65 protein-coding genes, 1 tRNA gene and 1 pseudogene (2 of these 67 cut by a window edge) are annotated in these 52,506 nt (G+C 66.6%); 35 read left to right on the plus strand and 32 right to left on the minus strand.

Translation table 11 applies throughout. The features are described 5' to 3' along the window. Positions 1 to 202, plus strand: the 3' end of a protein-coding gene (locus EAH84_RS01405; protein ID WP_140866556.1) for a hypothetical protein. The gene continues 530 nt to the left of window position 1, outside the view; only the last 202 of its 732 coding nucleotides appear in the window; its start codon lies off the left edge, out of view; it ends in the stop codon at positions 200 to 202. Here the strand turns inward: EAH84_RS01405 and EAH84_RS01410 are convergent. Both EAH84_RS01410 and EAH84_RS01415 read right to left on the minus strand, forming a co-directional pair. Next, positions 196 to 405: a helix-turn-helix transcriptional regulator gene (locus tag EAH84_RS01410; RefSeq protein WP_140866559.1), complete on the minus strand. Its 210-nt coding sequence runs from the start codon at positions 403 to 405 to the stop codon at positions 196 to 198. The two genes, EAH84_RS01405 and EAH84_RS01410, sit on opposite strands and share 7 nt — an antisense overlap. Further along, positions 402 to 821 carry a hypothetical protein gene (locus tag EAH84_RS01415; RefSeq protein WP_140866565.1) on the minus strand — a complete coding sequence of 140 codons (420 nt, stop codon included), beginning with the start codon at positions 819 to 821 and terminating at the stop codon, positions 402 to 404. Before EAH84_RS01415 ends, EAH84_RS01410 begins: the two co-directional genes overlap by 4 nt. A gap of 99 nt (positions 822 to 920) precedes the next feature. Here EAH84_RS01415 and EAH84_RS01420 point away from each other — a divergent pair, with 99 nt between their 5' ends. From EAH84_RS01420 to EAH84_RS01470, 11 genes are all read left to right on the plus strand, one after another. Further along, complete coding sequence (locus tag EAH84_RS01420) at positions 921 to 1,394, plus strand: YbgC/FadM family acyl-CoA thioesterase (protein WP_140866570.1); 474 nt, start codon at positions 921 to 923, stop codon at positions 1,392 to 1,394. Then, on the plus strand, positions 1,391 to 2,083 hold the full coding sequence (tolQ, locus tag EAH84_RS01425) for a protein TolQ (protein WP_140866575.1): 693 nt from the start codon (positions 1,391 to 1,393) through the stop codon (positions 2,081 to 2,083). The genes EAH84_RS01420 and tolQ overlap by 4 nt, the downstream gene beginning before the upstream one ends. Positions 2,084 to 2,087: 4 nt before the next feature. Further along, positions 2,088 to 2,525 carry a protein TolR gene (tolR, locus tag EAH84_RS01430; RefSeq protein ID WP_140867283.1) on the plus strand — a complete coding sequence of 146 codons (438 nt, stop codon included), beginning with the start codon at positions 2,088 to 2,090 and terminating at the stop codon, positions 2,523 to 2,525. Between the two features lie 46 nt (positions 2,526 to 2,571). Further along, the gene (locus EAH84_RS16035; protein WP_140866577.1) at positions 2,572 to 3,504 is read left to right on the plus strand and encodes a cell envelope biogenesis protein TolA; all 933 of its coding nucleotides are present in this window, start codon (positions 2,572 to 2,574) and stop codon (positions 3,502 to 3,504) included. Between the two features lie 80 nt (positions 3,505 to 3,584). Continuing rightward, positions 3,585 to 4,970 (plus strand): Tol-Pal system beta propeller repeat protein TolB, encoded by a 1,386-nt coding sequence (gene tolB / locus EAH84_RS01440; protein ID WP_425326431.1) that lies wholly within the window; start codon positions 3,585 to 3,587, stop codon positions 4,968 to 4,970. A gap of 37 nt (positions 4,971 to 5,007) precedes the next feature. Then, on the plus strand, positions 5,008 to 5,532 hold the full coding sequence (gene pal / locus EAH84_RS01445) for a peptidoglycan-associated lipoprotein Pal (protein ID WP_140866583.1): 525 nt from the start codon (positions 5,008 to 5,010) through the stop codon (positions 5,530 to 5,532). A 77-nt stretch (positions 5,533 to 5,609) separates the two neighbouring features. Further along, on the plus strand, positions 5,610 to 6,587 hold the full coding sequence (locus EAH84_RS01450; protein WP_140866586.1) for a mechanosensitive ion channel family protein: 978 nt from the start codon (positions 5,610 to 5,612) through the stop codon (positions 6,585 to 6,587). A 56-nt stretch (positions 6,588 to 6,643) separates the two neighbouring features. Then, complete coding sequence (locus EAH84_RS01455; RefSeq protein ID WP_140866589.1) at positions 6,644 to 7,555, plus strand: SPFH domain-containing protein; 912 nt, start codon at positions 6,644 to 6,646, stop codon at positions 7,553 to 7,555. Then, a complete protein-coding gene (locus tag EAH84_RS16270; protein ID WP_140866592.1) occupies positions 7,555 to 7,779 on the plus strand; it encodes a toxin-antitoxin system HicB family antitoxin in 225 nt (74 codons plus the stop codon). The genes EAH84_RS01455 and EAH84_RS16270 overlap by 1 nt, the downstream gene beginning before the upstream one ends. 70 nt (positions 7,780 to 7,849) lie before the next feature. Continuing rightward, a complete protein-coding gene (locus EAH84_RS16185) occupies positions 7,850 to 7,987 on the plus strand; it encodes a hypothetical protein (RefSeq protein WP_206663923.1) in 138 nt (45 codons plus the stop codon). Positions 7,988 to 8,012: 25 nt separating this feature from the next. Further along, positions 8,013 to 8,903, plus strand: a complete 891-nt coding sequence (locus EAH84_RS01470; RefSeq protein ID WP_241656397.1) for an alpha/beta hydrolase — start codon at positions 8,013 to 8,015, stop codon at positions 8,901 to 8,903. Between the two features lie 63 nt (positions 8,904 to 8,966). Here the strand turns inward: EAH84_RS01470 and EAH84_RS01475 are convergent, their stop codons facing one another. From EAH84_RS01475 to EAH84_RS01490, 4 genes are all read right to left on the minus strand, one after another. Next, entirely contained in the window at positions 8,967 to 9,824 is an 858-nt protein-coding gene (locus tag EAH84_RS01475; RefSeq protein WP_140866598.1) for a S1/P1 nuclease, read from the minus strand. Positions 9,825 to 9,862: 38 nt separating this feature from the next. Then, positions 9,863 to 10,795 carry an isoaspartyl peptidase/L-asparaginase family protein gene (locus EAH84_RS01480; RefSeq protein ID WP_140866601.1) on the minus strand — a complete coding sequence of 311 codons (933 nt, stop codon included), beginning with the start codon at positions 10,793 to 10,795 and terminating at the stop codon, positions 9,863 to 9,865. Between the two features lie 10 nt (positions 10,796 to 10,805). Continuing rightward, a complete protein-coding gene (locus tag EAH84_RS01485) occupies positions 10,806 to 11,957 on the minus strand; it encodes an acyltransferase family protein (RefSeq protein ID WP_140866604.1) in 1,152 nt (383 codons plus the stop codon). A 61-nt stretch (positions 11,958 to 12,018) separates the two neighbouring features. Further along, a complete protein-coding gene (locus tag EAH84_RS01490) occupies positions 12,019 to 12,540 on the minus strand; it encodes a DUF1993 domain-containing protein (RefSeq protein WP_140866607.1) in 522 nt (173 codons plus the stop codon). 116 nt (positions 12,541 to 12,656) lie between these two features. Between EAH84_RS01490 and ispG the strand changes: the two genes are divergently transcribed. From ispG to EAH84_RS01510, 4 genes are all read left to right on the plus strand, one after another. After that, a complete protein-coding gene (ispG, locus tag EAH84_RS01495; protein ID WP_140866610.1) occupies positions 12,657 to 13,775 on the plus strand; it encodes a flavodoxin-dependent (E)-4-hydroxy-3-methylbut-2-enyl-diphosphate synthase in 1,119 nt (372 codons plus the stop codon). A 98-nt stretch (positions 13,776 to 13,873) separates the two neighbouring features. Further along, positions 13,874 to 14,197: a hypothetical protein gene (locus EAH84_RS01500; RefSeq protein ID WP_140866613.1), complete on the plus strand. Its 324-nt coding sequence runs from the start codon at positions 13,874 to 13,876 to the stop codon at positions 14,195 to 14,197. 19 nt (positions 14,198 to 14,216) lie between these two features. Next, a complete protein-coding gene (locus EAH84_RS01505) occupies positions 14,217 to 15,110 on the plus strand; it encodes a DMT family transporter (RefSeq protein ID WP_140866616.1) in 894 nt (297 codons plus the stop codon). Beyond that, positions 15,107 to 15,634, plus strand: coding sequence for a GNAT family N-acetyltransferase (locus EAH84_RS01510; protein WP_140866618.1), 528 nt, complete (start codon positions 15,107 to 15,109; stop codon positions 15,632 to 15,634). The genes EAH84_RS01505 and EAH84_RS01510 overlap by 4 nt, the downstream gene beginning before the upstream one ends. 406 nt (positions 15,635 to 16,040) lie before the next feature. Here the strand turns inward: EAH84_RS01510 and EAH84_RS01520 are convergent, their stop codons facing one another. Continuing rightward, positions 16,041 to 16,265, minus strand: coding sequence for a hypothetical protein (locus EAH84_RS01520; RefSeq protein WP_140866621.1), 225 nt, complete (start codon positions 16,263 to 16,265; stop codon positions 16,041 to 16,043). Here EAH84_RS01520 and EAH84_RS16275 point away from each other — a divergent pair. Both EAH84_RS16275 and EAH84_RS16280 read left to right on the plus strand, forming a co-directional pair. Then, complete coding sequence (locus tag EAH84_RS16275; protein WP_241656399.1) at positions 16,244 to 16,819, plus strand: hypothetical protein; 576 nt, start codon at positions 16,244 to 16,246, stop codon at positions 16,817 to 16,819. The two genes, EAH84_RS01520 and EAH84_RS16275, sit on opposite strands and share 22 nt — an antisense overlap. 18 nt (positions 16,820 to 16,837) lie before the next feature. Next, positions 16,838 to 17,038 carry a hypothetical protein gene (locus EAH84_RS16280; RefSeq protein ID WP_241656400.1) on the plus strand — a complete coding sequence of 67 codons (201 nt, stop codon included), beginning with the start codon at positions 16,838 to 16,840 and terminating at the stop codon, positions 17,036 to 17,038. Here EAH84_RS16280 and EAH84_RS01530 read toward each other — a convergent pair. Then, the gene (locus EAH84_RS01530) at positions 16,996 to 17,970 is read right to left on the minus strand and encodes an NAD(P)/FAD-dependent oxidoreductase (RefSeq protein ID WP_140866624.1); all 975 of its coding nucleotides are present in this window, start codon (positions 17,968 to 17,970) and stop codon (positions 16,996 to 16,998) included. The two genes, EAH84_RS16280 and EAH84_RS01530, sit on opposite strands and share 43 nt — an antisense overlap. A gap of 78 nt (positions 17,971 to 18,048) precedes the next feature. Continuing rightward, on the minus strand, positions 18,049 to 18,474 hold the full coding sequence (locus tag EAH84_RS01535) for a fasciclin domain-containing protein (RefSeq protein WP_140866627.1): 426 nt from the start codon (positions 18,472 to 18,474) through the stop codon (positions 18,049 to 18,051). Positions 18,475 to 18,668: 194 nt separating this feature from the next. Here EAH84_RS01535 and EAH84_RS16285 point away from each other — a divergent pair. After that, a pseudogene (locus EAH84_RS16285) lies at positions 18,669 to 18,996 on the plus strand (integrase core domain-containing protein); the annotation flags it as partial. 23 nt (positions 18,997 to 19,019) lie between these two features. Continuing rightward, positions 19,020 to 19,592 (plus strand): integrase core domain-containing protein, encoded by a 573-nt coding sequence (locus EAH84_RS01545; protein WP_140866630.1) that lies wholly within the window; start codon positions 19,020 to 19,022, stop codon positions 19,590 to 19,592. Between the two features lie 216 nt (positions 19,593 to 19,808). Here the strand turns inward: EAH84_RS01545 and EAH84_RS01550 are convergent. Further along, positions 19,809 to 19,882 (minus strand) — tRNA-Gln (locus EAH84_RS01550). Positions 19,883 to 20,034: 152 nt separating this feature from the next. On the opposite strand from EAH84_RS01550, the gene EAH84_RS01555 reads away from it, so the two are divergent. Both EAH84_RS01555 and EAH84_RS01560 read left to right on the plus strand, forming a co-directional pair. Further along, positions 20,035 to 21,075, plus strand: coding sequence for a Ppx/GppA phosphatase family protein (locus EAH84_RS01555; RefSeq protein ID WP_140866633.1), 1,041 nt, complete (start codon positions 20,035 to 20,037; stop codon positions 21,073 to 21,075). Then, the gene (locus EAH84_RS01560) at positions 21,072 to 21,755 is read left to right on the plus strand and encodes an RlmE family RNA methyltransferase (RefSeq protein WP_140866636.1); all 684 of its coding nucleotides are present in this window, start codon (positions 21,072 to 21,074) and stop codon (positions 21,753 to 21,755) included. The genes EAH84_RS01555 and EAH84_RS01560 overlap by 4 nt, the downstream gene beginning before the upstream one ends. Positions 21,756 to 21,892: 137 nt before the next feature. Here EAH84_RS01560 and rpoZ read toward each other — a convergent pair whose 3' ends face one another. Continuing rightward, on the minus strand, positions 21,893 to 22,237 hold the full coding sequence (gene rpoZ / locus EAH84_RS01565; protein WP_140866639.1) for a DNA-directed RNA polymerase subunit omega: 345 nt from the start codon (positions 22,235 to 22,237) through the stop codon (positions 21,893 to 21,895). A 116-nt stretch (positions 22,238 to 22,353) separates the two neighbouring features. On the opposite strand from rpoZ, the gene EAH84_RS01570 reads away from it, so the two are divergent. Then, entirely contained in the window at positions 22,354 to 23,526 is a 1,173-nt protein-coding gene (locus EAH84_RS01570) for a phospholipase D-like domain-containing protein (RefSeq protein ID WP_140866642.1), read from the plus strand. Positions 23,527 to 23,544: 18 nt separating this feature from the next. Here EAH84_RS01570 and EAH84_RS01575 read toward each other — a convergent pair whose 3' ends face one another. Further along, a complete protein-coding gene (locus EAH84_RS01575; protein ID WP_140866645.1) occupies positions 23,545 to 24,159 on the minus strand; it encodes a class I SAM-dependent methyltransferase in 615 nt (204 codons plus the stop codon). Between the two features lie 151 nt (positions 24,160 to 24,310). Here EAH84_RS01575 and EAH84_RS01580 point away from each other — a divergent pair, with 151 nt between their 5' ends. From EAH84_RS01580 to EAH84_RS01590, 3 genes are all read left to right on the plus strand, one after another. After that, positions 24,311 to 24,709, plus strand: a complete 399-nt coding sequence (locus tag EAH84_RS01580; protein WP_425326432.1) for an antibiotic biosynthesis monooxygenase — start codon at positions 24,311 to 24,313, stop codon at positions 24,707 to 24,709. Positions 24,710 to 24,783: 74 nt separating this feature from the next. Next, positions 24,784 to 26,061, plus strand: coding sequence for an MFS transporter (locus EAH84_RS01585; RefSeq protein WP_140867289.1), 1,278 nt, complete (start codon positions 24,784 to 24,786; stop codon positions 26,059 to 26,061). Positions 26,062 to 26,108: 47 nt separating this feature from the next. After that, entirely contained in the window at positions 26,109 to 26,885 is a 777-nt protein-coding gene (locus EAH84_RS01590) for a MerR family transcriptional regulator (RefSeq protein WP_140866648.1), read from the plus strand. A 115-nt stretch (positions 26,886 to 27,000) separates the two neighbouring features. Here the strand turns inward: EAH84_RS01590 and EAH84_RS01595 are convergent, their stop codons facing one another. The 3 genes from EAH84_RS01595 to EAH84_RS01600 form a co-directional block, all read right to left on the minus strand. Next, positions 27,001 to 27,558 carry a fasciclin domain-containing protein gene (locus EAH84_RS01595; protein ID WP_140866651.1) on the minus strand — a complete coding sequence of 186 codons (558 nt, stop codon included), beginning with the start codon at positions 27,556 to 27,558 and terminating at the stop codon, positions 27,001 to 27,003. Between the two features lie 104 nt (positions 27,559 to 27,662). Then, complete coding sequence (locus EAH84_RS16045) at positions 27,663 to 27,812, minus strand: hypothetical protein (RefSeq protein WP_170209828.1); 150 nt, start codon at positions 27,810 to 27,812, stop codon at positions 27,663 to 27,665. 13 nt (positions 27,813 to 27,825) lie between these two features. Next, on the minus strand, positions 27,826 to 28,695 hold the full coding sequence (locus EAH84_RS01600; protein ID WP_140866654.1) for a 3-hydroxybutyryl-CoA dehydrogenase: 870 nt from the start codon (positions 28,693 to 28,695) through the stop codon (positions 27,826 to 27,828). Positions 28,696 to 28,769: 74 nt separating this feature from the next. On the opposite strand from EAH84_RS01600, the gene EAH84_RS01605 reads away from it, so the two are divergent. After that, on the plus strand, positions 28,770 to 29,894 hold the full coding sequence (locus EAH84_RS01605; protein WP_140866658.1) for a DUF1176 domain-containing protein: 1,125 nt from the start codon (positions 28,770 to 28,772) through the stop codon (positions 29,892 to 29,894). Here EAH84_RS01605 and egtD read toward each other — a convergent pair. The 5 genes from egtD to gluQRS form a co-directional block, all read right to left on the minus strand. Further along, positions 29,891 to 30,868: an L-histidine N(alpha)-methyltransferase gene (gene egtD / locus EAH84_RS01610; protein WP_140866661.1), complete on the minus strand. Its 978-nt coding sequence runs from the start codon at positions 30,866 to 30,868 to the stop codon at positions 29,891 to 29,893. The genes EAH84_RS01605 and egtD overlap by 4 nt on opposite strands. Position 30,869: 1 nt before the next feature. Beyond that, positions 30,870 to 32,075 carry an ergothioneine biosynthesis protein EgtB gene (egtB, locus tag EAH84_RS01615; RefSeq protein WP_241656422.1) on the minus strand — a complete coding sequence of 402 codons (1,206 nt, stop codon included), beginning with the start codon at positions 32,073 to 32,075 and terminating at the stop codon, positions 30,870 to 30,872. Between the two features lie 160 nt (positions 32,076 to 32,235). Further along, complete coding sequence (locus EAH84_RS01620) at positions 32,236 to 32,799, minus strand: cob(I)yrinic acid a,c-diamide adenosyltransferase (protein WP_140866667.1); 564 nt, start codon at positions 32,797 to 32,799, stop codon at positions 32,236 to 32,238. A gap of 36 nt (positions 32,800 to 32,835) precedes the next feature. Next, positions 32,836 to 33,066, minus strand: coding sequence for a twin transmembrane helix small protein (locus tag EAH84_RS01625; RefSeq protein ID WP_140866670.1), 231 nt, complete (start codon positions 33,064 to 33,066; stop codon positions 32,836 to 32,838). After that, positions 33,063 to 33,953, minus strand: a complete 891-nt coding sequence (gene gluQRS, locus EAH84_RS01630) for a tRNA glutamyl-Q(34) synthetase GluQRS (protein WP_140866673.1) — start codon at positions 33,951 to 33,953, stop codon at positions 33,063 to 33,065. The genes EAH84_RS01625 and gluQRS overlap by 4 nt, the downstream gene beginning before the upstream one ends. 56 nt (positions 33,954 to 34,009) lie before the next feature. On the opposite strand from gluQRS, the gene EAH84_RS01635 reads away from it, so the two are divergent. From EAH84_RS01635 to ppc, 3 genes are read left to right on the plus strand one after another with little or no spacing between them, the layout of a single operon-like run. Next, on the plus strand, positions 34,010 to 34,576 hold the full coding sequence (locus EAH84_RS01635) for an HNH endonuclease (protein ID WP_140866676.1): 567 nt from the start codon (positions 34,010 to 34,012) through the stop codon (positions 34,574 to 34,576). Positions 34,577 to 34,586: 10 nt separating this feature from the next. Beyond that, positions 34,587 to 35,045 carry a hypothetical protein gene (locus EAH84_RS01640; protein WP_161978310.1) on the plus strand — a complete coding sequence of 153 codons (459 nt, stop codon included), beginning with the start codon at positions 34,587 to 34,589 and terminating at the stop codon, positions 35,043 to 35,045. A gap of 54 nt (positions 35,046 to 35,099) precedes the next feature. Beyond that, positions 35,100 to 37,802, plus strand: coding sequence for a phosphoenolpyruvate carboxylase (gene ppc, locus EAH84_RS01645; RefSeq protein ID WP_140866681.1), 2,703 nt, complete (start codon positions 35,100 to 35,102; stop codon positions 37,800 to 37,802). A 32-nt stretch (positions 37,803 to 37,834) separates the two neighbouring features. Here ppc and murA read toward each other — a convergent pair whose 3' ends face one another. The 6 genes from murA to EAH84_RS01675 form a co-directional block, all read right to left on the minus strand. Further along, positions 37,835 to 39,118, minus strand: coding sequence for a UDP-N-acetylglucosamine 1-carboxyvinyltransferase (gene murA, locus EAH84_RS01650; protein ID WP_140866683.1), 1,284 nt, complete (start codon positions 39,116 to 39,118; stop codon positions 37,835 to 37,837). Between the two features lie 69 nt (positions 39,119 to 39,187). Further along, positions 39,188 to 39,526 carry an ATP-dependent Clp protease adapter ClpS gene (clpS, locus tag EAH84_RS01655; RefSeq protein ID WP_140867292.1) on the minus strand — a complete coding sequence of 113 codons (339 nt, stop codon included), beginning with the start codon at positions 39,524 to 39,526 and terminating at the stop codon, positions 39,188 to 39,190. Between the two features lie 140 nt (positions 39,527 to 39,666). After that, positions 39,667 to 40,455, minus strand: a complete 789-nt coding sequence (phaP, locus tag EAH84_RS01660; RefSeq protein ID WP_140866686.1) for a phasin family protein — start codon at positions 40,453 to 40,455, stop codon at positions 39,667 to 39,669. Between the two features lie 99 nt (positions 40,456 to 40,554). Further along, a complete protein-coding gene (locus tag EAH84_RS01665; protein ID WP_425326434.1) occupies positions 40,555 to 42,240 on the minus strand; it encodes a PHA/PHB synthase family protein in 1,686 nt (561 codons plus the stop codon). Positions 42,241 to 42,393: 153 nt separating this feature from the next. Beyond that, the gene (locus tag EAH84_RS01670; RefSeq protein ID WP_140866691.1) at positions 42,394 to 43,080 is read right to left on the minus strand and encodes a hypothetical protein; all 687 of its coding nucleotides are present in this window, start codon (positions 43,078 to 43,080) and stop codon (positions 42,394 to 42,396) included. A gap of 73 nt (positions 43,081 to 43,153) precedes the next feature. Beyond that, a complete protein-coding gene (locus EAH84_RS01675) occupies positions 43,154 to 43,357 on the minus strand; it encodes a hypothetical protein (protein WP_140866694.1) in 204 nt (67 codons plus the stop codon). Between the two features lie 77 nt (positions 43,358 to 43,434). On the opposite strand from EAH84_RS01675, the gene EAH84_RS01680 reads away from it, so the two are divergent. Next, on the plus strand, positions 43,435 to 43,815 hold the full coding sequence (locus tag EAH84_RS01680; protein WP_140866697.1) for a DUF3597 domain-containing protein: 381 nt from the start codon (positions 43,435 to 43,437) through the stop codon (positions 43,813 to 43,815). A 15-nt stretch (positions 43,816 to 43,830) separates the two neighbouring features. Here the strand turns inward: EAH84_RS01680 and EAH84_RS01685 are convergent, their stop codons facing one another. From EAH84_RS01685 to recQ, 4 genes are all read right to left on the minus strand, one after another. After that, positions 43,831 to 44,739, minus strand: coding sequence for a sterol desaturase family protein (locus EAH84_RS01685; protein ID WP_140867295.1), 909 nt, complete (start codon positions 44,737 to 44,739; stop codon positions 43,831 to 43,833). 59 nt (positions 44,740 to 44,798) lie between these two features. Continuing rightward, complete coding sequence (locus EAH84_RS01690; RefSeq protein ID WP_140866699.1) at positions 44,799 to 45,191, minus strand: hypothetical protein; 393 nt, start codon at positions 45,189 to 45,191, stop codon at positions 44,799 to 44,801. Beyond that, positions 45,188 to 45,619: a TIGR01244 family sulfur transferase gene (locus EAH84_RS01695; protein ID WP_140866701.1), complete on the minus strand. Its 432-nt coding sequence runs from the start codon at positions 45,617 to 45,619 to the stop codon at positions 45,188 to 45,190. Before EAH84_RS01695 ends, EAH84_RS01690 begins: the two co-directional genes overlap by 4 nt. A gap of 196 nt (positions 45,620 to 45,815) precedes the next feature. Next, positions 45,816 to 47,585 (minus strand): DNA helicase RecQ, encoded by a 1,770-nt coding sequence (gene recQ, locus EAH84_RS01700; RefSeq protein ID WP_140866704.1) that lies wholly within the window; start codon positions 47,583 to 47,585, stop codon positions 45,816 to 45,818. Between the two features lie 48 nt (positions 47,586 to 47,633). Between recQ and EAH84_RS01705 the strand changes: the two genes are divergently transcribed. Beyond that, positions 47,634 to 47,906, plus strand: a complete 273-nt coding sequence (locus tag EAH84_RS01705) for a GNAT family N-acetyltransferase (protein ID WP_140866707.1) — start codon at positions 47,634 to 47,636, stop codon at positions 47,904 to 47,906. Between the two features lie 94 nt (positions 47,907 to 48,000). Here the strand turns inward: EAH84_RS01705 and EAH84_RS01710 are convergent, their stop codons facing one another. Then, complete coding sequence (locus tag EAH84_RS01710; protein ID WP_140866710.1) at positions 48,001 to 49,800, minus strand: ABC-F family ATP-binding cassette domain-containing protein; 1,800 nt, start codon at positions 49,798 to 49,800, stop codon at positions 48,001 to 48,003. 99 nt (positions 49,801 to 49,899) lie between these two features. Here EAH84_RS01710 and EAH84_RS01715 point away from each other — a divergent pair, with 99 nt between their 5' ends. The 3 genes from EAH84_RS01715 (at position 49,900) to EAH84_RS01725 (ending at position 52,434) form a co-directional block, all read left to right on the plus strand. Continuing rightward, on the plus strand, positions 49,900 to 50,193 hold the full coding sequence (locus EAH84_RS01715; protein WP_140866713.1) for a hypothetical protein: 294 nt from the start codon (positions 49,900 to 49,902) through the stop codon (positions 50,191 to 50,193). A 15-nt stretch (positions 50,194 to 50,208) separates the two neighbouring features. Continuing rightward, positions 50,209 to 50,874 (plus strand): response regulator transcription factor, encoded by a 666-nt coding sequence (locus EAH84_RS01720; protein ID WP_140866716.1) that lies wholly within the window; start codon positions 50,209 to 50,211, stop codon positions 50,872 to 50,874. A gap of 180 nt (positions 50,875 to 51,054) precedes the next feature. Then, positions 51,055 to 52,434: a sensor histidine kinase gene (locus tag EAH84_RS01725; protein WP_241656423.1), complete on the plus strand. Its 1,380-nt coding sequence runs from the start codon at positions 51,055 to 51,057 to the stop codon at positions 52,432 to 52,434. Here EAH84_RS01725 and EAH84_RS01730 read toward each other — a convergent pair. After that, positions 52,431 to 52,506: the final stretch of an LLM class flavin-dependent oxidoreductase gene (locus tag EAH84_RS01730; RefSeq protein ID WP_140866719.1), read on the minus strand. It continues 923 nt past the right edge of the window; the window shows 76 of its 999 coding nt (coding positions 924-999); its start codon lies off the right edge, out of view; it ends in the stop codon at positions 52,431 to 52,433. The two genes, EAH84_RS01725 and EAH84_RS01730, sit on opposite strands and share 4 nt — an antisense overlap.

Raw genomic sequence — 52,506 nt, forward strand, 5'->3', positions numbered from 1 at the left:
CGGTTTTGCGGCGATCCGGTTGGCAGTGCTCGAACGGCCGTTCACCGATTTCTACGCGGCTTATGATGCGTGGCGCGAAAGTCGGTCGCGACCGATCTACGCGTTGGCGGCGACGACCGCGCCAGGACCCGCGGCGACCGCCAGACCACCGCGGCTGGAGCTTGACCCCAGCGTCTTCCAGGATACCACCGTCACTCACTGATCCGCGAGGCGGAACAGCGTCTCGACGGGGCGATCGAGCGCCGCGGCGAGCTTGAGCGCGAGGATCGTCGAGGGGACGAAGACGCCGTTTTCGACGGTGTTGATCGTCTTTCGGCTGACCCCGATCATTTCGGCGAGCGCGGCCTGGGTCAGCCCGAGCCGCTCGCGTTCGTCCTTCAAGCTGTTGATCAGCGATTCGTTCATCGGCTGGCCCGCAGCTCCAGCGCCGCGAACGCGATCAGTGCCGCCGCCATCCCGGCGGTGCCGATAACGCGAACCGCGTCGTAAGCGGTCAATGCCGGAACGTAAAGCGACACGATCGTCATCGCGAGCGTGGCGACGACCGCCGCCCAGAAGCCCCTGGTGGTCGCGATGTGGCGATGCTCACGGGTGGATTCGTCGTCGAGCAAAAGCGCGACCGGATTCCTTGCTTTCACCCAGCGTGCGAACGGCAACAGGTTCAAGCTCGCGCCGATCATGAGGCCCGCCCACAGGCCGTTGAGAAAATCGACCCCGCCTGCAAACGTCACCATCAATAGCAGCACCAAGGCCGCGGCGAGCGCCAAGAAAAAGATCGCGCGCACGATGCTCTTGCGCTCGGCGATGTCGACGATGGTCATGATGATCTCCCCGATGTAACTCACAGGTTACATGTCACCCTTGGGTTACATCGTCAAGCGGGTTTCTTCGTGACTCCGGTTGGGTTAACAGCCGCGGGCATGGCGCAACCCGGGATCGACCAACCCGCCGCAGGGCGGTTCGACGGCGCGGAGCACCGGTTTCCGGTGCGCGTCTATTTCGAGGATACCGACCTGTCGGGGGTGGTCTATCACCCCAATTATCTGCGCTACATGGAACGCGCGCGGTCCGACATGCTGCGGATTGCGGGGATCGACCAGCGCGCGGCCCACGAGGCGGGGGATGGCGCGTATGCGATCGTCGATCTGGCGATTCGCTATCGCGCGCCCGCCAGGCTCGACGATGCGTTGCTGGTCGTCAGCACGGTGACACGGGCGAGCCCGGCCAGCGTCGTCATTCATCAAACAGTCAGGCGCGGCACGGTTGAGTTGACCGATGCGGACGTGACCGCGGCGCTAGTCGCGCCATCGGGGCGACCGGTTCGTCAGCCACGCGCCTGGCTCGCCATCTATCAACGGCTGATCGCCGCAAACCCGACAGAGGGAAACGCATGAATCCGGTCTTCAACATGGACGCGGCGACGATGTCGCCGGTGGCGCTTTTCATCCAGGCCGATTGGGTCGTGAAGATCGTGATGGCGGGGCTGTTGATCGCCAGCATCTGGACGTGGGCGCTGATCGTCGCCTTTTGGCTGCGGCTCGGCAAAACCCGCCGGGGGATGGCGCGGTTCGAACGCGAATTCTGGAAAGCCGACGATATCGACGTCTTCTACAAGGCCGAAAGCGAGAATACGCTGCCGTCGGCGCGGGTGTTCATCGCCGGGGTGAAGGAATGGCGGCGGTCGACCGCGGGCGGATCGATCGACAAGGGCGGCACCCGCGAACGGCTCGCGACGACGATGGCCGCGGCCTCCGCCGAGGAGATCGATACGCTGTCCGATCGGCTGAACATCCTCGCGACGGTCGGATCGGTCGCGCCGTTCGTCGGGCTGTTCGGGACAGTGTGGGGAATCATGCGTGCGTTCACGGGAATCGCGAGCGCGCAGAATTCGTCATTGGCTGTGGTCGCTCCGGGAATCGCGGAGGCGCTGTTCGCGACCGCGATCGGCTTGTTCGCGGCGATCCCCGCGGTGATCGCGTACAATCGCTTCAGCCACGGCGTGAACCGGATCGAAGCGGCGCTCAATCGCTTCGCCGACGGATTCCACACCACGCTGTCGCGCCAACTGGATGGCGGTCGCTGACGCGATGGCGATGAACCTTCCTTCGCAGCGCGGGCGCGGGCGGAAAGCGCCGATGGCGGATATCAACGTGACGCCGCTGGTCGATGTCATGCTGGTGCTGCTGATCATCTTCATGGTCACCGCGCCCTTGCTGACCGCGGGCGTGCCGGTGAATCTGCCCGACAGTCTCGCCAAGCCGCTCGACCAGGACCAAAAGCCGGTTCAGTTGTCGATCGACGATCAGGGTCGGCTGTTCCTCGAGAACGAGGAGGTCGCCGAGACCGATCTGCCGCAGCGGCTCGAACGGATCACCGCGATCCAGGCCGGGGGGACGCCGCCGCAGGTGTTCCTGCGTGCCGACCGCCAGCTCGATTACGGGCGGGTCATGGCGGTGATGGGCGAACTCAACCGCGCCGGGCTCAACCGCGTCGCGCTGGTGACGGTCGAGGGTACGCCGAAGTGAGCGCCCCCGGTTTCTCGACTGCGCTCGAAACGAACGGGTAACAGCAGTGGATCGGGCGGAGAAAGTCGGTCTGGGGATCGCGGTCGTCGGGCATATCGTGCTCTTCGGGCTGCTGTCGGTCGGATTGCTGTCGACGCCGAACCCCGAAAAACTCCAGCAGCACCCGATCGAGGTGAGCCTGGTCAAGGATGTCGGGCTGGAGGCGACCGCACCACAGGCGGTCACCCCGCCCGCGCAGTCGGTCGCGCCCGATCAAGGTGCGCCCGAGGATGCCGCGCCGCCCGCCGGGGCGGTGACCGAGCCGCAGCCCGCGCCCGCGCCGGTTCCGCCCACCCCGGCGGCAAAGCCCGCGCCCGCCAAGCCTGCGCCGACGACCAAGCCTGCGCCCGCGCCCAAGCCTGCGCCGGTTCGGGCGAAGCCGAAACCCGCGCCTCCCGCGCCCGAAAAGGCGGCACCCAAGGCCGCGCCCGCTAAGCCTGCGGCCTCGGCGAAGCCCACTCCCGCAACGCCGTCCAAAGCCAAGGGAAGCGGGAGCAAAGCCGAGGCAACGACCTCGAAACCACGTGGATCGCGGCTCGGTCCCAATTTCCTCGAGGGGCTGACCGACAAGCCGTCGACGAGCAAGTCGACCGCGCCGGTCGCCGCCAAGATCGACGCGCGCGCGCTCGCCTCGATCCAGCAGGCGATCGCGCGGCAGATCCAGCCGTGCGCCGATCGCCAGGTGAACCCCGGGCCGGGCGCGAACGAGATCGTCACCGTCCTGAACCTGCGCCTCAACGAAGACGGCACACTCGCGGCGACCCCGCGAATGGTGCGCCAGACCGGGGTGAACGGCGACAACGATCGTTATCGCCAGCGGGTGGTCGATCTGGGCGTCGCCGCATTCAAGGGCTGTTCGCCGCTGAAACTGCCCGCCGAATATTATTCAACGCCCGCGGGCGGCTGGAACAACATCAATTATAACTGGCAGTTGCGGTGAACGGGGCTGCGCGTCGGATGATCCACCCTCCGACCATCGGGGTAGCAGCCCCGCGGCGTCAAATAGTGTAGAGGATGCGTATGACTCGTTTTGCTTGGATCGCCGGATTGGCACTCATCGCCGCGGCACCAGCGGTCGCCCAGACCGCGGCCGCACCGCAGACCCCCGCGCCCGCCGCTGCCGCCGGGCAGGATCAGGCACCGCCGCCGCTCGAAGTGTCGGTCACCGGCGGCGTGTCCGCGCCGATGCCGATCGCGATTCCCGCGATGCCGACCAACGCGGTCATCTCGACGCCTGCCGGATCGACTGACGACCTGGGACGCAAGCTCGCGGAGATCGTTACCAACGACCTGAAGAATTCGGGGTTGTTCTCGCCGCTCCAGCCCGCGCAGTTGCGCAGCGTGATCTTCCCCGAAGTCACCGCCCCCGCGTTCGATTACTGGGGTGGCACCGGCGCGCAGGCGCTGGTCCAGGGGTTCATCCGTGCCAATGGCGACGGCAATTTGACCGTCGGTTGTTACCTATACGATGTGTTCTCGAAGATCGAACTCAGCCGCCAGGGCTTCGTCGTGCCGCCGTCCGACTGGCGCCGCGCGGGGCATAAATGCGCCGACATGGTGTATACGCGGCTGACCGGAGAAGGCCCGTATTTCGACAGCCGCGTCGTCTATGTCAGCGAGACAGGCCCCAAGGCGAAGCGGATCAAGCGGCTCGCGATCATGGACCAGGACGGTGCCAACCACCGGTTCCTGACCAACGGCCAGTCGATCGTGCTGACGCCGCGGTTCGCGCCGAACCAGCAGTCGATCGTTTATATGAGCTACGTCAACGATCGTCCCGCGATCTATGTCTACGACATCGGATCGGGGCGGCAGCGGCTTGTGGTGCAGAACGTCAACCTGACCTTCGCACCGCGCTTCTCGCCCGATGGCCGGTATATCCTGTTCTCAATGGCGACGGGGGGCAATACCGATGTCTATCGAGTGGCGGCGAGCGGCGGCACGCCGCAGCGGCTGACCAATTCGCCGGGGATCGATGACGGTGGCAGCTATTCGCCCGACGGATCGAAGATCGTCTTCGAAAGCGACCGGTCTGGCGGGCAGCAGCTCTATGTCATGAACGCCGATGGATCGAACCAGCAGCGTATCAGCTTCGGGGGTGGCCGCTACGGCACCCCGGTGTGGAGCCCGCGCGGCGACCTAATCGCGTTCACCAAATTGGGCGGCGCGTTCCGGATCGGGGTGATGAACCCCACGGGCGGCGGCGAGCGGCTGTTGACCAACGCCTGGCAGGACGAGGGGCCGAGCTGGTCGCCCAACGGGCGGGTCATCATCTTCTTCCGGTCGAGCCAAGGCGGATCGGGCAAGGCGGACCTGTGGATGGTCGACCTGACCGGGCAGGTCGAGCGCAAGATTCCGACCCCGCTCGACGGATCGGACCCGGCGTGGGGACCGTTGCGGCCATAGATGTTCGCGGGGGCGAGAAATCACTACGGGAGATAGACTGATGAAACTTTCCACCACGCTGCTCGCGGCGACCGCACTGATCGCGGTCGCGGGCTGTTCGAAGAAGCGGCCCGAGACGCTGCCGCCCGCGCCGATGACCGACGCCGCGCCAGGTCAGGTCGCCCCGCCCGCCACCAACCCCTATGGCGACGCGGTCGTCCCCGGCTCCGACGCCGATTTCCGCCGTTCGGTGACGTCGAACACGGTCAATTTCGATGTCGACATGTACGATATCGATCCGCAGGCGCGCAGCATCCTCGACAGCCAGGCCGCCTGGCTCACCAAATTCCCGAATGTCCGCGCGACGATCGAAGGGCATTGCGACGAGCGCGGCACCCGTGAGTACAACCTTGCGCTCGGCGATCGCCGCGCCAACGCGGCGAAGAACTATCTCGTCGCGCGCGGGGTCAGCCCGGCGCGGCTGACGACGATCAGCTATGGCAAGGAACGTCCGATCGCGATGGGATCCGACGAGGCCGCCTATGCGCAGAACCGCCGCGCGGTGACTGTCGTTCTCAACTAACCGGCGTTCTCAGCTAACCGGCCCGCAGGATCGCGGCGCCGCCGGAACCGAGATGGTTTCGGCGGCGTTCGGTTTCGATGCAGCCAGTCGCCCCGCCGCCCGTCAAGAACCCGATCGACCTGATCGTCGCCAAGCTCCACGTTGCGAGCAATTCGTTCTTCCTCCAGCTTCCCAACATCATCGGCGGCATCGTTTTCATTCTGGTGATGTACGTCATCGGGCGGTTGGTCGCGCGGGGATTGCGGGCGCTGTTCCACAAGCGCGGACGGCTCGATCTGGGCAGCGTGCTCGGCAGCCTGGCGTTCGGAGCGATCATGATTGTCGCGGTGCTGTTCGCGTCCGCGATCATCTTCCCCTCGGTTCAGCCCGCCACGATCATCTCCAGCCTCGGCATCGGATCGGTTGCGATCGGGTTCGCGTTCAAGGATATCCTGCAGAATTTGCTCGCGGGGATCCTGTTGCTCGTCAACCGGCCCTATCGGCGTGGCGACCAGATCGTCGTCAAGGATTTCGAGGGCACGGTCGAACATATCGAAAGCCGCGCGACGTTGATCAAAACCTATGACGGTCGCCGGGTCATCATCCCCAATTCCGACGTCTATACGTCGCCGGTGGTGGTCAACACCGCGTTCGAGCACCGCCGCGACCAGTTCGACATCGGGATCGGCTATGGCGACAAGCCGGCGCGATCGGCGGACACGTTTCTCGCCGCGATCGCCAAGATCGAGGGCGTACTCGCCGACCCCGCGCCCGAGGTGCTGCCGTGGGGGCTCGACGATAATTTCATTACGCTGCGCGCGCGGTGGTGGACCGATTCGACGCGGACCAACGTCGTCCATATTCGTTCGAAGGTGGTCCTTGCGATCTGGGAGGCGGCGTCAGAACACGGCATCGACCTGCCGTACCCGACCAGCGTCATCCTGTTTCACGACCAGACCGAGGAAACCGACGGCGATCGCACCGCCCAGCGCGAGGGCTGGCCTGCGGGCAAGAAGCCGCCCAAGCCGCGCCGCCGCGCACAGCGCCGCGAATCCGAGCAGGCGGCGACCGATTGAGCTTGCGACTCGGTTGAAAGGGATATAATTGTGATATCATCTTAACGGAGGGTATCATGACGCAGGCGGACAAGCGGGCAGCGAGCGGGCTGACACTTTCGGCAGAGCGGAGGGGCGCCACCTACAGCGGCTATCCCGCGCTGATCGCGATCGTCGTGCTGGTGGCGATCGCCGCCTGGTCGGTGGCGCAGCTGGCGAACGATCGATGGGATCCGATCGGGGCGTGGGTGCCGATCGTGAGCATGATTGGCGTCGTGTTCTGCGCGGTCGGATTCTACATGCTCCAGCCCAACCAGGCCGCGGCGATCACCTTGTTCGGCAGCTACAAGGGTACCGATCGAGTATCGGGCCTGCGCTGGGTGCTGCCGTGGATGATTCGCCGCCGCATCTCGGTGCGCGCCAACAACATCATCTCCGACCGGATCAAGGTCAACGACCTGCGCGGCAACCCGATCGAGATGGCGGCGCAGGTCGTCTGGCGCGTCACCGACACTGCGCAGGCGCTGTTCGACGTCGACGATTACAAGGCGTTTGTGAACGTCCAGATCGAGGCCGCGGTGCGGACGATCGGCGCGCGCTACCCCTATGACGACTTCACCAGCGAAGAGATGACGCTGCGCGGCAACCACGACCAGGTCGGCAACGAACTGCTCGCCGAACTGATGGCGCGGCTGGCCGTCGCGGGGATCAGCGTCGACGAATGCGGCTTCACCCACCTCGCCTATGCGCAGGAGATCGCGGGCGCGATGCTGCGGCGGCAACAGGCCGAGGCGGTGGTCGCGGCACGAATGACGCTGGTCGAGGGTGCGGTAGGGATGGTCGAGATGGCGCTCGACCAGCTCAGCGCGAAGAATGTCGTCGAGCTCGACGACGAGCGCCGCGCGGCGATGGTGTCGAATCTGATGGTCGTGCTGTGCAGCGAGCGCGATACCCAGCCGATCGTTAATACCGGTTCTCTCTACCAATAATGGTCTCGCCGGCCCGCCCTCCTTCGCAGCGGAAGGCGTTTCCGCTCCGGCTCGATCCAGCGCTGTATGCGGCGATCGAGCGAGCGGCGGCGGGTGACCTCAGAAGCGTGAATGCCGAGGTCGAATGCCTATTGCGCGAGGCGTTGGCGCGGCGGGGCGTGAAACTCGATCCGCCCGAACGCGCGAGGCGTGGGCGGCCGCCGAAGGAGGATGACGATGAGTGATGGCGGCCCCTGGTTTCGGCGCAAGCGCTGCGGTTTGGGCTTCGTCCCTGTGGCATGGCCGGGATGGGTGATGACGATCGGTTTCGTGGCGATCGCAATCGGGCTCGATACGCTGCTGCGGGAGCGTCATCGGATCGCGGAGTTAGCGATGATCGCGGTGTTGGCGATCGGGCTGTGGATCGTGGCGGCGCAACACAGCGCCGATTGAACGGGACGAACAAGGGAGAAGGTAGATGACGATGACGATCGCGTTGCTCGCGCTGGCCGCTGCGGCGGTCGCGACGCCCTCGGCGGCTCCGCAGACCGAGATCACGATCCCGGGGCCGACGGGTCCGCTCGCCGGAACATTGACCGACGCGGGCAAAGGTGCGCCCGTCGTGGTCATCATTCCGGGATCGGGACCGACCGATCGCAACGGCGACAATCCGCTCGGCGTCGCGGCTGCGCCCTATCGCCTCCTTGCTGAAGGACTCGCCGCCCGGAACGTCTCGACGCTCAGGATCGACAAGCGTGGGATGTTCGGGAGCAAATCGGCGATCGCCGACGCGAATGCGGTGGCGATCGCCGATTATGCCGGCGATGCGCTCGGGTGGGTGGCGGAGGCCGCCAAGCGCACTGGCAACCGCTGCGCGTGGTTGCTGGGGCACAGTGAGGGCGGTCTGGTGGCGCTGAAGGCCGCGCAGACGCCGCGTGGCCTGTGTGGCGTCATCCTGCTTTCCGCGCCGGGCACGCCGCTGGCGGGGACGATGAAGGCACAGCTCCGCGCCAATCCCGCCAATGCACCGATTCTCGCGCCCGTACTCGCTGCGATGGATTCGCTCGCCGCGGGCAAGCGCGTCGATCCTGCGACGTTGCCCGCGCCGCTGCCGCGCCTGTTCCCCGCGGCGGTGCAGGGGTTCATGATCGATCTGTTCGCACAGGATCCCGCTGCGGAGGCGACGCGGGTCACGGTGCCGATGCTGATCGTCCAGGGCGACCGCGACATCCAGGTTCCGGTCACCGACGCGCAGACGCTGGCGAAGGCGGCTCCCAAGGCGACGCTCGCGGTGCTGCCCGGGGGTCAATCACGTCCTGAAGATGGTCGCGAGCGACGATCGCGCCGCAAACGTGGCGACCTACGGTGACCCCTCGCTGCCGATCGCGCCAGCGGTGCCTGATACGATCGCGGCGTTCGTGAAGCGCTGATCTTAGCCGAGTGCGCGGTCGAGCAGTTTCGCGAGGCGCAGCCCGCCGCGCTCGATCTCAAGCCGTGCGACCGGGATCAGCTGTTCGATCGTCGTTTCGCTCAGCGTCACCTTCGCGGGCGAGGGCGCGCAGGGGTCGCCACCGAGCGCGGTCGCGTAGACCGAATCATGCGCGACCTGCCATGATTCGCGGCTCCAGTCGGTGACGTCGCCCGCCGCGATCCGCGCCTTTACCGCGGGCGGATAGCGGCGGATCAGCGATGGTCCGGTCGTGATCGCGCGTTCGGCCAGCGTGCCGTCCCAGATCGAATGGAGATTGAAGCGTTTGGGCGAATAGATGCCGTAGGCGGCGGCGACGTCGTTGCCGCCCTTGTCGTCCTTTTCGCCCGCGTGGAGCGGCTGGTGGAGATCGCCGACGAAGTGGATCAGGAACACCAGCGCCTGCGCGCGCTCCTTCTGCGACGTGCGCTTGTGCTTGAGAATCGCGACATCGCGTGTGATCTGTGCCGAGACGCAATTGCCGTCCTTGCACGCTTCCTCGAGCGTGAACGGGCGGCAGATGTTCACGTCTTGGAAGTGCCAGTTGTACGCATAGCCGAACCGCGATTTGCCGTTCGGGTCCTTGAGCGGCTTGACGCAATCCGCCCAGGTGCTGGCGCGCTCGATCGTCGTCGCGGGGCATTCCGGGGTACCGAGTTCGGGGGTCGCGGCGAGCAAGCGCTTCACCGCGGCGCGCGTCCGCGGCGTAACGTTAGCCATCGCGATCCGCGCGACCGTTTCGTGGCCATATTCCCAATAGGCGTTGGCGGGGGCGGCAAGCGCCAGGCCCGCGGACAGGGCTGCGATCCGGAAGAACCTCATGCGCCGCGCTCTACGCCGGATGCGTGGCAATTCAAGGCTCAGCCGCCCTCGTCATGATAGATCGCGATGCGGTTCGTTCCGTCCGACGAGCGCACGCCGCGATTCATCCCCGGCGTGGTGAAGCGGAACACCGCCTCGCCAGTCGGGCCGGTCACGATCACCCCGCCGGTGCCGCCGAGCGCGGTCACCTCCGCCATTACCGTATCGGCCGCGACCTGGAGCGATTCGCCGATCAGCCTGACCCGCGCCGCGATGTCGGCAGCGACCCCGACGCGCAGGAAATATTCGCCCGCGCCGGTCGCCGACACCGCCGCGCCACGATCGTCGGCGTAGGTGCCCGCCCCGATCACCGGCGAATCGCCGACGCGGCCCCAGCGCTTGCCGGTGACCCCCCCGGTCGAGGTCGCGGCGGCGACATGGCCGTGGGTGTCGCACGCGACCGCACCGACGGTGCCGTATTTCATGTCGACGTCGAATGCGTCGTCCCCGGCCGCTTTTAATTCGGCGAGGTGCGCGCGGCGTTCGTCGGTCGCGAACCAGTCGGGGCTCGCCTGTTCGACGCCGTGTTCGACCGAGAAGGCGTCGGCGCCCTTGCCCACCAGGAAGACGTGGGGGCTGCGGTCCATCACCGCGCGCGCCAGGCTGACCGGGTTGCGGGTCGCGTGAGTCGCCGCGACCGCGCCCGCCGCGCGGGTTCGCCCATCCATAATTGCGGCATCGAGTTCGTTGGTGCCATCGAACGTCAGCACCGCGCCGCGCCCGGCGTTGAAGTGCGGATCGTCCTCGAGCACGCGGACCGCCGCCTCGACCGCGTCGATTGCGCTGCCGCCCGCCTCGAGCACCGCGGCCCCCGCATCGAGCGCCGTAGCCAGCCCGGCGCGCGTGCCTGCGTCGGCCTGCGCGGAGACGGTGTCGCGGGTCATTTGCCCGGCACCGCCATGGATGGCGAGGGTCCAGCGTGGATCGATCATGATATCTCCGTCAGATGATGGGAGCGGCGAGCGGGCGGATACGACGGCGCAGGCCGATCAGCGGCCGCAGCCAGCCGATCGAACGCCCGACCATATAGAAGGCCCAGCACCCCGCGATGGTGCTCGCCACTAGGATCGCGAAATTCGCCCAGCCGGGCAACCTGGCGGGAAGCAACCAGTACATCACCACGACGATGATGGTCTGATGGGCGACGTAGAAGGGGAACACCGCCTCGGTCAGGACCGGGCGGATCGCGCGGTCGCGGTTGAACCAGCGCTCCGCGGCGCCGATCAGTGCAACCAGCCCGCCCCATTGTTCGAATGCGTGCGCCGCGCCGTACAGGCGGACATAGGTGCGCGGGGTCATCATCGCGGTGGTCCACCAGCGCAACTCGGCCCCCATGATGAAGAGATAGCCGAGCACTGCAAGGCCAAGCGCGAGCAGCCACCAGCGCGCGATCGCAACCAGCGCGCGATCAGAGCCCGCCAGCGCGAAGCCGAACAGGAAGGCGGGAAGATAAGATAGATGCGCGATCCAGTCGCCGACGACCAGATGGGTTTCGCCCACCATCGGCAGCCACCAGGCGTGCACCGCGACGAGATAGGCCAGCGGGATGACGATGACGCCGAGCCCGCCGAACGCGCGGTCGAACCAGCCTTGCAGCCGGGGCAGCCGGACGGTCACGATCATCGCCGCAAGCAGCGCGGTGTAGAGCCAGAGATAGCCGACGAACCACAGATGGTTCCAGTTGGGCATCGGCACCCCCGCGACCGTCTGAAACGCGAAATAATCGTAGAGCCAGAAATGCAGATAGCCCGCATCGTAGCCGGCCTTGGTAGTCAGCTCGACCCAGGGTTGCGGCGGCACGATCACCGCGATGCCGAACGCGAGCGGCACCAGCAGCCGGAACGACCGATTGCGCATGAACCCGCCAACCCCCCCGGCGCGGCGGAGCAACGCGCGGCTGGCATAACCCGAGACGACGAACAGCAGCGACAGCCGCCACGCGTTGACGACCAGCATCGGCAACAGCGCCCACTTGACGAGTGGGTCGGCCTTCACATGGAAGTTCCACGGCACGAAGACCATGCCGATATGGTAGAGGATCAGCAGTGCGAATGCGCCGATCCTCAGCCAATCCATGCCGTAATGCCGGGTCATGGCGAGCGGCCTAGGGGGTGGGCCGCGACGGGGCAAGGCGAGCGCGCGGGCTGTACCGCCGTTACTGCCTGATGCGAGGTATCCCCATAAAATCGCGCTTGCCGATCTTCACGCCCTTCGCCCGCAGGATCGCGTAGGCGGTGGAAGCATGGAAATAGAAATTGGGCTGCGAGAAGCTCAAAAGGAAATTCGCGCCGGTGAAGGGCATGACATGCTCGCCGAAGCGGAATTCGGTGTCCTGCGTCGCCAGTGTGTCGAAGTCGGCGCGGTCGGTCGCTTCGAGTGTCGCGATCGCGTCGCGGATCTTGCCATGGAGCCCCGCGAAATCGGTCGGCCACGGCTGTAGATCGGGAGAGTAGGTCCCGGCGCGCACGCCCGCGATCGCGCCGACCGAATGTTCGGCGCAGGACTTCACCTGATAGGCGAACGGCAGCATGTCTTCCGCGAGCTTGGCGTCGATCAGGTCGGCGGGAGCGAGGCCCTGGTCGGCGCAAAATGCCTCCGCCTTGTCGAGTAGCGCATCGATCGCGCGCAGGATCTGGAGGTTCGAGGGCACCGTCGCGTCGTAAAGGGAAAGGCTCATCAATCGTCTCCTTCAGGTCGAGCCCCTATGGCGCAGTTGGCGGGCGTGAGCCACCGGCGTTCCGTTCGCGGCCTCGACGCGCTATATGGTGGTGCGAACCCCCGCGAGGAAACTCCATGTCCCTTCGTCCGTGGCGCGACATCGTGCGCCGCCAGAGCCGCCAGATCATGGTCGGCAACGTCCCCGTCGGCGGCGACGCGCCGGTCACCGTCCAGACGATGACCAACACGCCGACCAGCGACGCCAAGGCTACGATCGACCAGATCCGCCGCTGCGAAGAGGCGGGGGTCGACATCATCCGCGTCAGTTGCCCCGACGTCGAGAGCACCGCGGCGTTGAAGCAGATCGTCCGCGCCGCCAATGTGCCGATCGTCGCCGATATCCATTTCCACTACAAACGCGCACTCGAGGCGGCGGATGCAGGCGCGGCGTGCCTCAGGATCAACCCGGGCAACATCGGGTCGGAGGCGCGGGTCAAGGAAGTGATCGCGGCGGCGAAGGCCAATGGCTGCGCGATCCGGATCGGGGTCAATGGCGGCAGCCTGGAAAAGGATCTGCTCGAAAAATATGGCGAGCCGTGTCCCGATGCACTCGTCGAAAGTGCGCTCGATCACATCAAGATCCTCCAGGATCATGATTTTCACGACTATAAGGTCGCGGTGAAGGCGAGCGACCTGTTCCTCGCGGTCGCGGCGTATCAGCAGCTCGCCGAACAGGTCGACTGCCCATTGCATCTCGGCATTACCGAGGCGGGCGGGTTCGTCGGCGGCACCGTGAAATCCGCGATCGGGATCGGCAGCCTGCTTTGGTACGGCATCGGCGACACGATCCGGGTGTCGCTGTCGGCGGAGCCCGAGGACGAGGTGCGGGTCGGGTTCGAGATCCTGAAGGCGCTCGGCATCCGCAATCGCGGGGTCCGCGTCGTCTCGTGCCCGTCGTGTGCGCGGCAGGGGTTCGACGTGATCCGCACCGTCCAGGCGCTGGAGGAACGGCTCCAGCATATCCGCACGCCGATGAGCCTCTCGGTGCTCGGCTGCGTCGTCAACGGCCCGGGCGAAGCGCGAGAAACCGATATCGGCATCACCGGCGGCGGCGCGGGCAAGCACATGGTGTATCTGTCCGGCGTCACCGACCACCATGTCCAGGACGCCGACATGATCGAGCATATCGTCAAGCTCGTCGAAGCGAAGGCGGCGGAGATCGAAGCGGGGAACGAGGTGCTGGCAGCGGCGTGATCCGACGACCGATGTTGACCAGAGGTTCTCTATCATTTGGAGCGAGCCCCGCCTTAGATCGGTAAATCGTTTCGCCACATGGGGGTATGTTACACGTCATGGCTTCACTCGATCTTGCTGAACTGGCCAATATGGAACGGGCCGCGACGCCCGGCCCCTGGTACGTCCGCGCGATGGACGACGATTTCGCGATGTGCGCTACCGCGACCGCGACCAAACCCAATGAGTCGGGAGACAGCGACGACCTGACCGATTGCCCGGCTCACGGCATCATCGCGGCCACGCTGATCCAGCTTCCCGAATATGTCGTGCCGATCAACGGGCGGTCGATCGGAAATGCCGAACTAATCGCCGCCGTCCGCAACGCGCTGCCCGCATTGCTGAGACTGGCCGAGATCGGCGCGGCGGCGGAAGGCGCGTGATGCATCTCCGGTTGATCCACTGACTGCACGCACGCCTTCCCCGCTCGCGTTCGCCATCCCTGCCACCGGAATCGCGATCTATTCGGTCATGGACGCGGTGATGAAGGGGCTGTCGGTCGAGAGCGGCGCGTACAGCGCGGTGTTGTGGCGATCGATCGCGGGGCTGGCGCTGGCGGGTTCCGTGTTCGTCGCGCGGCGGCGGCGATGGCCGGGGCGCGTCGCGATCAGGCTCCATGTCGCGCGCGGCCTGTTCGCGGGGCTGTCGGTGTTGTTGTTCTTCTGGGGGCTGGCGCGGGTGCCAATGGCGAAGGCGGTGACGCTGACCTTTCTCGCGCCGTTGCTCGCGATCTTCCTGGCCGCGGTCGTACTCGGCGAGCGGATCAGGCGTGCCGCGATCCTGGGCGCGATCGTCGCGGCGGGGGGTGTGTTGGTGATCGCCGCGGGCGAAGTACAGGCCCGGTCCTCGACCGACAGCGTGCTCGGGACGATCGCGATCGTCGTCGCCTCGGTGCTGTATGCCGCGAGCCTGATCCTGCTGCGGCGGCAGGCGCAGGCCGCCGATCCGCTCGAGGTGACGCTGTTCACCAGCCTCGTCATCGGCACCGTGCTGCTGCTCGGCGCGCCGTGGCTGTCGGGCTGGCCGGCGTGGCCACAGACCCCCGCGATCGGGTTCGCCGCGGTGCTGGGGACGATTTCCTCGATGCTGATGGCCTGGGCCTATGCGCGCGCCGAGACGCAACTGCTCGCAACGGTCGAATACACCGCGTTCGTGTGGGCGGCGGTGCTTGGCTATCTCGTGTTCGGCGAGCGGGTGACAACGTTCACGGTGGCGGGCGCGGCGCTGATCGTGGCAGGGTGCGTCGTCGCGGTGCGCAAGGTCGCGCCCGCGCCGCAGATCGAGGCAGGTGCATGAAAATCCGGTTCGCCACTCCAGACGATGTCGCGACGATTTTGCGATTCATTCGTGACCTCGCCGAGTATGAGCGCGAGGCCGACAAGGTCGTTGCGACCGAGGCACTGCTCGCCGAGGCGTTGTTCGCGACGCCCCCCGCGGCGGGCATCCATCAAAGTAGTACTTTGATGGGACCCGCGGCCGAAGCATTGATTGCGGAACGCGATGGCCCCGATGGCATCGAGCCGATCGGTATGGCGCTGTTCTTCCATAATTTCTCGACCTGGACCGGGTGGCGCGGGCTGTATCTCGAGGATCTCTACGTCACCCCGGAGGCGCGCGGATCGGGCGCGGGCACAGCGTTGCTCAAGCGGCTCGCGGCCATCGCCAAGGAGCGCAATTGTTCGCGGTTCGAATGGTCGGTGCTGACGTGGAACACGCCTGCAATCGAGTTCTACCGGTCGCTCGGTGCGGTGTCGATGGAGGATTGGCGGATCAACCGGGTCACCGGCGATGCGCTCGACCGCCTGGCCGAGAGCGGCTGATAGCGGTCGACGAGGGGCTCGTTACGTGCGTCGAGGAGGCGATGGCGCCGACCGGCACCGTGACGCGGCGCGCGATGATGGGCGGCGCGACACTGTACTGCGGCGGCATCTTCGCGATCATCGCCAACGGCCGCGAATGTGAAGGACATCTGGCACCGGCAAGTGTACGATGTCCTTCGCAGCAGGAAACCGCGGGGCCCATGAGGTGACCTATGGGTTTCGATTTATGCCGCGGTGTGAGGTGCAGGCAATGGCCGATCAGGCCCGCACTGAGGGCCGATGATATGGCCGTAACATGCGATGTCCGACTCGGATATCGTCCCTTATCAGAGCGTACGAGGGCAACCGGGCGGTGGGCAACATCGTCGGCGCGAGGGCGATCGATACGCTGACCTTGGGCTTTCTCCTAAAGCCTTACCGAGATGCCGAGCATGAACTGATCCCTCGAATCATCAAGATGCTCGAATTCGATTCTCGCGCCCACCCGGTCTAATAGACGGGTCTCCGCACCGGCGCGCAGAACGAAGCTGCGGCACTGCTTGTAGACGTAGCTCTCGTCCTGGTAGACCGGCGTAAGCAAGCCGTCGAACAACGACAACTGCGCGGAGGATGTTCCTGGTTCGGGAACCACGTCAGCGCGGCGTCCTTGAGCTCGGCTATACTTATTTTGGCAACCTTGGCTCGCTGCTCGCGATGGTGCCCAATCTGCGATCACGCGACCACGTACCTGCAGCGGATCGACAAGGCGCATCGGCGAATCAACCGCGATGCCGTGGTCAAATTCCGCCCGCAAAACATGTCGCTGATGGTCGTCTATTCTGCCATGAGAAGCGCGACGGCGACCCCGATGTGCGCCATCACAACATCATTCTCAGGCCACGCTATGAAGAATTGCTGACCGACATCTTCGACCGCAAAATACTCGCCGAGGACTTCTCCCAATATCTGCATATCCCGACGCTGACCGACCCTAGCTTGGCACCGTCGGGCCATCATGCGGCCTACACGCTGATCCCCGTGCCCAACACGCTGGGCAACATCGACTGGGATACGGTGGGCGAAGGGTTTGCAGACATAGTGTTGAATTTCCTCGATGGCCGCGGCTACATTCCGGGCCTGCGCGAGCGGCTGGTCTATCGCAGCTTCGTCACGCCCGATTATTTCGCGCAGACGCTGGGCGCGTAGGCGGGCAACGGCTTCGGCGTGGAACCGCGGCTGACCCAGACCGCATTCTTCCGTCCGCACAACCGCAGCGAGGACCTCACCAACCTCTATCTCGTCGGGCAAGGCACGCAACCGGGTGGCGGAACGCCATCGGTCATGATGTCCGCGAAGATGACCGCACGCGAAATCGCGCGTGATTACGCGATCGATCCGCGGATCGTCGCGGGCATGCCTGCCTGACGATCGGTCGCAATGATCCGGTCGGCCAGCATTCGTCCCGACAGCCACGCGCTTTCGATCCTCGGTGCAAGGAGCCAGTCGCCAACGGCGCCGATCCGGGTCGCGCCGTTCCACAGCGATCCGTGGTGCACGGACGTCGCGCGCGCGTAACGCCAGCGATGGGCGATCCGGATGGCGGGCACGGGCAGTTTCAGGTTTGCCTGCGCCGCGAGCGCGGACAGCAGCGCATCGATCACGCTGCTCTCCTCGTCCTCGAGATGATGGCGTGACCAGTCCGCAGTCGCCTGAATCACCCACGGTTCGATGCCACTGCGACCGGGTTTGGCGCTGTTGCGCGCGGCCCAGCTGATGATTCCGGCGTCACGGATGATGTCCTCAGCGACGGCAATCCGTTCCGCGAACGCCACCATCGCGGTCCAACACGGAGCGGACGGGCAGCCTTGGGCGATCTTGGCCATCGCTGGCTCGTGCGTCGCCAGCAATGGTGCCGCCTGCTCGGCGGGGGTCGCGACGATGACCGCGTCGAACGGGACGTCAGCAACGGGATCGAAGAACCATGACTGGTCGATGCGACGGAGGGCGTCGACACGACTGTTCCACTGGACGGCCAGTGGCCGCGAAAGCGCCTTCACCACCGCGTTCATTCCCGGGATTCCGACCCAAGCGTCGTCGCCTGCCCCAGGCCAGGGCGCCACGATCCCGGACGCCTGCCATTGCGTGACCGCAGTCACGAATCGCGGGTCGTGCGCCGTGAAATATTGTGCGCCATGATCGAACGCGACGTTGCCGGAAGGCGTCGCAACGCGCCGGGTCGCCATGCGCCCACCAGCGCTGCGGCCCTTGTCGAAGAGCATGACCGCATGCCCCCCCGCCGCCAGCATCTCAGCACAGGAAAGCCCCGCAATGCCCGCCCCGACGATTCCGATTCTCATCCGCGGTCCGATTCCGTTCAGGGAAAACCCGCACGTGCGACCGGGGGCGGCGCAGCCTCCGGTCGCTGGCGCCGCAGGTCAGCCCTTGGGCAGCAGCACCGCGTCGATGACGTGGATTACCCCGTTCGTGCACGCGATGTCCGCGGTGACGACCTTGGCGCCGTCGACGGTGACGCCGTCGGTGCCGTCCACATGGACGGTCGCGCCGCCCGCGGTGGCCGGATCGAGCACCTGGCCTGCAATATCGGCTGCCATCACCTTGCCCGGGAGGACGTGCAGCAGCAGGATAGCGGTTAGCTTATCCTTGTTCTCGGGCTTCACCAAATCGTCGACGGTGCCTGCGGGTAACGCAGTGAACGCATCGTCGGACGGCGCGAAGACAGTGAACGGTCCGTCGCCCTTCAGCGTATCGACCAGACCCGCCGCCGTGACGGCGGCGACCAGCGTCGTGAAAGAACCCGCGGCGACGGCGGTATCGACGATGTCATGTAAGGTATCGGTCATGTCTGTTCCTTGATTTCAGGGGGGTTCAGGGCGAAACGGATGTTCCTTGATCGCCTGAAATGGGAGAATCCTACTGGTGTCGGTTACGCCCACACCTCAATCGTCGCATCGCTGCCCATGCTCCTCAATACGGGCTTTGAACCATCTTGCGCGGACCCTCCGCTGCGGATGATTGAACGAGCGCAGCAACTCGCAGTGGCAGCAAGTTCATCGCTACCGCGGTCCAGAAATGGCTCGGCCAGGTCGGCGTGAAGACGCTGTACATCCGCCGGGCTCGCCATGGGAGAAAGGGTATAACGAGAGCTTCAACGGCTCTCTGCGCGACGAGCTGCTCAACGGCGAGTGTTCTATAGTCTCGCCGAGGCAAGGGTGCTGATCGAGGCATGTCGGCGCCATTACAACACTGTCCGCCCACACAGCAGCCTGGACTACCGCCCGCCTGCACCCGAAGCAGCGACACCGGGATTTGACGTTTCCCCTGTTTTTTCATCCAGTTTGAGCGAGAGTTTTCTGGCCCTGTAGAGCCTGCGGGCGAGGAGCTGGACATGAAGAAGACACGGCATAGCGACGAGCAGATCGCGTTCGCGCTGAAGCAAGCGGAGACGGGTACGGCGGTGGCGGAGGTGATCCGCCGGATGGGGATCTCTGAGCAGACGTTCTACCGCTGGAAGAAGGTTTATGGCGGGCTCGGCGTCGGCGAGTTGCGGCGCCTGAAGCTGCTCGCGCTGGCGATCGATGTCGATCAGGGCATCAAGGGGGAACAGGTGGTCGCCGCGATGGGAAGGATCACCCTGTCGCGCGGAGCGCCCAGAACCATCCGGGTGGACAATGGGCCGGAGTTTATCTCGAAGGCGCTCGCCCGCTGGTCATACGAGAACGGTGTCACGCTCGACTTCTCCCGGCCGGGCAAGCCGACGGACAATGCGTTCGTGGAATCAGTCAACGGTCGGCTGCGCGACGAATGCCTGAACACGCACTGGTTCCTGTCGCTCGAGGACGCCCGGACCAAGATCGAGGCCTGGCGGCGGGACTACAACGAGAGCCGTCCTCACACATCGCTTGGCTGGCTGACGCCAATCGAATATGCTGCTGCCGCGGCTGCAAAGGCAACCGACTGAACGCCGGAAACTCGCCTTCGAACTGGAGGAGAAACCGGGGGACCCTCATAGACAAGCCCGGCCAGAATTTTGTCCACCGAGGCAACGCCGTAAATTTGGCGGATTAGCCGTCCGAGCCTGCTGGCCTAGTCAACAACGGCTCGACGAACGCTGCATTTCAGAAAATCCGCTCTAACTGCAAGAATGAGCGGACCATCATGGAATATGACAAAAAGCTGGATGCCCCGTGAGGATTCGAACCTCAATTAACGGAGTCAGAGTCCGTAGTCTTACCTTTAGACGACGGGGCAACAGCGGGGCGCGTCTAGGCGGGGGCGGGGGGAGTGTCAACGGGGCGCGCGCGCGGCTTGTCGCTGTGGCGGCGCTGCGCTACGATGGCGCCAAGCACCGAGAGGGCCGGCAGGGTCCGCGACGGCAGAACAGAACAGAAAGTGACACGGCGATGGGGGATCATTCCGCCCGACAGCCGTACCGGCAGGCTCCGCCTGCTCGTCCGGCGCCGATCCGGCCCCAGCGGGGGCGCTGGTCCGACGCGCAGGCGTTTGCCGCGCTCGACCTTGGCACCAACAATTGTCGGCTCCTGATCGCGCGACCGCAGGGCAGCGGGTTCGTGGTGATCGACGCGTTCTCGCGGATCGTCCGCCTCGGGGAAGGGCTGGCGACCACCGGCGCGCTGTCGGACGCCGCGATCGAGCGCACGATCGCGGCGCTCCGCGTGTGTTCGGACAAGCTGAAGCGACGCAACGTCACGCTGGCGCGATCGGTCGCGACCGAGGCGTGCCGCCGCGCGACCAACGGCGCGGCGTTCATCGCGCGCGCGCTGGCCGAGACTGGCATCCACCTCGATATCATCACCGCGGAGGAGGAAGCGCGGCTCGCGGTGCTCGGCTGCCATGCATTGATCGAACCGGGCGACGACCCCGCGCTGGTGTTCGATATCGGCGGCGGGTCTACCGAGCTGGTCCTGATCGACACATCGGGGCCGCTGCCCCGCGTGCTCGACTGGCATTCGACCCCCTGGGGCGTGGTGTCCCTCACCGAATTCGCTGGCCTCGGCACGACGCGCGATTCGCTCGCCGATACCTACGCCAAGATGCGCAGGACCGTCGCTGACAGCATGGCGGCGTTTGCGGCACGGCTGCCGCGGTCGGTGCGGTGCCCGCGGCTGCTCGGGACGAGCGGCACGGTGACCACGCTCGGCAGCGTCCATCTGAGGCTCAGCAGCTACGATCGATCGCTCGTCGACGGGCTGATCGTCCCGACTCGCGCGATGCGGCAGATCAGCAAGGATCTGTCGAAGATGACGCTTGCCGAACGCGCGACGCTACCGTGCATCGGCAACGAGCGCGCCGACCTGGTCGTTGCGGGCTGCGCGATCCTGGAGACGATCATGGATTTGTGGCCCGCCGAACGGCTGGGCATCGCGGACCGCGGGATTCGCGAAGGCATCCTAAAACGGCTGATGGGGAGCCCGCGGCCATGAGCAGGGGTGGTTCCGGCGGCAAGACCCGCGTCCTCACCGCGCGCAAGCGCACCGCGCAATCGACGCGCTGGCTCGAACGCCAGCTCAACGACCCGTACGTCAAGCGCGCGCGAGCGGAAGGCTATCGCAGCCGCGCCGCGTATAAACTGATCGAACTCGACGAGCGGTTCGGCTTCCTGAAGGGATCGCGCCGGGTGATCGATCTGGGGCTCGCGCCGGGGGGTTGGAGCCAGGTCGTGCGGCGGCAGGTGCCCAAGGCGGCGATCGTCGGAATCGACCTGTTGCCGGTCGACCCGATTGAGGGGGTGTCGATCCTGGAAATGGATTTCATGGTCGATGCCGCGCCCGACCGGCTGATCGAGACGCTGGGCGGCGCGCCCGATCTCGTGCTGTCCGATATGGCGGCAAACACTGTCGGGCATCCGCAGACCGACGCGCTGCGGACGATGGCGCTGGTTGAGGCCGCGCTGGCGTTTGCGATCGACGTGCTCGAACCCGGCGGGCATTTCGTCGCCAAGGTGTTTGCGGGCGGCGCCGATGCCGAGCTGGTCGCGGAAATGAAGCGCAACTTCACGACCGTGAAGCACGCCAAGCCGCCCGCGAGCCGCAAGGGATCGGTCGAATGGTTTGTCGTCGCGCAGGGGTTCAAGGGCCGCTTGGCACCGCGGACAGGCGACTGACGCCGCCGCACGCGCCAGGAAAGTTGCTCCGCGCAACCGCGGGTGACACCAAAACGCCGCGGGAATGACGCGGCGTCGGTCGAGCGGCGGATCGGTACCGGGAGGACAGGGATCAGCCAAGCCGACCCCTGGTCCGATCAGCCCTCGTAATCCGCGCCCAGATTCTGGTTGCGCGGCGGCGCGGCGGCGGTGAGACGGAGCGCCTCTGCCGACGCGGCCAGTGAGCCGATGTCGTCCGCCTCGTCGTCGTCATCGATCTGGACCTTCTGCAGCCCCGAAATAACCGACTCCTCGAGATGCTTGGGCTTGACGGTCTGCTCGGCGATCTCGCGCAGCGCGACGACCGGATTCTTGTCGCGATCGCGATCGATGGTCAAATCCGCGCCACCAGAAATCTGCCGCGCGCGCTGCGCCGCGAACAGGACGAGGTCGAACCGGTTGGGGATCTTGTCGACGCAATCTTCGACAGTGACGCGCGCCATGGACGCTTTCCTTCGCAAAATAACGATGAAATGAAGCGTCGATGCCTAGGCACTCGCGGTTGCCGAGTCAAGGAAAACACCTTGTCGCGGTCTCGCACCGCGTCCATCACCCCGGCATGAATGAGCCGCCCACACAGCCGAGTTTCACCGTCGACGGCACCCGCCTGACGCTCCTCGATACCGGGCCACGCCGCCTCGCCGCCTTGCTCGCGTTGATCGACGAAGCGTGCGACACGTTGCGGATCCTCTATTACATCTTCGCCGACGACGACACGGGCCGACGCGTCACCGACGCGCTGCTCGCGGCGGCGGCGCGCGGCGTGACGGTATCGCTGATCGTCGACGGCTTCGGCAGCGACGACACCGACGACGCCTTCTTCACACCGCTGCGAGAGGCGGGAATTGAAACCTGTCGTTTCTCCCCGCGATTTGGACGGCGTTATCTGCTCCGCAACCACCAGAAGCTCGCGCTTGCCGATGCTGGGCTCGAAGGTGCGCGGATCATCATCGGCGGGTTCAACGTCGAGGACGATTATTTCGGCACCCCCGATGACCAGGCTTGGCGCGACTTGGGATTGCTGGTGGAGGGGCCAGCAGCGGCCCGGATGGCGGATTATTTCGACGCGTTGCAGGATTGGGTGAAGCGCGATGCCGGCAAGCTGCGCCATCTCAACCGCGCGCTGTCCGACTTCAGCGAGGACAGCGGCGCGCTGCGCTGGCTGATCGGCGGGCCGACCAAACGGCTGTCGCCCTGGGCGCGCACCGTCCGCAACGACATGCGCAGCGCGACCCGAATCGACCTGATCGCCGCCTATTTCGCGCCGTCGCGAACGATGCTGAAGCGGCTCGACAAGGCGGGCAAGCGCGCCGCCGAGGTGCGTGTCGTCACCGCCGCCAAATCCGACAGCAACGTCACGATCGCGGCGGCGCGGTTCACCTATGCGGGGCTGTTGCGCAAGAACGTCAAGATCTTCGAATACCTGCCGACCAAGCTCCACACCAAATTATATGTCGTCGACGACGCGGTTTATATCGGGTCGGCGAATTTCGATATGCGCAGCCTGTTCATCAACTTGGAAATGATGCTGCGGATCAAGGATGCGGCGTTCGCGCGGCATGTGCGCGGCTATGTCGACGGCGAGATCGCCAAATCGCGGCCGATTACCCAGCAATGGTACAAGGACCACACCGGGCCGATCCAGCGGGTGAAACAATTCTTCGCCTATCTGACGATCGCGGTGGTCGATCCCGGCGTCTCGCGAGGGCTGAATTTCGGGGTCAGCGAGTAAGGGGCGCGCCGCGAACCGTCAGTCTTTCCACGCCCAATACAGCTGCGCTGGGGGCACGTTCCACCATTCCATGTCGTGGTCGATCTCGGTGAAGTTGGGGGTGAGGAAATCCTTCACCTTGGGACTGAACTGATAGACCAGGAATGCGCCGCCGATGCGAAGGACGCGATGCGTGGCGTAGCCGATTTCCTGGCCCACCCCAGGGGGGAGGGTCGAGAAGGGCAGCCCCGACAGCACATAGTCCACCGCGCCATGGCCCAGGTCTGCGACGATCTGCTCTACATCCGCCGCCGATCCGTGCACCGCGACGAAGCGCGAATCGCTGATCGTGTGATCGAGATAGCGGATGAAATCGGGGTTGGTGTCGATCGCGATCAGCGTCGCATCGGGCGCCATCCGTTCGAGGATCGGACGGCAGAAGGTGCCGACTCCAGGGCCGTATTCGACGAACACCTTGCACGCGCTCCAGTCGACCGGGGCGAGCATCTTGCGGATCAGCTTGTCCGACGACGGGATGATCGATCCGACCATCACCGGGTGCTTGAGGAAACCCTGAAAGAACATCCCCCAGGGCGAGGGCACTCCCGCGGGACGTATGCGTGAACGTCGCGCGGCGGTGGTCGAACTTGGCATCGGCTTCCTTGTCGATCGTGATCCCGCACGACGGCGAGGATATTTCCCCGTCGCACGAATGCCAAACGCGTTTCAAGGGCTGGGGTTGCGTCGACCTGATCGGGCGGCACCATCGGCTCGTGCCCCGCAGCCTTGGGCGTTGTCGTGAGCGATGACCGATCGGGCCATGCTGCGACTTGCCAGCGCCGCCGCAATCCCTAATCCCATAACCATGGACGCCACCCGCCACGGCCAGATCGCGGTCATCTTCGCCTCGCACCGCACTCGCGTGGATGCAGCAGGCTATGCGGAGGCGAGCGCGGCGATGGACGCGCTCGCGGCGCGGCAACCCGGCTATCGCGGCGTCGACAGCGCGCGCGGCGCGGACGGGTTCGGGATCACCGTCAGCTATTGGGCGGACGATGCCGCCGCGATCGCGTGGCGCGATCATCCCGGGCATGCCAGCATCCGCGATGTGGGCCGGGCGCGCTGGTACGACAGCTATTCGGTCGCGGTCGCGCGGGTCGAGCGCGGCTATCGCTGGACGTTGGACGAAAGCGCCGCGGCGTGACCGCCCCGACCCCCTCTTCGGTCCCCTCCCCTGCCCGCCCTCGGCTTCCAGGCTTCGACCGCAAGTTCGCGCTGATGTTTCTGGTGATGTTGACGATCGCGGCGGGGAACACCGCGCTGCAATCGGTGCTGCCCGCGCTCGGCCGTTCCCTCGGGGTCGCGGATCGCGCGGTCGCCGCAGCATTTTCGGTGTCGGCGCTGCTGTGGGTGATCTCCGCACCGTTCTGGGCGAATCGATCGGACCGGCACGGGCGGCGCACGATGATCCTGCTGGGAGTCGGCGGCTTTGCGGTCTCGCTGTCGCTGTGCGGGATATTCCTACTCGCCGGGATCAATGGCTGGATTTCGGGGACCGCGGCGTTCCTCGCCTTCATCGGAGGGCGGCTGATCTACGGCACCTTCGGATCGGCCGCGCCGCCCGCGGTCCAGGCGCTGGTCGCGGGCGAAACCACGCGCGAGGAGCGGACCAAAGCGCTGACGCTGCTGGCGAGCGCGTTCGGGTTGGGGACGATCCTGGGGCCGGCGATCGCGCCGTATTTGTTTCTCGGTCATCTCAGTGGAGTCGAGATCGGACTGGCGGGCCCCGCGTTCGTCTTCGCGCTATTCGGGGTGGGCGTGTGGATCACCGTCCGCGCGATGCTGCCCGACGATCGCACCGGCACCCACCCGCGCCGCCGATCGGGTCACGGTGCGAGCAGCGCGTATCCGTCGATCGGCGGCGCGCCGAGCGGCGCGAGCATCGCCGCCGCGACCCGGTCGCACAGCGAACCGGTCGGCTATCTCGACCCGCGCATCCGCGGCTGGATGATCGCGGGGCTGGTGATGGGCCACGCCCAGGCGATGACGAGCCAGGCAATCGGATTCCTGGTCATCGACCGGCTCCACGTTGCCCCAATCGCCGCGCTCGAGCCCACCGGAATCGTGCTGATGATGGGAGCGGGCGCCTCGCTGCTCGCCCAATGGGGCATCATCCCGTTGCTCAACCTCACCCCGCGGCAGCTCGTGCTCACTGGGCTGGTGTTCGCCGCGGCGGGCACCGCGCTGACCGGGCTGGCGACGTCGCTATACGGCATCGCGACCGCCTATGGCCTCGCGAGCCTGGGGTTCGGCTTCACCCGCCCCGGCTTCACCGCAGGATCGAGCTTGGCGGTCGGCACCGAGGCGCAAGGATCGGTCGCGGGCAAGGTCACCAGCGTCAACGGCGCCAGCTTCGTCCTCGGCCCCAGCATCGGGGTCGCGCTGTACGACGCGCAGCATTCGCTGCCGTATCTGGCCGCTGGCGCGGGGTGCGTCGTGATGATCGCCTACGCCTGGCTGTCGCTCAAGGATCGCGAGACCGGCGACCTCCCTTGATATTTCGGGCTTGCAGTTGACGCAGCGTCAACCGCTACATGAGTCGCATGACGACGATATTCGACATCGCGGAGGTGGCGACGCGCACCGGGATGACCGCGCGCGCGCTGCGGTTCTACGAGGCGCGCGGGCTGATCCGCCCGCTGCGCACCGCGAACGGGCGGCGAGTCTATGGCAGCGGTGACCTCGCGCGGCTGACCGCGATCGCGGCACTGAAGCGCGCGGAGTTTAGCCTTAGCGACATCGCGCGGTTGCTCGCGGGGCGCGAGGTCGACCTCGGGCGGCTCGTCACCGCGCAGCTCGACGCGCTCCAATCCCAGTCCGACCGCATCGCCGCCGCGCGCGCGATGCTGACGACGGTCAAGTCCCGCATCGATTCAGGTGAGCAGATCGATGTCGCGACCCTGTGCTCACTGATTCGACAAGGAGATACGCTGATGGAACACCAACACTGGAGCGGCGTCGCCGATCAGTACCTGAGCGAGGACGCCAAGCAGGATTTCGCCCGGACGCGCCAGGCGATGCCGAAAGACTGGGATCAAGCCGCCTACACCGCAACATGGGACGACCTCGTCGCACGGATCGAGGCCGCACTGCCGATGCGACCCGCCTCGCCCGAGGCGCAATCCTTCTATCGGGAATGGCAGGCGCTGCTGGAGCCGTTCACCGCGGTCGCGACCCCCGCGATGAAGCAGGGGGTAAGCAAGATGTACGACCATATCGACGAATGGAAAGGCGATCAGAAACCGCCGTTTTCTCCCGCCATCTGGGAATTCATCAAACAGGTTGGCGCGGCGCATTCCGCCGCGGAGGCGCGCGGCTGACCACCAAAATCGGGTCCGCCGGCAGTGCCGACGGACCCGACCCGACCGCCCGGTGGAACCAAGCGGTGATTTCCTTCGCCCGTCGTGAGCGACGCTGGGCGGAGGAAGCTGGCGATTAGGGCATCATGACCGTGTCGATGACGTGGATCATGCCGTTCGACTGGCGGACGTTGGCGATCGAGATCTTGCCGCGATGACCGTGGGTATCCATGATCGTCCAACCGCCCTTCGGCGATTTGGTGAAGCGCAACGAATCGCCTTCGACGGTCTTGTAGTTTGCGATCCCCTGATGCGCCTTGGCCTTCGCAGCGATCTGCGCAGCGGTGATCGTGCCCGGGATGACGTGATAGGTCAGGATCTTGGTGAGCGTCGCTTTGTTCTCGGGCTTCACCAGGGTGGCGACGGTACCCGCGGGCAGCTTGGCGAAGGCTTCGTTGGTCGGCGCGAAGACCGTGAACGGGCCGGGGCCCGACAGCGTGTCGACAAGCCCGGCGGCCTTCACCGCGGCGACCAGCGTCGTATGATCCTTCGAATTGACCGCATTTTCCACGATGTTCTTGGTCGGGTACATCGCGGCGCCGCCGACCATCGGGTTGGTCTGCGCATAGACGATGGCGGTGCCGCCCGCGGCCAGCGCAGCCGCGGCGAGCGTGGTGGTGATGAGCTTCTTCATAGGTGTCTCTCCGTTGTGAACAGCACGCCGGGTGAATGACCGGCGGTGTGTGCCGACAGGTACGGAGAGACTGGTCGAATCGATGCAGTCACCGCATCATCGGGTCATTCCTCGTCGGTACGGAGTTTGACTTTATTCGGTAATTTCTTGCCCTTGGTCCGCCGCGAGGGCAGCTGGACCGGGTTTTTCTTTTTCCATGCGGCGTAGGTCATCGGCCCGTCGGGGGTGTCGACGATGGTGTCGTCGATGCTCATCGCGTGTCTCCTGTCAGCGGGTGGGCTGGGGCGTATCGCCCGCATAATCGTAGAAGCCGCGCCCGGTCTTGCGCCCGAGCCAGCCCGCCTCGACATATTTCACCAGCAGCGGCGCAGGGCGGAATTTGGGATCGCCGGTGCCCTCGAACAGCACGCGCGTAATCTCCAGACAGGTATCGAGCCCGATGAAGTCGGCGAGCGTCAGCGGCCCCATCGGGTGGTTGAGGCCGAGCTGGCACGCGAGGTCGATGTCGCGGATCGTCGCGACGCCTTCGCCGAGCGCGAACACCGCCTCGTTGATCATCGGCATCAGCACGCGGTTGACGATGAAGCCCGGCGCGTCGTTGGCGCGCACCACCTGCTTGCCAAGCGCGGCGGCATAGGTTTCGATGTGCGTCACGGTGTCGTCGGCGGTCGCGAGCCCGCGGATCACCTCGATCAGCCCCATCACCGGCACCGGATTGAAGAAATGAACGCCGATGAAGCGCGCGGGATCGGGCGACGCCTGCGCGAGCCGGGTGATCGGGATCGAAGAGGTGTTCGACGCCAGGATCGCGGTCGCGCCGAGCACCGCGCCGACATCCTTGAAGATCGCGCGCTTGATCTCTTCGCGCTCGGTCGCCGCCTCGATGACAAGCTGGCATGCGCCCATCGCACCGACGTTCTCGACTGCCTCGATCCGCTCAAGCGTGCGGTCACGCGTCGCGGCGTCGATCTTTTCCTTGTCGACCGCACGCGCGAGTTGCTTGGCGATTCCCGCCTTGCCCGTCTCGGCGCGGTCCTTCGACACATCGCTCAGCAGCACGCGATAACCCGCCGCGGCGGACACCTGCGCGATTCCCGCGCCCATCTGCCCCGCGCCGATCACACCAATCGTCTGCATTGTCGGTCTCCGTTCGAACATTCGTGTTGCGCCGCGCCCTATCGGCTTTGCCGCGAGCGGGCTATGTGTTCGCGATGCGTGTCTACCCCCTCATCGCGCTGGCGGCGCTGTCCTGTTCTCCGGCGGCGAAGAGCGATGGCCCCGATGCGGCGGCCAACACTGTCGCTGCGTCTTCGCCTCTCCCGGTCGCGTCCCCGACGGCCTCGCCAGGAATAGTGCCCGTAACCGACACCGCCGTCGCGCGGCACCTCGGCGAACTGACGACGTTCGGCGATTGGACGATCGGTTGCGACAATGCGCGCGCGTGCCAGGCGAATGCGCTGGTCCCCGAGACCGACGATCGCGACGGCTATCTGCTGCTGCTGATTGAGCGCGGCGGCGCGCCCGATGCGCCTGCGCGGTTGATCGTGCCGATCGGCAAGACGCCGCCTACGCACGCGATGCTGACCGTGGACGGCAAGCCCTTCGCCCCGCTCTCCGGCACTGGCGATACCGCGACGCTGACGCTGGACCGCGCGCGCGCAGCGGCGCTGGCCAATGGCAAGACCGTCGCGCTCACGACACCGACCGGCACGCCGATCGCGACCGTCTCGCTCGCCGGGCTCGCGGCATCGCTGCTCTATATGGATGCGCAACAGCAGCGTGTCGGCACGACCAGCGCATTGCGCAAGCCCGGCGCTGGCACCGCGCCCGCGGAGCTGGCGCTGCCTGTCATCAGCATGCCGCCGCCGTCGACCGCAAAACCGGCCACGCTCTCGGTGGCCGCCGCGACCAAATTGATCGGCCCCGACAATGCGTTTTGCGATTATGCGATCGGCCCGATCGAGCCCGAAGCGCACCGGATCGACGCGACCCACAGCCTGGTGCTGGTCGCGCACCCGTGCGGCAATGGCGCGTATAATCTGTTCAGCAGCGCCTTCGTCGTCGAAGATAGCGGGAACGCTACCCCAGCACGCTTCGACGCGCCGCCGGGGATCGCGGAAGAGGACAAAGGCGACATCATCAACGCGGACTGGGACGCCAAGGCGCACCGGTTGACGACATACGGCAAGGGCCGCGGAATCGGCGATTGCGGCACGATCCAGGCGTTCGCGTGGGACGGCACCCGCTTTCGCTTGGTCGAGCAGTCCGCGATGGGCGAATGCCGCGGCTCGATCGACTATATTCCGGTCTGGCGCGCGCGCACCGCAACCCGTTAGGGCGCGGGCCGTTCTGCTTGCGCCTCGGCGAGATACAGCGCGAACCGGTCGCCGGGGTCGGTCCACATCGCGACCGGGGTCCAGCCGCCGGACCTCAGCAGGATGCGCGCGTCGCGGGTGCCGTATTTATGGCTGTTTTCGGTGTGGATCGTCTCGCCCGCCGGAACCGTGAAGTCGTTCCCCGCCACGGTGAACGCCACGTCACGGGTTGCTTCGAGGTGCATCTCGATCCGCGCGCGATCGTCGTTCCAGATCGCGCGATGGCGGAAGGCGTCGACCGGGATCGTGCCTTCGAGCTCGCGATTGATGCGATCGAGAAGGTTGAGGTTGAACGCCGCGGTTACGCCTGCGGCATCGTCATAGGCGGACATCAAGGTGGACTCGTCCTTGATCCGATCCATCCCGATCAGCAGCATTGCGCCTTCCCCGAGCGATTCGCGCATCGAGCGGAGCAGGTCGACCGCCTGGCGCGGGATCATGTTGCCGATCGTCGAGCCCGGAAAGAAGCCGAGCTTGGGCGCATCCGCGATCGTCCGCGGCAGCGTCAGCGGCTTCATGAAATCCGCCTCGAACGGCAGCACCAGCAGATCGGGAAACTGGCGCGACAGCGTCTTCGACGATTCGCGCAGGAAATCGCCCGAAATGTCGATCGGGACATAGGCCGACGGCGCCACCGTGCGCAGCAGGATCGGAGTCTTCACCGACGATCCCGACCCGAATTCGACCACTGCGCGGCCGGTTCCCGCGATCGTCGCAACTTCCGGGCAGGCGCGCTCGAGGATCGCGCGTTCGGTGCGGGTCGGGTAATATTCGGGAAGCTCGGTGATCTCTTCGAACAATTCGGAGCCGCGGCGATCGTAGAACCAGCGCGCGGGGATGGCGCGCGGACGTCGCGCCAGCCCGGCCAGCACGTCGGCGCGGAACTGCGGATCGGCGAGCGACTGGTCGCCGTCTTCGATTTCGCGTTTCAGCATGTCAAAGATCCTTCGCCAGCCTGACGCCGGTGAATTGCCAGCGCTGGTGCGGATAGAAGAAGTTGCGATAGCTGGCGCGGGCATGCCCGCGCGGGGTCGCGCAGCTGCCGCCGCGGAGCACGAACTGCCCGCTCATGAACTTGCCGTTATATTCGCCGACCGCGCCCTCGACCGGAGTGAAGCCGGGATAGGGGCGATAGGCGCTGCCGGTCCATTCCCACACGTCGCCGAAAAACGCGGGGCGATCAACCGAGGGGCGCGGTTCGACGGGGCCAGCGTCGTCCATGAAATTGCCCGTGCGCGGATCATGACCCGCGGCGGCGGCCTCCCATTCGGCCTCGGTCGGCAATCGCACCCCGGCCCAGCTGGCATAGGCATCCGCCTCGTAAAAGCTGACATGCGTGACCGGCGCGGCGGGATCGAGCGCGCGGCGACCGTCGAGCCCGAAGCGCGTCCACGCGCCATCGACCTGCTCCCAATAGAGCGGTGCGTCGATCGCATCGGCCTTTACCCAGGCCCAGCCATCGGACAGCCAGTGACGCGGGTCGCGGTAACCGCCATCGGCGATGAACGCCGCCCATTCGCCGTTGGTCACCGTCCGATCGGCGATCGCATGCGGCAGGAGCAGCGCCTGGTGCCGCGGCCCTTCGCAATCGAACGCGAAATCCTCGGCGGAACCGCCGTGCCCGATCTCGACCACCCCGCCATCGTGCGCGATCCAGCCGATCGGGCCGGGCATTTCGACCGGCACCTTGCGCGGCGCGCGCCAGAGCGCGGGTTCGAGCGGGTTTTCGGCAAACAGGTGGAGGATGTCGGTGACGAGCAGTTCCTGATGCTGTTCCTCGTGATGGCACCCCAGCACCACCAGATCGCGCGCCGCGTCGGGCAATGTCGGCAGCGCCGCGAGCAGCGCCGCATCGACATGTGCGCGATACTCCCGCACCTCGTCGAGCGTCGGGCGCGTCACCATCCCGCGGCGATCACGCGCGTGGCGCTTGCCCTCCGCCTCGTAATAGCTGTTGAACAGGAACGGCCAGCGTTCGTCGTGCTGGCGATACCCCGCGACGTGATCGCGCAGCACGAAGGTTTCGAAGAACCACGTCGTGTGCGCGAGATGCCATTTGGCGGGGCTGGCGTCGATCATCGACTGGACGGTGGCGTCGGCATCGCTGAGCGGCGCGGCGAGCGCGAGGCTGAGGCTGCGCACCCCGGCGACGCGATCGTGGAGCGTCGACCGATCGTTCGGCGAACGCGCGGTACTGGCGGATGCGGGCTTGGCGGGGGCGGGGGCGGCCTTGGGCATGTCGTCTCCTCGCGTCGTCCGCGAATCGTGTATCAGAATCCCGATCGACCTGCGTTGCCGTGGGTCAACGCGTCGCGCCGGGAACCCAGAGAACGTCGCCCGCACCGGTTTTGTTCACGTGCCGTGCCGCGACGAACAAGTAATCCGACAGACGGTTGAGATAGGTGACGGCGGCGGGATTGGCGGCCACGCCCAATCCGACGGCATTCCGCTCCGCGCGGCGGACGATGGCGCGCGCGAGATGCAGCGCCGCGCCCGCTGTGCCGCCGCCCGGCAGGATGAAGCTCGCGAGCGGGGTGAGGCCGGCGTTCATCGCGTCGATCTCGTGTTCGAGCCGGTCGACCTGCGCGGGCACGATCCTGAGCGTCATCGCGCTCGGGGTGAAATCGTCGCCGGGGGTGGCGAGGTCGGCGCCACAATCGAACAGGTCGCTTTGAATCCGCATCAGCGCGGTGGCGGCATCGCCCGCGCCCAAGGCTGCGACCGCGACGCCGATCGCGCTGTTGGCTTCGTCGACATCGCCGATCGCCGCCATCCGCGCATCCGCTTTCGACACGCGCGACCCGTCGACCAGCCCGGTCGTCCCGGCGTCACCCGTGCGGGTGTAAATCTTGTTGAGCTTGACCAGCGTGTTGCCCCCCGGCTTGGATATCGGTCGCGCGCGTCAATTGTGGCCGGCGAGCATCATGATCGCGACGACGATCGTAATCGCCAGCGCCTGGAAGAATATCCGTTGCTGCATCATGCGGTTCGATTTCATCGACGCCGGACTTGGCCCTTCGCCGTTGCGGACCGATTCGGTCCCTTCCTGCAGGAACGACACGACGCCGCGCACCAGCGCGACCACGGTCGCGATCATCGCGGCCACGAGCAGGATCGAGAGGAAGATCGTCATAGCTCGAATGTAGTCGGTTGAGGCGATTTCGCAATGGTCGCGCGCAGCCGCGCGGCGAGCGCCGATCCGTCCACCCCACCCTCACGCAACGCCGCGAGACTCGGCGCGCCGCGGCGCTTGGCGAGGCGTTCGCCGTTGGTGTCGGTCAAGAGCGGGTGATGATGATAGCGCGGGGTCGGCAGGTCGAGCAGCGCCTGGAGCAGGCGATGGACATGCGTCGCCGCAAACAGGTCGACCCCGCGGACGATGTCGGTCACGCCCTGCGCGGCGTCGTCGACGGTTACCGCGAGGTGATAGGAGGCGGGTGCATCCTTGCGCGCCAGGATGACGTCGCCCTGCGGCGTGGGATCGGCAACCACCTCCCCCGCGATCGCATCGTGCCAGCGCAGGCCGGGGGGAACCGCATCAAGCGCCTGGGCAAGATCGAGCCGCCAGCAATGCGCCTCCGCCATCCGCGCCCCGCGTTCGTCGGGGGTGAGCACGCGGCACGTCCCCGGATAGGCCGGGCCTTCGGATCCATGCGGCGCCGACAGGCTCGCCGTGATCGCCGCGCGGGTGCAGAAGCACGGATAGACCAGCCCCCGCCGCCGCAACCGATCGATCGCCGCGGCGTACAGGTCGAGCCGCGCCGACTGGAACACCACATCGTCCCACGTTAGCCCCAGCCACGCGAGATCGGCGAGGATCGCATCGACATGGTCGGGGCGGCTGCGGGTGCCGTCGATGTCTTCGATCCGCAGCAGGAACCGTCCGCCGGTCTCGCGCGCGATATCGTGCGCCAGAATCGCCGAATAGGCATGGCCTTCGTGGAGCAGCCCGGTCGGGCTCGGCGCGAAGCGGGTGACGCACGCCGCCCCTTGACCGCGAATCGCTCGCCGTGCTGTCATGATGCGGTCATCCTGATCGGCGACACGCCGCGAAGGTAGCCGAGTGAGGAAGGGCCGTGTTTCATCCCGATCTGATCCGTCATCCCGATGCGTGTCCAACTCTCGTGCTGAATGCCGATTATACGCCGCTGTCCTATTATCCGCTGAGCCTGTGGCCGTGGCAGACCGCGATCAAGGCGCTGTTCCTCGACCGCGTCGATGTCGTCGCGCATTACGAGCGCGAGGTGCACAGCGCCAACCTGTCGATGAAGCTGCCTTCGGTCATCGCGCTCAAACATTATGTCAGGCCATCGGCGTTTCCCGCGTTCACCCGGTTCAACCTGTTCCTGCGCGATCGATTCGCGTGCCAATATTGCGGGCATCCGCGCGATCTGACGTTCGATCACGTCGTGCCGCGCGCGCAGGGTGGGCGCACCACGTGGGAGAATGTCGTCACCGCCTGCGCGCCGTGCAACCTCAAGAAGGGCGGGCGAACCCCCAAACAGGCATCGATGCCGCTGCATATCGATCCGATCCGCCCGACCAACTGGCATCTTCAGGAACATGGCAAGAGTTTCCCCCCCAACTATCTGCACGACACCTGGCATGACTGGCTCTATTGGGACATCGAACTCGAAGCCTGATGGAGTAGTTATGCGATCGATGGCAGGTCTGGTGCTGATCGGCGCAGCGTTGCTGGCTGGATGCGGCCAATCGGCGGACGAGGCCAAGGCGGTGGCGGATGCGAATGCGAACGCGGCGGGGTTCACCCCGCCCGCGGTGATGTCGCGGATCGATTTCGGCTCGTCGATGGATCGCCGGTTCCGCCAGCTAGATCTTAACACCGACGATCGTCTGACCCCCGACGAACTGCCCCGCCGCACCGCGCGGCTGAGACGGCTCGACAAGGACGGCAACGGGTCGGTCAGCCCGATCGAGTTCAGCGAAGGCACGTTGAAACGGTTCGACGCGATGGACCTCAACCACGACAGCACCGTCACCTCAGAGGAGCATCAGGCGTGGCGCGACGCGAACCGCGCGCGCGGCGATGTACCGACCGGCGGCGATTCGGTCGGCGACGCGCTCGAGAACCGGATTGCCACCCCCGACTAGCTGACGCGCTCACAACGGTTGACCCTGCGCCTGTCGCAGCGCAGCATTAGCGTCATGGCCAGCCTCCCCCGGATCGAAAACAACGCGGATGTCCGCTTCCTCGGCGCGAAGCTGGGCGAGGTGATCCGGGCCTATGGCGGCGATGCGCTGTTCGATGCGACCGAGGCGATCCGCAAGGCATCGGTCGATCGCGCACGCGACCACGCCAACGGGCAGGACGGGCTGGGCAACCGCGCCGCGCTCGACCTCGGGCTCGGCAAGCTCGACCTTGACGAGACGCTCGATTTCGTCCGCGGGTTCATGCTGTTCTCGATGCTCGCCAACCTCGCCGAAGATCGCCAGGGCATCGCCGCCGAACCGGATGCGGATTTCGCCTCCGCAGTCGCGACGCTCGAACGCGAAGGGCTCGACCATGCCGCGATCGCCGACCTTCTGGCGCACGCGCTGATCGCGCCGGTGCTGACCGCGCACCCGACCGAGGTGCGGCGCAAGAGCATGATCGATCACAAGAACCGGATCGCCGAGCTGATGCAGCTCAAGGATACGGGGCGTAAGGAAACCCCTGATGGTGACTCAATCGACGACGCCATCCTGCGCCAGATTGCGCTGCTGTGGCAGACCCGGGTGCTGCGGCGCGAGAAGCTGTACGTCACCGACGAGGTCGAGACCGCGCTCAGCTACCTGCGCGACGTGTTCCTGCCCACGCTGCCCGCGCTCTACCAGCGCTGGGATCGTGCGTTCGGAGAGCGGGTGCCGTCGTTCCTGCGCCCCGGCAGCTGGATCGGCGGCGACCGCGACGGCAATCCCTTCGTCACCGCCGACAGCCTGCGTACCGCTCTCAGGCGGTCGAGTGAGGCGGTGCTCGGCCATTATCTCGACCAGTTGCACGCGCTGGGCGCCGAACTGTCGATATCGAGCGAGCATGCCGCCATCGACGACGCGGTGGTCGCGCTGGCCGAGGCGAGCGGCGACGCGGCCCCGACCCGCGCCGACGAGCCCTATCGCCGCGCGCTGTCGGGCCTCTACGCGCGCCTGGCCGCGACGTATCTGGCGATTACGGGAAAGGCACCTGCGCGCGGCGGCCATCTGGTCGGCGAGCCTTATGCCAATCCGCAGGCGTTCCGCCGCGATCTCGCGGCGCTCGCGCACGCGCTGTCCGCGAACAGTCCGCTGCGCAGCGGCGGCGCGCTCGGGCGGTTGATCCGGTCGGTCGAGACCTTTGGCTTCCACCTCGCGACGCTCGATATGCGCCAGAACAGCGCGGTCCACGAACGCGTCGTCGCCGAACTGCTCACGGTTGCGGGGGTCGAGGCGGATTACCTGTCGCTCGACGAAGCCGCGCGCGTCGCGTTGCTGCGCCGCGAACTCGCCTCGCCGCGCCTGCTGGCGAGCCGCTTCACCACTTATTCGGACGAGACGACGGGCGAACTCGCGATCCTCGCCGCCGCCGCCGAGGCGCACGCGACCTACGGCCCGCAGTGCATCACCAACTACATCGTCTCGATGGCCGAATCGGTCAGCGACCTGCTCGAAATCAACCTGATGATGAAGGAGGTCGGGCTCTACACCCCCGGTCGGACGCCGGATGACCCGCCGGTCGCCGCGATCATGGCGGTGCCGTTGTTCGAGACGATCGGCGATCTGGAGGCCGCGCCCGCGGTGATGACCGACTGGTTCGCGCTGCCCGAAACCGCCGCGATCGCGCAGCGCCGCGGCCATCAGGAAGTGATGATCGGTTATTCGGATTCGAACAAGGACGGCGGCTATCTCACCTCGACGTGGAGCCTGTTCCAGGCGTCGACCGCGCTGAAGCCGGTGTTCGAGGCGGCGGGCGTCGGCATGCAGTTGTTCCATGGCCGCGGCGGCGCGGTCGGGCGCGGCGGCGGGTCAGCCTTTTCCGCGATTCGCGCGCAGCCGCCGGGCACCGTCCAGGGCCGGATCCGGATCACCGAACAGGGCGAGGTGATCGCCGCCAAATATGGCAGCCGCGACACCGCGATGACCAATCTGGAAGCGATGGCGTCGGCGACCCTGCTCGCCAGCCTGGAGCCGGCGCGGCTGTCGAACGCCGATAACACCGATTTCCAGGCGGCGATGGCGACCATGAGCGACACCGCGTTCCACGCGTATCGCGACCTGGTCTATGGCACCAAGGGGTTCCGCATCTTCTTTCGCCAGATGACCCCGCTGGCCGAGATCGCGGGGCTCAAGATCGGCAGCCGTCCGGCGAGCCGCAAGAAATCCGATCGCATCGAGGATTTGCGCGCGATCCCCTGGGTGTTCAGCTGGGCACAGGCGCGCACGATGCTGCCCGGCTGGTACGGGGTCGGGCAGGCGATCGCGGCATTTCCGGACAAAGCGCGGCTCGCCGACATGGCGGAGGGCTGGCCGTTCTTCGCCGCCGCGCTCGCCAATATGGAAATGGTGCTCGCCAAATCGGACATCGCGATCGCCGAACGCTATGCGCAGCTGGTGGAAGATCCAGCGTTACGCGATCCGATCTTCGGGCGGATCCGCGATGCCTGGTACCAGACCCGCGACGGCCTGCTGACGGCGACGGGGCAATCGCGGCTGCTCGAAAAACACCCCGCGCTCGATGCCTCGATCCGGCTGCGGCTGCCGTATATCGAGCCACTCAACCTGCTCCAGATCGAACTGATGAAGCGCCACCGCGCGGGCGAAGATGACCCGCGGATTGGCGAGGGCATCCTGCTGTCGATCAACGCGATCGCGACCGCGCTGCGGAATTCGGGGTAGGCAATCCTTCTCCCAAGGGGAGAGATTGAGCGTTACCCGTCGCTGGCGCGTTCGATGTCGGCGCCGACCGCCTGGAGTTTTTCTTCGAGCCGCTCGTAGCCGCGGTCGAGGTGATAGACGCGCGCGACCTTGGTCTCGCCATCCGCCACGAGCCCCGCGAGGATCAGGCTCATCGAGGCGCGGAGATCAGTGGCCATCACCGGCGCGCCGACCAGCCGGTCGACCCCGCGCACGATCGCGGTGCGCCCGCTGACCTGGATATCCGCGCCCATCCGCGCGAGTTCGGGGACGTGCATGTAGCGGTTTTCGAAGATGGTTTCGGTCAGCACGCTCGCGCCGTCGGCCTTGCACAGCATCGCCATGAATTGCGCCTGCATGTCGGTCGCGAAGCCCGGAAAAGGCGCGGTCGAGAGCGTCAGCGGCTTAAGCGGCGCGTCCGCGGTGATCGTTACCCCGCCCTTGCGTTCCTCGACGGTGACCCCCGCCTCGATCAGCGCATCGAGCGTCGCGCGCATGTCGACACCGTTCGCGCCGACCAGGTCGAGGCTGCCCCCGGTGATGGCGGCGGCACAGGCATAGCTGCCCGCCTCGATCCGGTCGGGCATCACCGCATAGGTCGCGCCGTGCAAGCGATCGCGGCCCTCGATCGTGAGCGTCTCGGTGCCGATCCCGTCGATCGAGGCGCCCATCGCGACGAGGCAGCGGCACAGGTCGACGATTTCGGGTTCGCGCGCGGCGTTGTCGATGACGCTGGCGCCTTTCGCCAGCACCGCAGCCATGACGACATTCTCGGTCGCGCCGACCGAGACGATCGGGAAGCGATAGCGCCCGCCCGACAAGCGGCCGCCGGGCGCGACCGCCTTGACGTAGCCCGCCGCCATTTCGAGCTCGGCGCCGATCGCCTCGAGCGCGCGGAGGTGAAGGTCGATCGGGCGGTTGCCGATCGCGCAGCCGCCGGGGAGCGAGACGGTCGCCTCGCCCGCGCGCGCCAGCACCGGGCCGAGCACGAGGATCGACGCGCGCATTTTGCGCACGATGTCGTAGGGCGCCTCGGTCGAGGTCAGCCGTCCGGCGCGGATCGTCATGACGCGCCCGAAATCCTCGGGCCGCGTCCCCTCGATCGCGGTCGAGGCACCCAGTTGGTTGAGCAGATGCCCGAACCCGTCGACATCGGCGAGCCGCGGCAGGTTGCGCAGCGTCAGCGGTTCGTCGGTCAGCAGCGCGCATGGCATCAGCGTCAGCGCGGCATTCTTCGCGCCCGAAATCGGTACGCGGCCGGCAAGGCGGCGTCCGCCGCGGATCAGGATATGGTCCATCGCGCCGGGTCTAGCGATGCATGCCAAAGGCGCAAGGACACGCGCTCGCCCCGCACCTACGCCGAGGGTTCACGCCTTTTCGAGCGTGCATTGCAGCGGGTGCTGGTGCTGGCGCGCGAAGTCCATCACCTGCCCGACCTTGGTCTCGGCGACCTCGTAGCTGAAGGTGCCGCAGATCCCGACGCCCTTCTGGTGGACGTGAAGCATCACCCGCGTCGCCGCCTCCATGTCCATCCGGAAAAAGCGCTGGAGGCACAGGACGACGAATTCCATCGGGGTGTAATCGTCGTTGAGCATCAGCACCCGATAGGGCGTCGGCTGTTTGGTGCGGGTGCGCGTCTTGGTCGCGAGCCCAGTGCTCCCGTCGGCGCCGCCGTCGTCGTGATCGGCATCGCGACGCTCGGCCATCATGGTCGGTGTGATTGTCATTGCGGTCCGGAAAATATGGCATCGGGGGCGCCGGGGGCAAGCCCTAACACGCGAAAAGGGCGACCGCATCGCTGCGACCGCCCGATCGGACCCGTTGCCGGGCAGTAATCGACGCGCGGTTACGCGGCGATCTTGATCTTCTCGGCGGCGAGCGAGACGCGGTTCGAGATCGGCTGTGCGACCTCGCCCGCCAGCTTCAGCATCGCTTCGGTCGACTTGGAGGTGTGCGCCACCATCATGTCGAACGACGAGCGGACGAAATCGCTCTGCAGCTTCATGAAGTCGGTCGGCGACTTGACCGAGGCCAGCTTCTTGGCGGCGGCGGTCGCGTCTTCGAACGAGGTCTTGGCATAGGCGACGGCGTCCTGGCTCATCGCTTCGATGCCCTTGGCCGCGATCTTCGACGATTCGACGATCGCCTCGATGTTGCCCTTCGAGAAATCGTTGATCTCGCCGAACATCTTCTGGCTCTTGTCGACCGCGGTCTTGGTGCGCTCGTTGGCCTGGGCGATCATGTCCTTGGCCTTGTCGGTGGTGGTCTTCATCGCGTCCATCATCTTGTCCTTCTTGGCTGGCGCCGCGGTCGCGGCAATGGGGTTACGGGTCTTGGTGGCAGCTTTGCGCGCGGCCGGTTTCCGCTTGGCTGGGGTCAGCTTGGCGGTTTTCGGCTTGGCAGCCTGCTTCTTGGCGACCGACCGCGTCTTGGTTGCGGTGGCCGCTGGCTTGGCGGGTGCCGGATCGGCCTTGGGCGCCGCGGCGGCGGGCGCCGGCTTGGCGTCGGGCTTAACGGCGGGCTTGTCTGCGTCGGGCTTCGCGGCCTCGGGCTTCGCAGCGGGAGCGACCGCAGCCCTGGACTCGGGCGTCGCGACCGGGGTCGCGGGCTTGGCGGTCGTGTCGGTATCGGCCATCGGTGCAGTCTCCAGCTCTATGCTGCGATGCACCATAAGCGCATTCGGATCGCAGTGCAACAATTAATGTTGCACTGCACCAAAATCGTCGCGGCGGCGCTAGCGTGCCCGGACGTACTCGCCGGGTGCATCGCCGAGCGACGGCAGCGCGCCGGTGCCGGGGACCCGCGCGCGCTTGGCGGGAACCTGATCGCCACCATCGCGCGCGCGGAGCCAGTCGAGCCAGTCGGGCCACCAGCTGCCCTTGGTCTCGGTCGCGCCCGCGACGAAGTCGTCGAGCGTGTCGACCGCCTCGGCATTGGTCCAATATTGGTATTTCTGCTGCGCGGGCGGGTTGACGACCCCTGCGATATGCCCCGACCCCGCGAGCACGAACTTCATCGGGCCGCGGAAGATCCGGGTCATCGCCCACACGCTGTCGGCGGGCGCGATATGATCCTCGCGACCGGCCTGGATATACGAGGGGGTGGCGACCGTCGTCAGATCGATCGGCACGCCGTCGACGACCATGCCGCCCGGGGTCGCAAGGCGGTTGTCGCGATAGAGATCGGTCAGATAGCCAAGGTGCCATTTGGCGGGCAGGTTGGTGGTGTCGCCGTTCCAGTGGAGCAGGTCGAACGGCGCATAATCGGCGCCGAGCAGGTAGTTGTTGGTAACGTAGTTCCAGATCAGGTCGCGCCCGCGCAGCAGGTTGAAGGTCATCGCCATGTAGCGCCCGTCGAGGAACCCGTCGGGCGACAGCGAGGCGACCAGCTTTAACTGTTCGTCATCGACGAAATGCTGGAGCTCGCCCGCCTGCGCGAAATCGACCTGCGCGGTAAAGAACGTGGCGCTCGCGACCTTGTCGGCCTCATCCCGTGCGGTGAGCAGCGCGAGCGTCGCGGCGAGCGTCGTCCCCGCGACGCAATAACCGATGGTGTGGACCGCGGGAACATCCAGCGCGCTGCGGATGGTGTCGATCGCGTCGACCTGCGCGGCGATGTAATCGTCCCAGATCACGTCCTTCATGCTGGCGTCGGCGGATTTCCACGAGACCATGAACACGGTGATGCCCTGGTCGACACACCAGGCGATGAAGCTTTTTTCGGGCGTCAGATCGAGGATGTAGAAGCGGTTGATCCACGGCGGGAAGATGACGAGCGGGGTGGCGAGGACGTTCGGCGTCGTCGGGGTGTATTGGATCAGTTCGTACATCGGCGTGCGATGGACGACCTTGCCCGGGGTCATCGCCAAATTGCGCCCGACCTCGAACGCGTCCGGATCGACATGCGTCAGCTGGCCCTTGTCGATGTCGGCGAGCATGTGCTGGAGCCCGTCGAGCAGATTCTGCCCTTTGGTCTCGATCGTCTTCGCGATCACCTCCGGGTTGGTCACCGCGAAGTTCGACGGGCTCATCGCGTCGACGAAGCCGCGCGCGGCGAAGCGGATTTGCTCCTTTTGCTTGGGCGCGACGCCGTCGAGCGCGTCGACCTGGCTCAGCATCTGGTCGGCGATCAGGTGATAGCTGCGGCGGACCCAGTCGAAATAGGGCTGGTCGCGCCACGCCGCCGCCTTGAACCGCTTGTCGCGCGCGCGTTCGGGGGGTTCGTCGGCGGCGGGCGGCGCGGCGCCGGGATCGAGGAAGCGTTGCCACAGCGTCAGGCTGTCGGTCCAGAAATCGGTCGCGCGGCGAATCGTGTCGGGATCGTTGAACCCGGGCACCACCGGCCACGGCGCGGCATCGGCAGTCGCGGGGGTGGCGGTGCCCATCCCGTGCTCCATCATCATTTGCTGCGCGCGCCCCATCACCCAGGTCCAGTGCTGGAGATCGGGCAGCGAGGGCGTTGACCCCGACGGTGCGGAAGGCGGTTCGGGGGGTAGTGGTACGTTGGGCGGGGCCTTGTCGCGGGCCATCGATCCTCTCCTGGACGCGCCGGTGGGCGACGACATTGACGACCTTTACACGGAATCGAGGATTTGCTCAGCCCCGTCATAGGGCCAGTCACCCGGACTACCGGCGGGCACCGGCGCGGGCGCGTCCGCGCTGCGGACCCAGCCCGGCGGTATCCAGTCCTCGCCGAGCCGGGTCCAGCCCGCGGCGAGGCGCTTGGCATCGGTGTGGCGGGCGAGGGCATCGAGCTTGACCTGGAGCGCGGCATCGGTTTCGGCGGCGGTCGCGGCGCGATACGCCTTGCGCGCGCGCAATTCATCGCGCACCTCGCGTTCGATCCGTTTGCGTTCGAGCTTGTGCAACCGGCGTCGACCGAAGCCGGGATTTGGGCCGTATTTCTTGGGCTTGGCGCCCTGAAGCAGCAGCCGCAGGATCGCATCCGAACGCTTCAATCGGGTACCGACCACCTCGCCGCGATAGACGATCGGTTCCTCGACCCCGACGACGCCGCGTTCCCAGGCGTGGAGTTCGATGCCGGTCGACACCATATGGAGCGCGAGGTCGCATTGCTTCGCGAATTCCTTGTCGCGCGCCTGGTGATTATAGATCGTCTGATGCGACACCCCCGCGCGCCGCGCGGCGTCGCGGAGGCACCCGCACTTCTGGAGCGCGTCGAGAAAGACCTGGCGAAGCTTGCCGTCGAACGCGTCGTGGCGGAGTTTCGCGCGCGGCGAAACGATGAGCTGATCGGGCATACATCCTCCTGTCGGTCGCGCGGAATTTAACCCAATGGGTTCGATGTAGGACAGCACCGAATGACGCCGAGGTTCAGGCCGCGTGCCAGGCTGCGATCGTGCCGACGAGCGACAGCGCGAGCAGCGCTGCGAGGCGCGAGAAGCCGAGCCAGAAGGCGGAGCGGTCGTCGCCCTGGCGCTGCAGCCGGGTGCCGAGCACTTCGTGCGCGTGCCAGCTGTGCCAGACCATCCAGCCGAGGATCGCGTCCGCGACCAGGAAGGGGAGGATGAGCGCCATCGTCGCGCCGCACGATAGGCGCGGGTCCGAGTTGCGGCCAGCCGCGTTATCCCGCCATCACGAAGGAGAACAACGCCATGAGTATTTTCGGTTCGATCAAGGATGCGATCTTCGGTCATCCCGCGGTGAAGGACGCGGCCCCTACGCCGACGTCAACGCCCGCCGCTTCGCCCGCACCGGTTGCCGCCGCCCCGGCTGCGCCACCCCCGCCCGCCGCGCCGAAGGTGATCGATGCCGATGCGGCGCTCGAGAAGATCGCGGCGTCGAAGGGCAATCCCGGCCTGAACTGGAAGACGTCGATCGTCGATCTGATGAAGCTGATCGGGATGGATTCGAGCCTCGATCACCGCCAGCAGCTCGCCGACGAATTGGGCTATACCGGCGAGAAGAACGGATCGGCGGAGATGAACATGTGGCTCCACGACAAGGTGATGGAGCGGATCCGCACCGGCCAGTAACCGGGCATCGATCGCTCACGCCGGCGGCGGCGCAGTCTGGTCGGGCTGGGTCGCCGCCCAGCGCGCCCGGATCGTCGCGCTGGTGTCGCGGCTGCCGTCGTGGCTCCAGCCGGGCGGGCGGGCGATATAGCCCCATTTGGCGGCGAGGCCGGGCGCGTTGCGGACGTCGCGCGCGATCCCGACCCATTCGTGGAACGCCGCCCAGAGCAGCGAGAAGCTGCCGAGGTTCTTGACGATGCCGTAGCGCGGACGATCGTCGTCGCGTTCGGGCTCGAACGTCCCGAACAGGCGATCCCACACGACGAAAACGCCCGCGTAATTGCGATCGAGATAGCGTGCGTTGGTGGCGTGGTGGACGCGGTGGTGCGAGGGGGTGTTCATCACCGCCTCGACCCAGCGCGGCAGCCGCCCGACCAGCTCGGTATGGATCCAGAACTGATAGACCAGGTTGATCGCGGTGACGAAGAAGATCATCGCGGGCGGAAAGCCGATCAGGAACAGCGGCACCCGGAACAGGAAGTTCAAACTGACGAAGCCGGTCCAGGTCTGCCGGAGCGCGGTCGACAGGTTATAATGCTGGCTGGAATGGTGGATGACGTGGCTTGCCCAAAACCAGCGGACGCGGTGCGCCGAACGGTGGAACCAATAATAGCAGACATCGTCCGCGACGAATGCGACGACGAACCCATACCAGTGCCAGCCGATATCGAAGACGCGGAACCGCCACAGCCACGTCGCGAGCGCGAACACCGCGCCCGCCGACAGCGCGCCCGCGATCGTGCTGCCGAGTCCCAGCGCGAGGCTGGTCAGCGTGTCGCGCGGTTCGTAGCGGTCGCGTGCCCTGACCCGCGCGACGAGCATTTCGGCGAGCACGAGCAGGACGAACGCGGGCACCGCATACTGAACGGGATCGGGCAGCGACATGCCGGTCGACGGCATCGGCGTTCTCCTGCGGCGCGAATCGGGGTCCGCTTGAGAGCTATTTACACCCGTGTCAGCTGCGGCGCGAGTCGGCGAATGTCGAGCGCGCTGACGCCCGCGACCAGGACGCTGCCGAACGGGCGTTCGCCGGTTTCGACGAGCATCCCCGCGGGCGTCGCGCGGACCGAATCCCACCGGACCTCGCGCACCGCGAGCCGCGCGCCATGGCGCTTGATCGCGGCGACGCGGCCATCGCCGGTCACCGCGAGCGCGCCCGCGCCATCGGCGCCGACGACCGCGTTCACCGTCGCAAAGCCGGGCAGCGCCTGGTCGGCGGCATCGGCCGCGGCCTCCGGCCCGTCGATCCGCGCGTCGCGGCCGAGGCGGAGCATCCAGGCGACGCCCGCGAGCGCCAGGATCGCGACCAGCGATCCGGCGACGATATAGAGGTTCATGCCGCCGACAGTGCCGCCAGCATCGCGCGAATGCCGCCAATGTCGTAGCCCGCCGCCGCGGCCTGCGCGACGAGCAGGTCGGGGTTGCGCCCCGCCTTCGCTGCGGCGAGCGCCCACAGGTTGCACGAACGCGTGCCCGAGCGGCAATAAGCGAGCACCGGGCCGTCGGCGGCGACGAGCGCGGCAGCCATCGCGTCGAGCTGCGGGTGGCTGAACCCGGCCTGCGTCACCGGGATGTCGGTATAGCCCAGCCCCGCGGCCTTCGCGGCTTCGCGGATGTCGGCGCCCGCGGGCTGGCCCGTTTCCTCGTCGTCGGGACGGTTGTTGACGATTCCGACATAGCCCGCGGCCTTGATCGCGGCGATGTCGGCGGGGGTGATCTGCGGCGCGACCGCGATGCTGTCGTTGAGGGGGCGGATGTCGACCATGCGAGCCCCATATGCGATGAAGCGCGCGGCGTCAGCCTTTGTTCGCGTAAAATGCCAGCAGGGTTTTCGCGCAGAGGCGCAGAGAGCGCAGAGCTGTTTTGCCCGACCGCGACCGCGGTCCTTCATCGATGAGCGATTTTGTCTCGGCGCTGCCGCGCACGATTCACTCTCTGCGTTCTCTGCGCCTCTTCGCGAACTATTCAGCGTCGCGGATCGTCCCGAGGAACGCGTCGCCGTAGAGGTCGAGTTTCCGCGCGCCGATTCCCGACAGCAGCGCGAGTTCGGCGCGGCTCGAGGGGCGCTGGGCGGCCATGTCGCGGAGCACCGAATCGTGGAAGATGACATAGGGCGGCACGCCGCCGTCCTTCGCGAGATCGCGGCGGAGCGTGCGCAGCGCTTCGAACAGCGGATTGTCGGCGGGGTTGGCGGCGACCGCGGGCGCACGGCGGCTGCGGCGTTCGCGCTTGGGGGGGACGACGAGGGTGACGCGGTCGTCGCCCTTCAGGATGCCGCGCGCGCCGGGGCCGAATTCGAGCCCGCCGTGGGCGTTGGTGCGCAGCGCGTCGCGGAGCAGGAGCGCGCGGCCGACCGGCTTGATCAGCGCGACCTCGTCACCCTCGGCGATCGCCCAGACCGAGAGAGTCTCGTGGCCGTTCATCAGGCTGCGCTCGGTCGACTGGCCGAGCAGCACCTGTTCGACATAGCCCGCGCCGAACATCTGGCCGGTGCGGAATACCGCCGACAGGAATTTGCGCGCGGTCTCGGTCGCGTCGACCGCGTCGGGGTTGCCGAGGCAATTGTCGCAATTGCCGCAGTCTTCCAGCCGGTCCTCGCCGAAATGCTTGAGCAGGATGCGGCGGCGGCACCCTGCGGTCTCGACCAAGGCGCCGAGCGCGGCGAGCCGCGTGCGCTCGCCCGGCTGGCGTTCGGATTCGACCTCGCCGATCCGCTGGCGCGCGCGCGCGAAATCCTCCGCACCCCAGAACAGGTGCGCGATCGCAGGGTCGCCGTCGCGGCCTGCGCGCCCGGTTTCCTGATAATAGGCCTCGATCGATTTGGGCAGGCCGGCGTGGGCGACGAACCGCACGTCGGGCTTGTCGATCCCCATCCCGAACGCGACCGTCGCGCAGATCACCATGTCTTCCGAGGCGACGAAATCAGCCTGGTTGCGCGCGCGGACGCGGGGGTCGAGCCCGGCGTGATAGGCGCGGGTCGGGCGGCCGGTGCGCCCCAATGCCTCGGCGAGTTTCTCGGTCGCGGCGCGGGTCTGCGCATAGACGATGCCGGGGCCGGGTTGATCGGCGATGATGTCCGCGATCTGCTTCGACGTGTTGGCGCGCGGGGAAATCGCGTAGCGGATGTTGGGGCGATCGAACCCCGAGACGATCATGCCGTCGGCGGGGATGCCGAGCTGTTTGCAGATATCGGCGCGGGTATGGGCGTCGGCGGTCGCGGTCAGCGCGAGGCGCCCGACATCGGGGAACGCGTCCATCAACGGTTCGAGCAGGCGGTAATCAGGGCGGAAATCATGCCCCCATTCGCTGACGCAATGCGCCTCGTCGATCGCGAACAAGCTGAGCTTGGCCTGGCTGAGCAATTCGCGGAAATGGCCGGTCGAGGCGCGTTCGGGGGCGATGTAGAGCAGGTCGAGCTGCCCGGCCTTGAACCGATCGATCGTCTCCGCGCGGTTTTCGTCGACCGACGTCAGCGTCGCGGCGCGGATGCCGACCGCCTCGGCGGCGCGGAGCTGATCGTGCATCAGTGCGATCAGCGGGCTGACGACGACGCACGTGCCCTCCATCATCACCGAGGGCAGCTGATAGCACAGCGACTTGCCCGCGCCGGTCGGCATCACCGCCAGCGTGCGCTCGCCCGCGAGCACGCGGTCGACGACATCGGCCTGAACGCCGCGGAACGCGGGGAAGCCGAACACGCGCTGGAGGTGGGGAAGGGGGTCGTCGGTCATCGTTGTGGCGCTATAGATAGATCATTGCCGCCAAGCGAAAGGGCCAAGATGCAGAAAGTCCACGACAACGCCGCCGAGCAGGAATTCGAGATCGAGGTCGAGGGCCATCGCGCCATCGCGGCCTATCAGCGCGAGGGGGGCACGATCGTGTTCACGCACACCAAGGTGCCGCCCGAAATCGAGGGCCGCGGGGTGGGGAGCAAACTGATCCGCGCCGCGCTCGATTCGGCGCGCGATCAAGGACTGCAAGTGGTGCCGCAATGCCCGTTCGTCGCGGCCTATATCGACCGCCATCCCGAATATCGGGATCTGCTCGCCTAACGCACGCACGCTCCAGCGCGGCCAGGATCACACGGTGAATCAGCCATCACGACCCAGCGGCATCCCTCGATTCACATTTCAGGCTCGACGCGCACTAGGCTAGCGCCTCGACCTGTTCGGCGAGCTCGAGCCAGCGTAGTTCGGCGATCGTCTTGTCCTCCTGCGCCTGGCCGATCGCCTCCATCAGTCGCTCGAACGCGTCGGGATCGCGGGTGTAGAGGTCGGGGTCTTCGAGCAGCACCTGATCGCGCGCGATCGCGGCGTCGAGCGTTTCGATGCGCTGGGGCAGCAGCTCGTAATCGCGCTGGTCCTTGTAGCTCAGTTTCACGCGCGGACCGCGTGGCGCAGGGGGCGCGGCGATCGCGTTTCGGGCGATCGCGCCGCGCTTGGTCGGCGCCTTGGCCTTGCGGCGGCGTTCCCAATCCTCGTACCCGCCCGCCACGACATCGACCGTGCCCGACCCGTCGAGCCCGAGCGTGATCGTGACGGTGCGGTTAAGGAAGTCGCGGTCGTGGCTGACGATCAGCACGGTGCCGTCGTAATCGCCGATCACGTCCTGGAGCAGGTCGAGCGTCTCCAGGTCGAGGTCATTGGTCGGCTCGTCGAGCACGAGCAGGTTCGAGGGCTTGGCGAATTCGCGCGCGAGCAGCAGCCGCGAGCGTTCGCCGCCCGACAGCGTGCCGATCTTGGCATCGAGCACATTGGGATCGAACAGGAATTCTTTGAGATAGCCGACGACGTGCTTGCGGATGCCCTGCACCTCGACCCAGTCGCCGCCATCGGCGAGCACGTCGCGGATCGTTTTCTCCGGTTCCATCTTGCTGCGCTGCTGGTCGATGACGATCCGCTCCATCGTCTTGGCGAAGCGGATCGTGCCGGTGTCGGGTTCGAGTTCGCCGGTCAGCAGCTTGAGCAATGTCGATTTGCCCGCGCCGTTCGCGCCGACGATGCCGATCCGGTCGCGGCGCGTCACGCGCAGCGTCAGGTCGCCGATGATCGTGCGCCGCGCCTCCTCCTCGCCGAACGCCTTGGAGATATGCTTGGCGTCGATCACGATCTTGGTCTTGGCGCCGTCGGAGCCGATCGTGAGGTTGGCCGCGCCCTGCGGGCCGATCATCGACGCACGTTCGGCGCGCATTTCATGGAGTTTGGTGAGGCGGCCCTGGTTGCGCTTGCGGCGGCCAGTGACACCGCGGAGCAGCCAATGCTCCTCGAGTTTCAGCCGCGCGTCGAGCTTTTCCGCATTGCGCGCCTCGTCGGCGTAGACAGCCTCGGTCCAGGCGTCGAAACCGCCGAAGCCGATCTCCGCGCGCCGCATCGCGCCGCGATCGAGCCACAGCGTCTGTTTGGTCAGCCGGGTCAAAAAGGTGCGGTCATGGCTGATCACGACGAACGCACCGCGGAACCGCTGGAGCCATTCCTCGATCCATTCGATCGCGCCGATGTCGAGGTGGTTGGTCGGCTCGTCGAGCAACAGCACGTCGGGATTCTGCGCCAGCGCGCGGACGATCGCGGCGCGGCGGCGTTCGCCCCCCGACGCGGACACCGCCTCGCGGGTCAGGTCGATCCCGAGCTGGTCGGCGATCGCCTCCGCCTCGTGCCGCTGCGGCGCATCGTCGCCCGAGAGGACATAATCGGCAAGCGTCGTGAAGCCGGTCAGCGCTGGTTCCTGTTCGAGCAGCACGACGCGGGTGCCGGGGACGATCGTCCGCCGCCCCTCGTCGGAATCGATCAAGCCACCGAGCAGCTTGAGCAACGTCGTCTTGCCCGCGCCGTTGCGCCCGATCAGCGCGAGCCGGTCGCGCGCGCCGATATGGATGTCGAGCCCGCGAAAGAGCCAGCCCGAGCCTTGAACGAGGCCGAGGTTTTCGAAAGTGAGGATAGGAGCCGCCATGCGCGGGGCAGGTAGGGGCAGCCGGACGCCGCGGCAAGTTGCGGGTTCATGACCGCGTCATTCACAGGCTGTTCAATGGGTTCGCCTTATGCGACCCCCATGATGATGTTGTCGGCCCTCTTGATTCTCGCTGCCCCTGCCGGTGGAGTCGAGCCCGACCAGCGCCGGTCCGAACAGGTCCGCGCCTATGAAGCGACCAAGGAAGGCCGCATCCTGTCGCCGCGGATCGTCGAATCGCGGGTGATTCCGACGATGAAGGATTACCAGTATCTGGGGTTCGACCTCGATTTCGGCAGCGGCATTTACACGTTGAAGTTCCTGCGCGATGGAACCGTCGTCTGGGTCGAGGTCGATGGTCGTTCGGGCCAGGTCCTCGGCCGCACCGGGAACTGAAGAGGGGATTCCGTAATGCGCGTTCTGATCGTCGAGGACGAACCCAATCTCGGCCAGCAGCTCAAGAGCACGCTCGAGGGTGCAGGCTATGCGATCGACCTCGCCACCGACGGCGAAGAGGGGCATTTCCTGGGATCGACCGAAAGCTATGACGCGATCGTCCTCGATCTGGGGTTGCCCGAGATCGACGGGCTGACCGTGCTCGACCGCTGGCGCAAGGAAGGCAAGACGACGCCCGTGCTGGTGCTGACCGCGCGCGACAGCTGGTCCGACAAGGTCGCAGGGCTCGATGCGGGCGCGGACGATTATGTCGCCAAGCCGTTCCAGACCGAGGAGTTGATCGCGCGGCTGCGCGCGCTGATCCGCCGCGCAAGCGGTAATGCCTCGTCCGAACTGACCGCGGGCGAAGTCAGGCTCGATACCCGATCGGGCAAGGTCACCAAGGCGGGCGAGCCGGTCAAGCTGACCGCGCAGGAATATAAGCTGCTCTCCTACCTGCTCCATCACAAGGGCAAGGTGGTAAGCCGCACCGAGCTGATCGAACATATCTACGACCAGGATTTCGATCGCGATTCGAACACGATCGAGGTGTTCGTGACGCGGATCCGCAAGAAGCTGGGGCAGGAGGTCATCACGACGATCCGGGGCCTCGGCTACAGCCTCGAAGACCCCGACGCGTAAACCATGCGGTTCAGGATGTCCGCAGGCCGGATGTCGGCATTGGGACTGCGGCGTCCTGGTCTGATCCTCGCGCTGCTCGCCGGGATCGCGCTGTGCATCGCGGGGCTGTGGATCGGCCTCGCCACCGATTGGTCCGGGCGGATCGCGTTCGCGGGCGGCTGCGTCGCGATCGCCTGGGCGATGTGGGCGGGCGCGGCGCAGGATCTGGGCGAGGGCGGCGCCGTCGAAACGACCGGTTCGCTGTCGCGGCGGATGATCGTGATCGCGGCGGCGTGGATCGCGCTGTTGCTCGCGGGTGGGGGGTTCGCGCTCGACCGCGTGCTGGTGTCCGCGGTGACGCGCAATTTCGACGATCAGCTCGAATATGTCCTGACCGCGCTGATCGTCTCGGCGGAGATCGGGCCGGACGGCGAGGTGCGGTTTTCGCGCGAAGCCGCCGACCAGCGGTTCATCGAGCCCTATTCGGGGCTGTACTGGGAGGTCTCCGCACCAGGCCACGAGGATTTCACGTCGCGGTCGATGTGGGACCGGCGGCTCGCGTACGGGAGCCAGCACACCGACCTTAAGGTGCACGCCTACGACAGCACGCAATTCGACGATGAAAAGCTGCGCGTGACCGAACGCGATGTCACGTTGCCGGGATCGGCGGTGCGCTGGCGGTTTCAGGTCGCGCAACGCACCGATGGGCTCGATGCGCAGGTCGCGGTGCTGCGGCGGACGCTGATCCGCAGCTTCGCGCTGCTGGCGCTGGGGCTGATCGTGCTCGCGGCGCTCCAGACCTTTTACGGGCTGTGGCCGCTGAGGAAGGTACGCGAGGAGATCGCGCGGATGCGCGCGGGGCAGTCGAACCGGCTGACGCGCGCGATGCCCGACGAGGTCGCGCCGATGGTCGAGGAACTCAACGCGCTGGTCGCGCACAACGAACGCCAGGCGGAAGAGGCGCGCCGCCACGCGGGCAATCTGGCGCATGCGCTCAAGACGCCGCTGACCGTGATCATGAACGCCGCGACCGCCAACGCCGACGATCTGGGCGACACCGTGATCCGCGAGGCGCGAACGATGCGGCGGCAGGTGGACCACCACCTCGCGCGCGCGCGCGCGGTCGGGCGGCGCGGATCGGCGCATAGCCGCGCGGCGGTGTGGCCGAGCCTCGAATCGGTCGAGCGCGCGGTGGCGCGGCTCTATCGCCACGTCCGCATCGACGTCGACGGCCCCAAGACGCTGTCGGTTCACGTCGAGCGCCAGGACCTCGACGAGATGCTCGGCAACCTGATCGAGAATGCCGCGAAATATGGCGGTGGCAGCGTGTTCGTGACCGTCGGCGCGCAGGCCGGGTTCGTCGAATTCCTGATCGAGGACGACGGCGTCGGCATCCCCGAGGAACAGCGGGTGCGGATCTTCGATCGCGGCGCGCGGCTCGATTCGGGCAAGCCGGGAACCGGGCTGGGGCTCGCGATCGTCCGCGATGTCGCCGAGATCTATGAGGGCACAGTGAGCCTCGAGGAGAGCGAGGATCTCGGCGGGCTGATGGTACGGCTGCGGCTACCCGCGGCAACCTAGGCCGCGATCTTCAGTTCCTCCACCGCCTCGGCCGTCAGCGTCAGGCTGTGCTTGCGCGCGTCGTGATCGTAG

The sequence above is a fragment of the Sphingomonas oligophenolica genome, from assembly GCF_006438955.1.
Taxonomy (GTDB): domain Bacteria; phylum Pseudomonadota; class Alphaproteobacteria; order Sphingomonadales; family Sphingomonadaceae; genus Sphingomonas; species Sphingomonas oligophenolica_A.

Excerpts from the sequence above, each read along its gene's own strand:
- clpS (WP_140867292.1), bottom strand. The coding sequence starts at position 39,526 with ATGGCCGAGCGTCGCGATGCCGATCACGACGACGGCGGCGCCGACGGG.
- EAH84_RS01665 (WP_425326434.1), bottom strand. The coding sequence starts at position 42,240 with ATGGGGCGCGCGCAGCAAATGATGATGGAGCACGGGATGGGCACCGCC.
- EAH84_RS01705 (WP_140866707.1), top strand. The coding sequence starts at position 47,634 with ATGCAGAAAGTCCACGACAACGCCGCCGAGCAGGAATTCGAGATCGAG.
- phaP (WP_140866686.1), bottom strand. The coding sequence starts at position 40,455 with ATGGCCGATACCGACACGACCGCCAAGCCCGCGACCCCGGTCGCGACG.
- EAH84_RS16270 (WP_140866592.1), top strand. The coding sequence starts at position 7,555 with ATGGTCTCGCCGGCCCGCCCTCCTTCGCAGCGGAAGGCGTTTCCGCTC.
- egtD (WP_140866661.1), bottom strand. The coding sequence starts at position 30,868 with ATGCTGAAACGCGAAATCGAAGACGGCGACCAGTCGCTCGCCGATCCG.
- EAH84_RS01590 (WP_140866648.1), top strand. The coding sequence starts at position 26,109 with ATGACGACGATATTCGACATCGCGGAGGTGGCGACGCGCACCGGGATG.
- murA (WP_140866683.1), bottom strand. The coding sequence starts at position 39,118 with ATGGACCATATCCTGATCCGCGGCGGACGCCGCCTTGCCGGCCGCGTA.
- rpoZ (WP_140866639.1), bottom strand. The coding sequence starts at position 22,237 with ATGGCGCGCGTCACTGTCGAAGATTGCGTCGACAAGATCCCCAACCGG.
- EAH84_RS01570 (WP_140866642.1), top strand. The coding sequence starts at position 22,354 with ATGAATGAGCCGCCCACACAGCCGAGTTTCACCGTCGACGGCACCCGC.
- EAH84_RS01415 (WP_140866565.1), bottom strand. The coding sequence starts at position 821 with ATGACCATCGTCGACATCGCCGAGCGCAAGAGCATCGTGCGCGCGATC.
- EAH84_RS01605 (WP_140866658.1), top strand. The coding sequence starts at position 28,770 with ATGCGTGTCTACCCCCTCATCGCGCTGGCGGCGCTGTCCTGTTCTCCG.
- EAH84_RS01685 (WP_140867295.1), bottom strand. The coding sequence starts at position 44,739 with ATGTCGCTGCCCGATCCCGTTCAGTATGCGGTGCCCGCGTTCGTCCTG.
- EAH84_RS01560 (WP_140866636.1), top strand. The coding sequence starts at position 21,072 with ATGAGCAGGGGTGGTTCCGGCGGCAAGACCCGCGTCCTCACCGCGCGC.
- EAH84_RS01530 (WP_140866624.1), bottom strand. The coding sequence starts at position 17,970 with ATGAGAATCGGAATCGTCGGGGCGGGCATTGCGGGGCTTTCCTGTGCT.
- EAH84_RS01715 (WP_140866713.1), top strand. The coding sequence starts at position 49,900 with ATGATGATGTTGTCGGCCCTCTTGATTCTCGCTGCCCCTGCCGGTGGA.
- EAH84_RS16185 (WP_206663923.1), top strand. The coding sequence starts at position 7,850 with ATGACGATCGGTTTCGTGGCGATCGCAATCGGGCTCGATACGCTGCTG.
- EAH84_RS01500 (WP_140866613.1), top strand. The coding sequence starts at position 13,874 with ATGGCTTCACTCGATCTTGCTGAACTGGCCAATATGGAACGGGCCGCG.
- EAH84_RS01480 (WP_140866601.1), bottom strand. The coding sequence starts at position 10,795 with ATGATCGATCCACGCTGGACCCTCGCCATCCATGGCGGTGCCGGGCAA.
- EAH84_RS01585 (WP_140867289.1), top strand. The coding sequence starts at position 24,784 with ATGTTTCTGGTGATGTTGACGATCGCGGCGGGGAACACCGCGCTGCAA.
- tolQ (WP_140866575.1), top strand. The coding sequence starts at position 1,391 with ATGAATCCGGTCTTCAACATGGACGCGGCGACGATGTCGCCGGTGGCG.
- EAH84_RS01725 (WP_241656423.1), top strand. The coding sequence starts at position 51,055 with ATGTGGGCGGGCGCGGCGCAGGATCTGGGCGAGGGCGGCGCCGTCGAA.
- EAH84_RS16045 (WP_170209828.1), bottom strand. The coding sequence starts at position 27,812 with ATGAGCATCGACGACACCATCGTCGACACCCCCGACGGGCCGATGACC.
- EAH84_RS01695 (WP_140866701.1), bottom strand. The coding sequence starts at position 45,619 with ATGGTCGACATCCGCCCCCTCAACGACAGCATCGCGGTCGCGCCGCAG.
- EAH84_RS01510 (WP_140866618.1), top strand. The coding sequence starts at position 15,107 with ATGAAAATCCGGTTCGCCACTCCAGACGATGTCGCGACGATTTTGCGA.
- EAH84_RS01455 (WP_140866589.1), top strand. The coding sequence starts at position 6,644 with ATGACGCAGGCGGACAAGCGGGCAGCGAGCGGGCTGACACTTTCGGCA.
- tolB (WP_425326431.1), top strand. The coding sequence starts at position 3,585 with ATGACTCGTTTTGCTTGGATCGCCGGATTGGCACTCATCGCCGCGGCA.
- EAH84_RS01410 (WP_140866559.1), bottom strand. The coding sequence starts at position 405 with ATGAACGAATCGCTGATCAACAGCTTGAAGGACGAACGCGAGCGGCTC.
- gluQRS (WP_140866673.1), bottom strand. The coding sequence starts at position 33,953 with ATGACAGCACGGCGAGCGATTCGCGGTCAAGGGGCGGCGTGCGTCACC.
- recQ (WP_140866704.1), bottom strand. The coding sequence starts at position 47,585 with ATGACCGACGACCCCCTTCCCCACCTCCAGCGCGTGTTCGGCTTCCCC.
- tolR (WP_140867283.1), top strand. The coding sequence starts at position 2,088 with ATGGCGATGAACCTTCCTTCGCAGCGCGGGCGCGGGCGGAAAGCGCCG.
- EAH84_RS01640 (WP_161978310.1), top strand. The coding sequence starts at position 34,587 with ATGCGATCGATGGCAGGTCTGGTGCTGATCGGCGCAGCGTTGCTGGCT.
- EAH84_RS01690 (WP_140866699.1), bottom strand. The coding sequence starts at position 45,191 with ATGAACCTCTATATCGTCGCCGGATCGCTGGTCGCGATCCTGGCGCTC.
- ppc (WP_140866681.1), top strand. The coding sequence starts at position 35,100 with ATGGCCAGCCTCCCCCGGATCGAAAACAACGCGGATGTCCGCTTCCTC.
- EAH84_RS01680 (WP_140866697.1), top strand. The coding sequence starts at position 43,435 with ATGAGTATTTTCGGTTCGATCAAGGATGCGATCTTCGGTCATCCCGCG.
- EAH84_RS01470 (WP_241656397.1), top strand. The coding sequence starts at position 8,013 with ATGACGATGACGATCGCGTTGCTCGCGCTGGCCGCTGCGGCGGTCGCG.
- EAH84_RS01580 (WP_425326432.1), top strand. The coding sequence starts at position 24,311 with ATGACCGATCGGGCCATGCTGCGACTTGCCAGCGCCGCCGCAATCCCT.
- EAH84_RS01670 (WP_140866691.1), bottom strand. The coding sequence starts at position 43,080 with ATGCCCGATCAGCTCATCGTTTCGCCGCGCGCGAAACTCCGCCACGAC.
- EAH84_RS01490 (WP_140866607.1), bottom strand. The coding sequence starts at position 12,540 with ATGAGCCTTTCCCTTTACGACGCGACGGTGCCCTCGAACCTCCAGATC.
- EAH84_RS01420 (WP_140866570.1), top strand. The coding sequence starts at position 921 with ATGGCGCAACCCGGGATCGACCAACCCGCCGCAGGGCGGTTCGACGGC.
- EAH84_RS01720 (WP_140866716.1), top strand. The coding sequence starts at position 50,209 with ATGCGCGTTCTGATCGTCGAGGACGAACCCAATCTCGGCCAGCAGCTC.
- EAH84_RS01450 (WP_140866586.1), top strand. The coding sequence starts at position 5,610 with ATGCAGCCAGTCGCCCCGCCGCCCGTCAAGAACCCGATCGACCTGATC.
- EAH84_RS01475 (WP_140866598.1), bottom strand. The coding sequence starts at position 9,824 with ATGAGGTTCTTCCGGATCGCAGCCCTGTCCGCGGGCCTGGCGCTTGCC.
- EAH84_RS01485 (WP_140866604.1), bottom strand. The coding sequence starts at position 11,957 with ATGACCCGGCATTACGGCATGGATTGGCTGAGGATCGGCGCATTCGCA.
- EAH84_RS01575 (WP_140866645.1), bottom strand. The coding sequence starts at position 24,159 with ATGCCAAGTTCGACCACCGCCGCGCGACGTTCACGCATACGTCCCGCG.
- EAH84_RS01555 (WP_140866633.1), top strand. The coding sequence starts at position 20,035 with ATGGGGGATCATTCCGCCCGACAGCCGTACCGGCAGGCTCCGCCTGCT.
- EAH84_RS01600 (WP_140866654.1), bottom strand. The coding sequence starts at position 28,695 with ATGCAGACGATTGGTGTGATCGGCGCGGGGCAGATGGGCGCGGGAATC.
- EAH84_RS16275 (WP_241656399.1), top strand. The coding sequence starts at position 16,244 with ATGTTCCTGGTTCGGGAACCACGTCAGCGCGGCGTCCTTGAGCTCGGC.
- EAH84_RS01535 (WP_140866627.1), bottom strand. The coding sequence starts at position 18,474 with ATGACCGATACCTTACATGACATCGTCGATACCGCCGTCGCCGCGGGT.
- EAH84_RS01595 (WP_140866651.1), bottom strand. The coding sequence starts at position 27,558 with ATGAAGAAGCTCATCACCACCACGCTCGCCGCGGCTGCGCTGGCCGCG.
- EAH84_RS01545 (WP_140866630.1), top strand. The coding sequence starts at position 19,020 with ATGAAGAAGACACGGCATAGCGACGAGCAGATCGCGTTCGCGCTGAAG.
- EAH84_RS01710 (WP_140866710.1), bottom strand. The coding sequence starts at position 49,800 with ATGGCGGCTCCTATCCTCACTTTCGAAAACCTCGGCCTCGTTCAAGGC.
- ispG (WP_140866610.1), top strand. The coding sequence starts at position 12,657 with ATGTCCCTTCGTCCGTGGCGCGACATCGTGCGCCGCCAGAGCCGCCAG.
- EAH84_RS01675 (WP_140866694.1), bottom strand. The coding sequence starts at position 43,357 with ATGGCGCTCATCCTCCCCTTCCTGGTCGCGGACGCGATCCTCGGCTGG.
- EAH84_RS01625 (WP_140866670.1), bottom strand. The coding sequence starts at position 33,066 with ATGACGATCTTCCTCTCGATCCTGCTCGTGGCCGCGATGATCGCGACC.